At 51.3% G+C, this 56,314-nt stretch carries 61 protein-coding genes, 1 other RNA gene and 1 pseudogene (1 of these 63 cut by a window edge); 38 read left to right on the forward strand and 25 right to left on the reverse strand.

Features of this window, described 5'->3' with window-relative positions; translation table 11 throughout:
- The first annotated feature begins 550 nt into the window (after positions 1-550).
- The gene (locus GN208_RS00005) at positions 551-733 is read left to right on the forward strand and encodes a hypothetical protein (protein WP_004238550.1); all 183 of its coding nucleotides are present in this window, start codon (positions 551-553) and stop codon (positions 731-733) included.
- On the opposite strand, the gene GN208_RS00010 is transcribed toward GN208_RS00005, so the two are convergent.
- On the reverse strand, positions 728-1,642 hold the full coding sequence (locus tag GN208_RS00010) for an effector binding domain-containing protein (RefSeq protein ID WP_004238549.1): 915 nt from the start codon (positions 1,640-1,642) through the stop codon (positions 728-730). The genes GN208_RS00005 and GN208_RS00010 overlap by 6 nt on opposite strands.
- Positions 1,643-1,987: 345 nt before the next feature.
- Here GN208_RS00010 and GN208_RS00015 point away from each other — a divergent pair, with 345 nt between their 5' ends.
- The gene (locus tag GN208_RS00015) at positions 1,988-3,547 is read left to right on the forward strand and encodes a methyl-accepting chemotaxis protein (RefSeq protein WP_015422589.1); all 1,560 of its coding nucleotides are present in this window, start codon (positions 1,988-1,990) and stop codon (positions 3,545-3,547) included.
- Positions 3,548-3,553: 6 nt separating this feature from the next.
- On the opposite strand, the gene GN208_RS00020 is transcribed toward GN208_RS00015, so the two are convergent.
- Positions 3,554-3,922, reverse strand: coding sequence for a MerR family transcriptional regulator (locus GN208_RS00020; RefSeq protein ID WP_004238546.1), 369 nt, complete (start codon positions 3,920-3,922; stop codon positions 3,554-3,556).
- A 71-nt stretch (positions 3,923-3,993) separates the two neighbouring features.
- On the opposite strand from GN208_RS00020, the gene GN208_RS00025 reads away from it, so the two are divergent.
- From GN208_RS00025 to GN208_RS00050, 6 genes are all read left to right on the forward strand, one after another.
- Entirely contained in the window at positions 3,994-4,782 is a 789-nt protein-coding gene (locus tag GN208_RS00025) for an SDR family NAD(P)-dependent oxidoreductase (RefSeq protein WP_004238545.1), read from the forward strand.
- Positions 4,783-4,873: 91 nt separating this feature from the next.
- Entirely contained in the window at positions 4,874-5,407 is a 534-nt protein-coding gene (locus GN208_RS00030) for a GNAT family N-acetyltransferase (protein ID WP_015422590.1), read from the forward strand.
- Between the two features lie 113 nt (positions 5,408-5,520).
- Positions 5,521-7,695 (forward strand): ornithine decarboxylase, encoded by a 2,175-nt coding sequence (gene speC / locus GN208_RS00035; RefSeq protein ID WP_004238543.1) that lies wholly within the window; start codon positions 5,521-5,523, stop codon positions 7,693-7,695.
- On the forward strand, positions 7,692-8,252 hold the full coding sequence (locus GN208_RS00040; RefSeq protein ID WP_004238542.1) for a hypothetical protein: 561 nt from the start codon (positions 7,692-7,694) through the stop codon (positions 8,250-8,252). The genes speC and GN208_RS00040 overlap by 4 nt, the downstream gene beginning before the upstream one ends.
- Positions 8,253-8,365: 113 nt before the next feature.
- On the forward strand, positions 8,366-9,379 hold the full coding sequence (locus tag GN208_RS00045) for a nitrilase family protein (protein WP_036416957.1): 1,014 nt from the start codon (positions 8,366-8,368) through the stop codon (positions 9,377-9,379).
- Between the two features lie 60 nt (positions 9,380-9,439).
- Positions 9,440-10,357, forward strand: a complete 918-nt coding sequence (locus tag GN208_RS00050; RefSeq protein WP_015422592.1) for a LysR family transcriptional regulator — start codon at positions 9,440-9,442, stop codon at positions 10,355-10,357.
- Here GN208_RS00050 and GN208_RS00055 read toward each other — a convergent pair.
- Positions 10,310-10,411: pseudogene (locus GN208_RS00055) on the reverse strand (aminoglycoside 6'-acetyltransferase); the annotation flags it as partial. The gene GN208_RS00050 and the pseudogene GN208_RS00055 sit on opposite strands and share 48 nt — an antisense overlap.
- A gap of 99 nt (positions 10,412-10,510) precedes the next feature.
- Positions 10,511-11,413, reverse strand: a complete 903-nt coding sequence (locus GN208_RS00060; protein WP_015422593.1) for a LysR substrate-binding domain-containing protein — start codon at positions 11,411-11,413, stop codon at positions 10,511-10,513.
- Between the two features lie 98 nt (positions 11,414-11,511).
- Between GN208_RS00060 and GN208_RS00065 the strand changes: the two genes are divergently transcribed.
- Positions 11,512-12,426 carry a DMT family transporter gene (locus GN208_RS00065; protein WP_004238538.1) on the forward strand — a complete coding sequence of 305 codons (915 nt, stop codon included), beginning with the start codon at positions 11,512-11,514 and terminating at the stop codon, positions 12,424-12,426.
- Positions 12,427-12,444: 18 nt separating this feature from the next.
- Here the strand turns inward: GN208_RS00065 and GN208_RS00070 are convergent, their stop codons facing one another.
- Entirely contained in the window at positions 12,445-12,981 is a 537-nt protein-coding gene (locus tag GN208_RS00070) for a DMT family transporter (RefSeq protein ID WP_004238537.1), read from the reverse strand.
- A gap of 94 nt (positions 12,982-13,075) precedes the next feature.
- Between GN208_RS00070 and GN208_RS00075 the strand changes: the two genes are divergently transcribed.
- The gene (locus tag GN208_RS00075; RefSeq protein WP_004238536.1) at positions 13,076-13,969 is read left to right on the forward strand and encodes a LysR family transcriptional regulator; all 894 of its coding nucleotides are present in this window, start codon (positions 13,076-13,078) and stop codon (positions 13,967-13,969) included.
- A 3-nt stretch (positions 13,970-13,972) separates the two neighbouring features.
- Here the strand turns inward: GN208_RS00075 and GN208_RS00080 are convergent, their stop codons facing one another.
- Positions 13,973-14,413 carry a hypothetical protein gene (locus GN208_RS00080; RefSeq protein ID WP_004238535.1) on the reverse strand — a complete coding sequence of 147 codons (441 nt, stop codon included), beginning with the start codon at positions 14,411-14,413 and terminating at the stop codon, positions 13,973-13,975.
- Positions 14,414-14,657: 244 nt separating this feature from the next.
- On the opposite strand from GN208_RS00080, the gene GN208_RS00085 reads away from it, so the two are divergent.
- Both GN208_RS00085 and GN208_RS00090 read left to right on the forward strand, forming a co-directional pair.
- Positions 14,658-15,002: a DMT family protein gene (locus tag GN208_RS00085; protein ID WP_004238534.1), complete on the forward strand. Its 345-nt coding sequence runs from the start codon at positions 14,658-14,660 to the stop codon at positions 15,000-15,002.
- A gap of 142 nt (positions 15,003-15,144) precedes the next feature.
- On the forward strand, positions 15,145-15,576 hold the full coding sequence (locus GN208_RS00090; protein WP_004238532.1) for a carboxymuconolactone decarboxylase family protein: 432 nt from the start codon (positions 15,145-15,147) through the stop codon (positions 15,574-15,576).
- Between the two features lie 27 nt (positions 15,577-15,603).
- Here GN208_RS00090 and GN208_RS00095 read toward each other — a convergent pair whose 3' ends face one another.
- Together GN208_RS00095 and GN208_RS00100 are read right to left on the reverse strand one after the other, a co-directional pair.
- Positions 15,604-16,050, reverse strand: coding sequence for a VOC family protein (locus GN208_RS00095; protein WP_004238531.1), 447 nt, complete (start codon positions 16,048-16,050; stop codon positions 15,604-15,606).
- Positions 16,051-16,085: 35 nt separating this feature from the next.
- Positions 16,086-16,517, reverse strand: coding sequence for a VOC family protein (locus tag GN208_RS00100; protein WP_004238530.1), 432 nt, complete (start codon positions 16,515-16,517; stop codon positions 16,086-16,088).
- Between the two features lie 326 nt (positions 16,518-16,843).
- On the opposite strand from GN208_RS00100, the gene GN208_RS00105 reads away from it, so the two are divergent.
- The 5 genes from GN208_RS00105 (at position 16,844) to GN208_RS00125 (ending at position 23,043) form a co-directional block, all read left to right on the forward strand.
- On the forward strand, positions 16,844-18,001 hold the full coding sequence (locus GN208_RS00105) for a double-cubane-cluster-containing anaerobic reductase (RefSeq protein WP_004238529.1): 1,158 nt from the start codon (positions 16,844-16,846) through the stop codon (positions 17,999-18,001).
- Positions 18,002-18,010: 9 nt separating this feature from the next.
- Positions 18,011-18,814, forward strand: coding sequence for an acyl-CoA dehydratase activase (locus GN208_RS00110; RefSeq protein WP_004238528.1), 804 nt, complete (start codon positions 18,011-18,013; stop codon positions 18,812-18,814).
- Entirely contained in the window at positions 18,811-19,053 is a 243-nt protein-coding gene (locus GN208_RS00115) for a putative Se/S carrier-like protein (protein ID WP_004238527.1), read from the forward strand. Before GN208_RS00110 ends, GN208_RS00115 begins: the two co-directional genes overlap by 4 nt.
- A gap of 118 nt (positions 19,054-19,171) precedes the next feature.
- A complete protein-coding gene (nifJ, locus tag GN208_RS00120; RefSeq protein ID WP_004238526.1) occupies positions 19,172-22,726 on the forward strand; it encodes a pyruvate:ferredoxin (flavodoxin) oxidoreductase in 3,555 nt (1,184 codons plus the stop codon).
- A 5-nt stretch (positions 22,727-22,731) separates the two neighbouring features.
- A complete protein-coding gene (locus tag GN208_RS00125) occupies positions 22,732-23,043 on the forward strand; it encodes a DUF5339 family protein (protein WP_004238525.1) in 312 nt (103 codons plus the stop codon).
- A 50-nt stretch (positions 23,044-23,093) separates the two neighbouring features.
- Here GN208_RS00125 and GN208_RS00130 read toward each other — a convergent pair whose 3' ends face one another.
- Positions 23,094-23,756 carry an HAD family hydrolase gene (locus GN208_RS00130; RefSeq protein WP_015422595.1) on the reverse strand — a complete coding sequence of 221 codons (663 nt, stop codon included), beginning with the start codon at positions 23,754-23,756 and terminating at the stop codon, positions 23,094-23,096.
- Positions 23,757-23,913: 157 nt separating this feature from the next.
- Here GN208_RS00130 and GN208_RS00135 point away from each other — a divergent pair, with 157 nt between their 5' ends.
- Both GN208_RS00135 and GN208_RS00140 read left to right on the forward strand, forming a co-directional pair.
- Positions 23,914-24,408 (forward strand): DUF523 domain-containing protein, encoded by a 495-nt coding sequence (locus tag GN208_RS00135; protein WP_004238523.1) that lies wholly within the window; start codon positions 23,914-23,916, stop codon positions 24,406-24,408.
- Positions 24,409-24,514: 106 nt separating this feature from the next.
- A complete protein-coding gene (locus GN208_RS00140) occupies positions 24,515-25,252 on the forward strand; it encodes a phosphatase (RefSeq protein ID WP_048884216.1) in 738 nt (245 codons plus the stop codon).
- A gap of 33 nt (positions 25,253-25,285) precedes the next feature.
- Here the strand turns inward: GN208_RS00140 and GN208_RS00145 are convergent, their stop codons facing one another.
- From GN208_RS00145 to GN208_RS00170, 6 genes are all read right to left on the reverse strand, one after another.
- Complete coding sequence (locus GN208_RS00145) at positions 25,286-26,065, reverse strand: creatininase family protein (RefSeq protein ID WP_004238521.1); 780 nt, start codon at positions 26,063-26,065, stop codon at positions 25,286-25,288.
- Positions 26,065-27,471, reverse strand: coding sequence for a cytosine permease (locus tag GN208_RS00150; RefSeq protein WP_015422598.1), 1,407 nt, complete (start codon positions 27,469-27,471; stop codon positions 26,065-26,067). The genes GN208_RS00145 and GN208_RS00150 overlap by 1 nt, the downstream gene beginning before the upstream one ends.
- Before the next feature lie 279 nt (positions 27,472-27,750).
- Positions 27,751-28,563 carry a DUF2145 domain-containing protein gene (locus GN208_RS00155; RefSeq protein WP_004238518.1) on the reverse strand — a complete coding sequence of 271 codons (813 nt, stop codon included), beginning with the start codon at positions 28,561-28,563 and terminating at the stop codon, positions 27,751-27,753.
- 1 nt (position 28,564) lies between these two features.
- Entirely contained in the window at positions 28,565-29,005 is a 441-nt protein-coding gene (locus GN208_RS00160; protein ID WP_004238517.1) for an STM0539 family protein, read from the reverse strand.
- A 15-nt stretch (positions 29,006-29,020) separates the two neighbouring features.
- Positions 29,021-29,530 (reverse strand): DUF2569 domain-containing protein, encoded by a 510-nt coding sequence (locus tag GN208_RS00165; protein ID WP_004238516.1) that lies wholly within the window; start codon positions 29,528-29,530, stop codon positions 29,021-29,023.
- A 37-nt stretch (positions 29,531-29,567) separates the two neighbouring features.
- Complete coding sequence (locus GN208_RS00170; protein WP_004238515.1) at positions 29,568-30,071, reverse strand: GNAT family N-acetyltransferase; 504 nt, start codon at positions 30,069-30,071, stop codon at positions 29,568-29,570.
- Between the two features lie 358 nt (positions 30,072-30,429).
- Here GN208_RS00170 and GN208_RS00175 point away from each other — a divergent pair, with 358 nt between their 5' ends.
- Complete coding sequence (locus GN208_RS00175; protein ID WP_225806401.1) at positions 30,430-30,966, forward strand: histidine phosphatase family protein; 537 nt, start codon at positions 30,430-30,432, stop codon at positions 30,964-30,966.
- Positions 30,967-30,995: 29 nt separating this feature from the next.
- Here GN208_RS00175 and GN208_RS00180 read toward each other — a convergent pair whose 3' ends face one another.
- Both GN208_RS00180 and GN208_RS00185 read right to left on the reverse strand, forming a co-directional pair.
- Positions 30,996-31,295, reverse strand: a complete 300-nt coding sequence (locus tag GN208_RS00180; protein ID WP_015422599.1) for an RnfH family protein — start codon at positions 31,293-31,295, stop codon at positions 30,996-30,998.
- Entirely contained in the window at positions 31,288-31,722 is a 435-nt protein-coding gene (locus GN208_RS00185) for a type II toxin-antitoxin system RatA family toxin (RefSeq protein ID WP_004238510.1), read from the reverse strand. The genes GN208_RS00180 and GN208_RS00185 overlap by 8 nt, the downstream gene beginning before the upstream one ends.
- 300 nt (positions 31,723-32,022) lie before the next feature.
- Here GN208_RS00185 and smpB point away from each other — a divergent pair, with 300 nt between their 5' ends.
- The 6 genes from smpB to cbrC all read left to right on the forward strand — a co-directional run bounded on the left by smpB (position 32,023) and on the right by cbrC (position 36,499).
- Positions 32,023-32,505: an SsrA-binding protein SmpB gene (gene smpB / locus GN208_RS00190; protein WP_004238509.1), complete on the forward strand. Its 483-nt coding sequence runs from the start codon at positions 32,023-32,025 to the stop codon at positions 32,503-32,505.
- Positions 32,506-32,553: 48 nt separating this feature from the next.
- Positions 32,554-32,917: a transfer-messenger RNA gene (ssrA, locus tag GN208_RS00195) on the forward strand.
- A 508-nt stretch (positions 32,918-33,425) separates the two neighbouring features.
- Complete coding sequence (locus GN208_RS00200; RefSeq protein ID WP_243828263.1) at positions 33,426-33,977, forward strand: hypothetical protein; 552 nt, start codon at positions 33,426-33,428, stop codon at positions 33,975-33,977.
- The gene (locus tag GN208_RS00205; protein WP_015422600.1) at positions 33,970-34,440 is read left to right on the forward strand and encodes a Mov34/MPN/PAD-1 family protein; all 471 of its coding nucleotides are present in this window, start codon (positions 33,970-33,972) and stop codon (positions 34,438-34,440) included. The genes GN208_RS00200 and GN208_RS00205 overlap by 8 nt, the downstream gene beginning before the upstream one ends.
- Positions 34,441-34,449: 9 nt before the next feature.
- Positions 34,450-35,517: an SAVED domain-containing protein gene (locus tag GN208_RS00210; RefSeq protein ID WP_015422601.1), complete on the forward strand. Its 1,068-nt coding sequence runs from the start codon at positions 34,450-34,452 to the stop codon at positions 35,515-35,517.
- Positions 35,518-35,911: 394 nt separating this feature from the next.
- On the forward strand, positions 35,912-36,499 hold the full coding sequence (cbrC, locus tag GN208_RS00215; protein ID WP_004237014.1) for a PF03691 family colicin E2 tolerance protein CbrC: 588 nt from the start codon (positions 35,912-35,914) through the stop codon (positions 36,497-36,499).
- A gap of 77 nt (positions 36,500-36,576) precedes the next feature.
- On the opposite strand, the gene GN208_RS00220 is transcribed toward cbrC, so the two are convergent.
- Positions 36,577-37,350 (reverse strand): IclR family transcriptional regulator, encoded by a 774-nt coding sequence (locus tag GN208_RS00220; RefSeq protein ID WP_243828264.1) that lies wholly within the window; start codon positions 37,348-37,350, stop codon positions 36,577-36,579.
- 330 nt (positions 37,351-37,680) lie between these two features.
- Here GN208_RS00220 and GN208_RS00225 point away from each other — a divergent pair, with 330 nt between their 5' ends.
- Genes GN208_RS00225 through GN208_RS00235 form a run of 3 tightly spaced genes read left to right on the forward strand, consistent with a single transcriptional unit; the run spans position 37,681 to position 41,554 of the window.
- Entirely contained in the window at positions 37,681-38,574 is an 894-nt protein-coding gene (locus tag GN208_RS00225) for a dihydrodipicolinate synthase family protein (RefSeq protein ID WP_170950685.1), read from the forward strand.
- Positions 38,575-38,623: 49 nt separating this feature from the next.
- Positions 38,624-39,910, forward strand: a complete 1,287-nt coding sequence (locus GN208_RS00230; protein ID WP_004241893.1) for an MFS transporter — start codon at positions 38,624-38,626, stop codon at positions 39,908-39,910.
- Positions 39,911-39,958: 48 nt separating this feature from the next.
- Positions 39,959-41,554, forward strand: a complete 1,596-nt coding sequence (locus tag GN208_RS00235; RefSeq protein WP_004237010.1) for an altronate dehydratase family protein — start codon at positions 39,959-39,961, stop codon at positions 41,552-41,554.
- Between the two features lie 83 nt (positions 41,555-41,637).
- On the opposite strand, the gene GN208_RS00240 is transcribed toward GN208_RS00235, so the two are convergent.
- From GN208_RS00240 to nadK, 4 genes are all read right to left on the reverse strand, one after another.
- On the reverse strand, positions 41,638-42,909 hold the full coding sequence (locus GN208_RS00240) for an MFS transporter (protein ID WP_004241895.1): 1,272 nt from the start codon (positions 42,907-42,909) through the stop codon (positions 41,638-41,640).
- A gap of 428 nt (positions 42,910-43,337) precedes the next feature.
- The gene (gene bamE / locus GN208_RS00245) at positions 43,338-43,724 is read right to left on the reverse strand and encodes an outer membrane protein assembly factor BamE (protein ID WP_004241898.1); all 387 of its coding nucleotides are present in this window, start codon (positions 43,722-43,724) and stop codon (positions 43,338-43,340) included.
- Positions 43,725-43,846: 122 nt separating this feature from the next.
- On the reverse strand, positions 43,847-45,508 hold the full coding sequence (gene recN, locus GN208_RS00250) for a DNA repair protein RecN (protein WP_004237007.1): 1,662 nt from the start codon (positions 45,506-45,508) through the stop codon (positions 43,847-43,849).
- A gap of 88 nt (positions 45,509-45,596) precedes the next feature.
- Entirely contained in the window at positions 45,597-46,496 is a 900-nt protein-coding gene (nadK, locus tag GN208_RS00255; RefSeq protein WP_004237006.1) for an NAD(+) kinase, read from the reverse strand.
- A gap of 100 nt (positions 46,497-46,596) precedes the next feature.
- Here nadK and grpE point away from each other — a divergent pair, with 100 nt between their 5' ends.
- Entirely contained in the window at positions 46,597-47,175 is a 579-nt protein-coding gene (grpE, locus tag GN208_RS00260; protein ID WP_004237004.1) for a nucleotide exchange factor GrpE, read from the forward strand.
- A 217-nt stretch (positions 47,176-47,392) separates the two neighbouring features.
- Here the strand turns inward: grpE and ung are convergent, their stop codons facing one another.
- Entirely contained in the window at positions 47,393-48,091 is a 699-nt protein-coding gene (gene ung, locus GN208_RS00265; RefSeq protein WP_015422602.1) for a uracil-DNA glycosylase, read from the reverse strand.
- 345 nt (positions 48,092-48,436) lie between these two features.
- Between ung and grcA the strand changes: the two genes are divergently transcribed.
- Entirely contained in the window at positions 48,437-48,820 is a 384-nt protein-coding gene (gene grcA / locus GN208_RS00270) for an autonomous glycyl radical cofactor GrcA (protein ID WP_004237002.1), read from the forward strand.
- Positions 48,821-48,979: 159 nt separating this feature from the next.
- Positions 48,980-49,801, forward strand: coding sequence for a phospholipase A (locus GN208_RS00275; RefSeq protein WP_015422603.1), 822 nt, complete (start codon positions 48,980-48,982; stop codon positions 49,799-49,801).
- Between the two features lie 58 nt (positions 49,802-49,859).
- On the opposite strand, the gene srmB is transcribed toward GN208_RS00275, so the two are convergent.
- Positions 49,860-51,206 (reverse strand): ATP-dependent RNA helicase SrmB, encoded by a 1,347-nt coding sequence (gene srmB / locus GN208_RS00280; protein ID WP_004236999.1) that lies wholly within the window; start codon positions 51,204-51,206, stop codon positions 49,860-49,862.
- Positions 51,207-51,356: 150 nt separating this feature from the next.
- Between srmB and GN208_RS00285 the strand changes: the two genes are divergently transcribed.
- The 6 genes from GN208_RS00285 (at position 51,357) to GN208_RS00310 (ending at position 55,890) form a co-directional block, all read left to right on the forward strand.
- Positions 51,357-52,100, forward strand: a complete 744-nt coding sequence (locus GN208_RS00285; RefSeq protein ID WP_015422604.1) for a methyltransferase — start codon at positions 51,357-51,359, stop codon at positions 52,098-52,100.
- 348 nt (positions 52,101-52,448) lie between these two features.
- Positions 52,449-53,027 carry an RNA polymerase sigma factor RpoE gene (rpoE, locus tag GN208_RS00290; RefSeq protein WP_004236997.1) on the forward strand — a complete coding sequence of 193 codons (579 nt, stop codon included), beginning with the start codon at positions 52,449-52,451 and terminating at the stop codon, positions 53,025-53,027.
- Between the two features lie 31 nt (positions 53,028-53,058).
- Positions 53,059-53,694, forward strand: coding sequence for an anti-sigma-E factor RseA (gene rseA, locus GN208_RS00295; protein WP_004236995.1), 636 nt, complete (start codon positions 53,059-53,061; stop codon positions 53,692-53,694).
- 2 nt (positions 53,695-53,696) lie between these two features.
- A complete protein-coding gene (rseB, locus tag GN208_RS00300; RefSeq protein WP_004236993.1) occupies positions 53,697-54,650 on the forward strand; it encodes a sigma-E factor regulatory protein RseB in 954 nt (317 codons plus the stop codon).
- A gap of 1 nt (position 54,651) precedes the next feature.
- Positions 54,652-55,119 (forward strand): SoxR-reducing system protein RseC, encoded by a 468-nt coding sequence (rseC, locus tag GN208_RS00305; RefSeq protein WP_004236992.1) that lies wholly within the window; start codon positions 54,652-54,654, stop codon positions 55,117-55,119.
- A gap of 396 nt (positions 55,120-55,515) precedes the next feature.
- The gene (locus GN208_RS00310; protein WP_004241910.1) at positions 55,516-55,890 is read left to right on the forward strand and encodes a hypothetical protein; all 375 of its coding nucleotides are present in this window, start codon (positions 55,516-55,518) and stop codon (positions 55,888-55,890) included.
- A 96-nt stretch (positions 55,891-55,986) separates the two neighbouring features.
- Here GN208_RS00310 and GN208_RS00315 read toward each other — a convergent pair whose 3' ends face one another.
- On the reverse strand, positions 55,987-56,314 hold the end of the coding sequence (locus GN208_RS00315; RefSeq protein WP_004236989.1) for a neuraminidase-like domain-containing protein. The gene runs 7,082 nt beyond the window's last position; the window shows 328 of its 7,410 coding nt (coding positions 7,083-7,410); the start codon falls outside the window, past its right edge — the gene reads right to left on this strand; the stop codon is at positions 55,987-55,989.

Below are 56,314 nucleotides of genomic sequence, written 5' to 3' on the forward strand. Positions count from 1 at the left end.
TATCAATAATGCGTGTATATCAAAAATAAAATAATGTAAAAACACAATTTATCGTTATTTTGTTATGATTTATTGTTTTGTTTTTAAAATAAAGTCATCATTTGCACTAAAAATGTGTCGTGATGGGTAAAATTATAAATTTCTGTGTTTTTTTAAACATAAATTATACACAATAAAAACATATATTTCATAATGTAAAATTATAAAAATCATTATACTTCATGATGTTATATCGGTTTAAATACAAAACATCTGAAATATTACAAATTATTACCACAATATGCCTGTTCACAAGTTTAAAGCGTAAATGCAAATTAACACATATTATGAGTAATTACAGGCCGAATAGTAATTTATCCGATAAAAAAGACAGAATGTATCGCAGTGTGAAAAAAAATCATATCAATCATTATGTTGTGATGTGCATTGCCGGAGGGCTACAGGTTATTATCGGCGGTTATCCGGAAGACTTTAGATTTTTCGGTGGTTACGCTATAAAAGCAGAGGGGCGGAATGCCGTCATTTTTCATTCTGAGAAGGGAGAGAACCTATGATACCGGACTACACAGAAAGCAATTTTGCCGGTATTGAGCACGGTGACGGGATTTCGGTGATCCGTTTTTATGCACCCTGTTGTGAGCCGTGCCGCCGGAGTGAACAGGAGTTTGCCCGTATTTCCGGGCCGCCGCCGGCTTCTGTCTTCACACAAGCCGTACATAATGCGTTGTTATAGCATGACCGGGATGTAGTAATTAATCTCTTCCACATACTGCAGGCCGTTGGCAATAAACTCATCATGCCGCTCTGCGGGCAGCAGTTTATAGTGTTCAATATCCGGGCCCCGTCTGCGCAGCAGGTTCATTTCTGCCAGCGTACCGGAATAGGCGGCATGAATAATATTGTTGTAATCAGCGGGCAGATTTTTCAGCATAGCCGGATCAATGGTAATTCTGAGATAATGCCCGCCCGGTAAGGTCACCGGAGAAAGTGAAGCGCGGCGGATGCTGTCCGCTGATAATACGGACGGAATAACCGCTGTGGTATAGGCATAACTGATATCATCTGCGGTTGATTCATACGGGGCATGTATGGCATACAAATCCGCCGGAATAATATCCACTTCCTTAAAAAACTTCTCCCAGAATTCACGCCGGAATTTCCGGTTTTCAGTCTGCCAGTCCGACAGATGTTTCCGGTGATAATGATGAGAGCCCGCTAACAGCATTTCCGGTAATTCGGTCAGTTCAGACTGAAACGGAATCAGGTTTTCCGCCTGTAACGGAAAACAGAAGCCGTTACTGTCCCAGCCTGCTTTCTTGCGGTAGGCGGAAGGGGTGGTATTAAACTGGGATTTAAAGGCGCGGCAGAATGTCTGCTGTGAATCGAAGCGGTATTTCACCGAAATATCGAGAATACTGCTGCGGGTAATCCGCAATGCCTTTGCTGCACAGGATAAGCGCCGGGCACGGATATATTTTCCGATCACGACACCGGTGTGCTCTTTAAATAAGCGTTGTAAATGCCATTTGGAATAACCCGCCCGTGCGGCAATGATATCCAGTGATAAATCAGATTCCAGATTTTGCTCAATCCACAACACCAGACTCTGAATAATACTTCCGCGAAGCCCGTCTATGTTCATTCTTTTTATTACCGGTAAAGAGTGTTATCGCTCAGTTATCGGGCGATACAAAAGTTAACCTTTTAATATTAAATGAATTTACCTTTTATATCCGCAAGGAGTGTAAATATCTGTATGTAGTGTGCAGTGGTTTGTATTTTTTTATCAGGAATTGTCTGTTTTTGTGTGAATTTGAGACATACAGACAGAAAAATATCTTGATCCACCGAAAAACGTGCAGCTATTAACCTGAAAAACAACAAAATTTTAAAAAATCACAAAAAATTATAACTTTTGAAGTTTCTGCCGATAACAGTATCCGTATGGCCCTGCCAGATCATTTTATCGCCCCTTAAAGGAAACTGTATGCAGTTACTTCGAAACTTATCCATCCGGTTCGTCATGCTGTCGATACTCGGTATTTTGTGTCTGACACTCGGATGTGTCAGTTTTTACAGTGACTGGTCACTGTCGAGAGTGTCTGACGGCAATGCGACCGATCGTCAGCTAGTCCGGCAGCTGACGGTACTGAATCAGGGAAATGACCAGTATTTCCGGTTTATTTCCCGGCTGAACCGCGAAATGCAGAAAAAAGCGGAAGGGGAAGAACCGGATTTAAAACCGTCTGCGGAAGCGATGGAGAATATGGGGCTGCACCTGGCGGAGATGAAACGGATTTCCCCGGGACCGATGGATGTACAGATGTCAGAAAAGGTGATTGCCCGCTGGCAGGCACTCTATGATGAGGGGGTTAAAATCCAGATGCAGCTGGCGGAGCAGGGGGATCAGGCGGGTTACCGTAAGCAGTCCCATGATGTCACACCGCAGCTGAGCAAAGAATTTGGTGCTGCCAGCCTTGAATTTACACAGGTGGCGGAGACGCGGATCGAACAGACCCGTACCCTGGTGGACGGCCTGATGACCACCACACGGATTGTGATTATCAGCGGCACACTGTTTGGTCTGCTGATCCTGATTTTTGCTGACCGCTATCTGGTGAAGATGATGCAGCGCCCGCTGAACAATGTCCGTCAGCATTTCCGCCGTATTGCCGGGGGGGACCTCAGCCAGCCGGTGGAAAGTGACGCAGCCGGGCGTAACTGTGTCGGTAAATTGTTCCCGCTGCTCAGTGAGATGCAGGACAGTCTGCGGGATGCGGTCAGTTCTATCCGTGAAGGCAGTGATACCCTGCGCGACAGTGCTTCTGAGATTGCGCGCGGCAATACGGATCTCTCCTCGCGTACCGAACAGCAGGCAGCGGCGCTGGAAGAGACAGCGGCGAGTATGGAAGAGATCACCGCGACAGTGAAACTGAATGCGGATCATGCGCATCATGCCAGCGAACTGGCGGAAGTAACGTCCTCAACTGCACATCAGGGCCATGAGATGATCGCTGCGGTTATCCGCACAATGGACGAAATTTCCGAGAGTTCACGCAAAATTGCTGAAATCACCAATGTGATTAACAGTATCGCTTTCCAGACTAACATTCTGGCGCTGAATGCCTCGATAGAAGCGGCGCGGGCCGGTGTCCACGGACGCGGCTTTATGGTGGTGGCCGGTGAGGTGCGGACACTGGCCAGCAACAGTGCGGATGCCGCCAAAGAGATTGAACGGCTGATAGCCAATGCGGTGTCCCGTGTTGATCAGGGCATTAAACTGGTCGCCGGCGGCGGGGAAACGATGGAGGAGATTGTCCGTGCCTCCGGTGAAGTCACGGAGATCATGAAAGAAATTGCCATTGCGTCAGAGGAGCAAACCAAAGGGATCTTACAGGTCGGCACTGCAATCACCCAGATGGACACTGTGACCCAGCAGAATGCCTCGCTGGTCAGCAATGTCTCTGAAACCGCCGCCGGGCTGGAATTACAGACACAGGCGCTGCAGAACTCCGTACAGAAATTCCGCCTCAGTGCTGCGGACTGACGCGGCTCAGATTGCTGCCGTGGCCAGTAAATCGCGGTAGTAATCTATCTTTCGTTCCAGGTGCTGAAAATGATCATTCAGCACCGCTATCTGCTGTTGTAATTCCCCGCTGTGTGCCAGCAGTAAATCCATACGCGCCTGTGCCGTTTCCTCTCCCTGAGCCCGTAAATCCGCATAATGTCTGATGGATTTCAGCGGCATGCCGGTTTCTTTCAGTCGGGTGATAAACGTCACCCACTCCGCATCACGGGCGGAATAACAACGGTGATTATTTGCCCGGCGCTGCGGGATCAAAATGCCTTCTTTTTCATAAAACCGCAGGGTATGGATACTGAAACCGGTTAAGGCAGAAAACTCACTGATGGAATAATGCATGCAAGAAACCTCTTGACCTCGAGTGAACTCTATCTTTTACGCTCAGCGGACTAATGTCAAAGGAGGTTTGTATGAACAATCAGAATTATGTGGTGATCACCGGTGCCAGCGCCGGTATCGGGCGGGCAATCGCGGCTGCTTTCGCACGCCGGGGTAATAATGTGGTGCTGGTGGCACGGCGTGAGGATGCATTACTGACACTGAAGGCGGAGCTGATGCAGCAGAACCCGGACATCATGGTTGAAATCCGCGTGTGTGATTTGTCCGTGCCCGGCAATGCGGCGGCGCTGTATCACTCGTTGTCTTCATTGAATATTATTGCGTGGATTAATAATGCCGGTTTCGGCTATTACGGTACGGTGGCAGAGCAGCCGGTGGCGGAAGCGGAGAAGATGCTTGCCCTCAATGTGAATGCCCTGATGGTGTTGTCGGCGCTGTATGTGCAGGATTATCAGCATACGGAAGGTGCGCAACTGATCAATATCAGTTCGGCGGGCGGCTATACGATTGTTCCCTCTGCGGTGACTTACTGCGCCACGAAGTTTTTTGTCAGTGCGTATACAGAAGGGCTGGCGCGTGAGCTTATCCGCAACGGGGCAAAATTGCGGGCAAAAGTACTGGCACCGGCAGCCACACAGACGGAATTTGGTCAGGTGGCGAATAATACCGATTCTTATGATTATGACCGGGCTTTCGGGCGTTATCATACCAGTGACGAAATGGCCGCGTTTGCGCTTGAACTGTATGACGCGGACAGTATCACCGGCATGATTGACCGCGATGATTTCCGTTTTCAACTGGCGGATACCCGGTTCCCGCATGCAGAAAACAGCCGGTCAAATCAGAAAGTGACTCCATAAGATTCTGCGGGTGCTGCCGGGATGATTGCTGTCACCCGGCGTTACTGATAATGTGAGGTAATTCTCATTTTTCAGGTTGGAAACCTTTTTTATGCTGCAATTACTTCCGGTTACCTCACCGGCTGATCCGGTACTTGATGATATTCGTCCGCTGTATGAATCCGCTTTTCCGCTGCATGAACAGCGCACGCGGGCAGGGCGGGAAAAACTGTTTTCTCAGCCGGGCTATTATCTGTATCAGATAAGGGATAATGACCGCTTTGCCGGATTTACCGGCTGCTGGCAGATGGGTTCCCTGTTTTATATTGAGCACATTGCTATTGCGCCGCAGATGCGCGGCAGCGGAGTCGGGCAACGGGCGTTGTCACTGTTTTGTCAGGAAAAACAACGGGTTGTTCTGGAGATTGATCCGCTGACGGATGAGGTGGCGCAACGCCGTCTGCGTTTTTATCAGCACTGTGGTTTTGCTGTTAATGACTATATTCATCATCACCCGGCTTACCGCCCGGAATTTCCGCCGCATGAGCTGGTGATCCTGAGTTATCCGCAGGTTATTAATCCGGAAGAATATCAGCAATTTAAGCACTTTCTTATCCATCACATTATGCCGGAAAATCTGTTGTAGCGCCCGGCTCACCGCATGTTATGATGACCGCTTTTCCGGCGGTCTGCCTGCCGGTTCCCGTACCGTACTCTGCTGACACCTGTTGTCAGCGGAGATGACTTTGCAGGGTTGTCATGAACAAGAAAAAATGTGCGGTCAGTGAGCTGCTCAGCGGCATGCCGGATCTCCCGTTTGAAACGGTTTCTCTCAGTGAGTGTGATTTCACGGCGGTGTCTGTGTGTCTGGTGGCACCGGCAGATACCGGCAACGGCCAGCTGGCGCGGATCCGGCAACAGGGCTTCGGCCAGCCGGTTTTTATGGTGCTCAGCGGCGGTGACGCAGAGGCGCTGCCGGATGGTATCAGCGGAGTTATCGATCTCTGCCGCGATGACAGCCGTACGGTCGGTGACACACTTCTGCGTGCGGCACAATCCTGTGAAGAGAGTCTGCTGCCGCCGTTTTTCGGGCGGATGAAACATTATACCGCGCAGCAGAATATCTCCTTTGCCTGTCCCGGCCATCAGGGCGGGGAGTTTTTCCGCCGTCATCCCGCCGGGCAGCAGTTTACCGACTATTTCGGCGATGCATTGTTCCGGGCTGATCTCTGCAATGCAGATACCGCGCTGGGGGATCTTCTGATCCACGAAGGGGCGGCGCTGGCCGCGCAACAGCATGCCGCGAAAGTCTTTCATGCTGATAAGACCTGGTTTGTGCTCAACGGCACGTCGTCATCCAACAAAGTGGTGCTGAATGCTCTGCTGACACCGGGTGATCTGGTGTTATTCGATCGTAATAACCACAAATCCAACCATCACGGTGCACTGATCCAGGCCGGTGCCACACCGGTTTATCTGGAGGCGGCACGTAACCCGTTCGGTTTTATCGGCGGCATTGACGCACACTGTTTTGATGAGGATTACCTGCGGGCACTGGCGGCGGAAGCCGCACCGGAAAAAGCGGGCGACAAACGTCCGTTCCGGCTGGCGGTGATCCAGCTGGGGACGTATGACGGCACGGTGTATAACGCCCGTCAGGTGGTGGACAGCATCGGCCCGCTGTGTGATTACATTTTGTTTGATTCCGCGTGGGTCGGCTATGAGCAGTTTATCCCGGTGATGCAGATGTGTTCACCGATGCTGCTGGAACTGAATGAAAACGACCCCGGCATTCTGGTAACGCAATCTGTTCACAAACAGATGGCCGGGTTCTCTCAGGCGTCTCAGATCCACAAAAAAGATAAACATATCAAAGGTCAGGCGCGTTATGTCTCTTTCCGGCAGATGAATAACGCTTTTATGATGCATGCCTCCACCAGCCCGTTTTATCCGCTGTTTGCCGCACTGGATGTGAACGCGAAAATGCATGAGGGCGAACCCGGACGGCGTCTGTGGGCGGAATGTGTCAGAACGGGGATTGAAGCCCGTAAACTGCTGCTGCGGACGTGTCAGCATATCCGTCCCTTTATCCCCGCTACCGTGGACGGTCGTCCGTGGGAAGAGGCGGAAACCGGTGTTATCGCCGCAGACCGGCGTTTTTTCAATTTTGTACCGGGCGAGCGCTGGCACGGTTTTGAGGGTTATGCGGACGATCAGTATTTTGTCGATCCCTGCAAATTATTGCTGACCACCCCCGGGGTGGATGTCAGCAGTGGAGAGTATGAGGATTTTGGCGTTCCGGCGACGATTCTGGCGTATTATCTGCGTGAAAATCAGATTATCGCGGAAAAATGTGACCTGAATTCCATCCTGTTTTTACTGACTCCGGCAGAAACGCCGGAAAAAATGCAGCGGCTGATCCGGCAGATTGCCCGGTTTGAGCAGCTGCTGGACAGCGATGCGGCACTGGAAATCGTCCTGCCGTCACTGTGCCGCACGTATCCGGCGCGTTATGCGGGATATACACTGCGGCAGTTGTGTCAGGAAATGCACAATCTGTTTGTGAAACATAATGTTAAACAGCGCCAGAAAGAGATGTTCCGCCGCCGCTGTTTTCCTGCAGTACGGATGTCGCCGAAAGCGGCACATACTGAATTTGTCCGCGGCAATACAGAGCGGGTGGCGGTGTCAGAGATAGCCGGACGTATCGCGGCGGAAGGGGCTCTGCCGTATCCGCCGGGTGTTTTGTGTGTGGTGCCGGGGGAAGTCTGGGAAGCCCCGGTTCAGCGCTATTTCCTCGCGCTGGAAGAGACTGCCGACCGCTTTCCGGGCTTCGCACCGGAATTGCAGGGGGCGTATATTGAGCAGGATGACAGCGGACACCAGCGTGTGTATGCCTGCGTTATCCGTCATCAGCAGGGAGAAGGACAATGACAGCAGAACAGTTTCATCAGCGTATATGGGAAATTCTGGAAGATCTCAACAGCGACTATTTTCAGGTGGTCGCCGCCCCCGCACCGGAGCCGCAGGCTGTCGCAGCAGCAGAGGCACTGACCGGCGTGCCGGTACCGGCGTATTACTCTGCATTCTGTCAGCGCACCAACGGTCTGTGCGTGATGGCCCGGGAGGAGTTCTGGCCGGAAGCGGAACTCTATTCTGTGGGACCGGCATGGACGTTCTGGCGCGGTGTGGTATTGCTCGGATTCGATAGCCCCGATCTGCCGGAGTGGGCATCCGTCACGGCGGCCTGTGAGCGGCTGGCTGATTACGAAGTTACCGGTGTGCTGCCGCTGATGAAAGTAGTCGGTGACGGCAATATTATCTGGGGCCTGGATAAATCCGGCACTCCGGTTGAGGTGGCGGAAGGTGAAATTACCCGGCTGCCGGCGGACTTTACCGTATGCTATGAGGAACAAATCCGCGGTCTGGCAGAGCGTCAGTCAGAGATGATGGAGCGGATTGCGGAGCAGAAACGCCCGGCAGCTGAATAAATCCTCACTTTCCATTCCTGTTGGTTATCGGACGAATCAGATAACTCATTATACGGACTCTCTGTGCTGTGGTGTGATAGGGGCAGAGAGTCCATTCTGATGAGGAAATGATGATGCCTGTTAACACACCCTCCGCACTGCGGGTCGCCACTGTGCAGTTTCAGCACCGCCCCGGCGACAAAGAATACAATCTTGCCTGTATTGATAAGTTTATTGAGCGCGCCCGCACGGAGCAGGTGCAGATTCTTGTGCTGCCGGAAATGTGCATCACCGGCTACTGGCATGTGACAAAACTGCCGGATGAGGATGTCCGCGCACTCAGCGAGCCGCTGGCGGACAGCCCGTCACTGCGGCATCTCTGCGCCCGCGCCCGGGAAACCGGTATGATTATCGGGGCGGGGCTGATTGAAGACGGCGGTGACGGCCATTGCTATAACACCTATGTGGCCTGTATGCCGGATGGCACTTATCATGCGCACCGCAAACTGCATGCCTTTGAGCATCCGGTTATCCGCAGCGGTAATCAATACACCGTATTTGATACACCGTGGGGTGTGAAAGCGGCCATTCTTATCTGCTGGGACAACAATCTGGTGGAAAACCCGCGTGCCTGCGCGCTGATGGGTGCTGATATCATTCTGGCTCCGCACCAGACCGGCGGCACCTGTTCACGCAGCCCGTACGGAATGAAACCGGTTCCGCTGACACTGTGGAAAGAACGGGATAAACATCCGGAAGCGTTACGTGCGGCTTTTCAGGGAGAGCACGGGCGCGGCTGGCTGATGCGCTGGCTGCCTGCAAGGGCGCATGATAACGGGGTATTTTATCTGTTCAGTAACGGTGTGGGGCAGGATGATGATGAAGTCCGCACCGGTAATGCCATGGTGATTGATCCTTACGGGCGGATTGTGGCGGAAAGTCAGGCTGTTGAGGATGACATGGTGGTGGCTGATCTCGACCTGACACTGCTGCCGCTGTCCACCGGGCGGCGCTGGATAACCGGCCGCCGTCCGGAGCTGTATCAGATCCTGACACAGCGTCAGGGTTATGAACGGGATGCGCGGACAGTCCGGTTTGCGGAAGACGCTGTGGTGGTCGCTCCGGCGGAACCCCGGCTGAAAGGATGATTGCCCGGTGATGCCGGTCAGGTTATGCTCATGACCGGCATCTCAGACAGGATAATCAGCATGGATCTGCGTTTACTGCGGGCATTTGTGACTCTGGCCGGTTGCGGACATTATCATGAGGCGGCATCCGTCCTTTGCATTACCCAGCCCGCACTGACCAAACAGATAAAACTGCTGGAGAACAGGCTCGGGCTGACACTGTTTGTGCGCGGACGACACGGTGCTCAACTGACGGCGGAGGGCGCTGAATTATTACCGGCAGCCACGGCGCTGGTGACACAGAGCCGGGAGTTTATGCATCATGCGGCGCGACTGAGCCGTCAGTTACCGGCGCGGCTGAATGTCGGGTTCGGTATTTCGGCATTTAAAGAAGCGGCTGAATTTGTCAGCCGGCTGCAAAGAACGCTGCCGGATGTGCAGGTGTCTCTGGATGATTTCCCCTCTCAGGTGATGACTGAAAAATTACTTTCCGGTGAACTGGATATCGCCTTTATGCGCCTGCCGCTGCCGGAAAATACGGTTCACTGCCCGGAAGCTGTAGCCTTTAAGCAGGAAACATTATCTCTCGCGGTACCGGCCGGAACTGTAGTGCAGCCCGGTCAGGAATTGTCACTGATCACCCGCAATCCGCTGCTGACATTGCATGAAAACCGGGGCGCGGGGCTGTATCACCAGATAACGGCATTTCTGGATGCTAATCATGTTACCCCGCAGGCGGTGCACTACAGCAGTGATATCCGGACACTGATTGCCCTGGTGGCGGCCGGTGCCGGTGTCGCTCTCCTGCCCGGCGAAGCCGGTGATCCGGGGCATCCGGATGTCACGTTTTACCCGCTGACTGACTTTGCACAGGCATCCTGGAAGATGGGTATGGTCTGGCGGCGTGAGTTACCGCTTCTCTGGCGGCAGCAGTGGCGCGAGTGGCTGACAGTAAAAGATCACCCGTTCGGTTTCAGTAAACCCGGGAGCCCGGTGTAACCGCTGCGACGCGGTGTTATCCGGTGAGGTATCGGAGGCCGGTTCGCGGCAGCCGTTGACATAATCTGTCCGCACAGAGGCTTCCGCAAACGCGGCGGTTTGCCCGTCTGCGGTGCAGAGGAAAAAGGCACACAGTGACAGATTCTGGTTCTATTATGTATTCTCCGCTGTGTGAGCAAATGCATGACAAAACCAGTCACTGACGGCGCTGATCATCGCCTGATCGGCACTGTGGCGGTTATGCAGCAGATAAAATCCTTTGCCGGAATGCAGTGTCAGTTCCGGAAACAAAGGAATAAGGGTCTGTTGTGCCAGCTCGTGTTCCAGCAGGAAATCATTGGCAATCAGAATACCCTGCTGATGCACCGCCGCATCAATCGCCAGTAAGAACTGATCAAAATGCAGCCCGGCGGTAAACGGTGTGCCGCCGGACGCTATCCCGGCATAGTGTTCCAGCCAGCTGTCCCAGTAAGGATAGAGTGTGGTGTGCAGCAGTACCGCATTTTTCAGATCTGCCGGGCTGTGAAGTGACAGCCGCGTGGCATAAGCTGGATGACAAAACAGACGGCAGGGCGCGTCAGATAACAGTACCCGCGCCGGTTGCGTGCGGGATAAATCAGTATAGCGGACAGCCAGATCCACATTGTCTTTTTCCAACGAAACCAGCGCTGCGGTGGCATTCAGATGCAGATCCAGTCCCGGAAAAGTGCGGACAAAATCACTCATCCTGGGGGAGAACCATTTGGAGGCCAGCCCGGGCGGCATGGACAGAGTCAGGGTATGGCGTGCCGCATAGCGGATTGTCTCACCGGCGGCGCGGATCTGTTCCAGCGCGGGCTGAATCAAGCGATAGTATTTCTGTCCTGTCTCTGTCACCGTCAGTTTGCGGATCTCACGCAGAAACAACATCACGCCCAGCTCATCCTCCAGCTTTTTTATCTGCTGACTGACCGCACCCGGTGTGACATGCAGGAATTCTGCCGCTCTGATAAAGCTGCCGAGCCGGACGCTGGCTTCAAAGGCCAGCAGGGCTTTCATCGGCGGATAACGGTTCATGAAATAGTTTTTCTCTTTCATAAGGTAATTTAAATCGGTTGTAGCACAGCCCCGGATTCAGAACAATAGCCCCATCAGAAAAAAGGGGTAGCAATAGTATGAACAGTAAAACGGCAGCAGCCTTCGCGTTCCTCGGCATTATCTGGGGAACCAACTTTATTTTTATGCGCCAGGCGAGTGAGTGGATCTCGCCGGTACAGATTGTATTTCTGCGGGTGTTATGCGGCTTTGTGCCGATTGCGGTGATGGCGTGGATGCAGAAAGCAGTGCGCCGCGAGCACCTGAAATACACCGGGCATTTCCTGGTGATGGCGCTTCTGGCCACGGTGATTTATTACTGGGCGTTTGCTTCCGGCACCTCATTACTGCTCTCCGGCGTCTCCGGTGTGCTCAGCGGGGCAATTCCGCTGTTCTCGTTTATTGTCGCGGCGATTTTTCTGCGTCAGGAAAAAATCACGGTAATGCGTCTGTGCGGGCTGATGCTTGGCTTTGCCGGAGTGATTCTGATCGCCAAGCCGTGGCAGGTCAGCGGGGAGAGTATCAGTCTCGCCGGGGTGGGTTATATGATTCTGGGATCACTGAGCGTGGGGATTTCCTTTGTGTATGCCAAAAAATTCCTTGCGGATAAACAGATTGCTCCGCTGGCGCTGACCACCTATCAGATTGGCCTTGCGTTGGTGATCCTGGCCTGCATCACGCCATTTACCGGCATTACCGCCATTGCGCAGGACAGCACTGCCAGCCTCGGGCTGATTATCGGGCTGGGATTGCTCGGTACCGGGGTGGCGTATCTGACGTATTACTATCTGATCCTGAATCTGGGGGCTGTAGTGGCTTCATCCGTGACCTACATCCCGCCGGTGGTGGCACTGATTGTCGGGTTCCTCGCCGCCAATGAGCAGCTTGGCGTGACAGAGATTCTGTCGATGGTGCTGATTATGAGTGGTGTCTTCTTATTACAGCGTCCTTCGCGCCGCCCGGAAGCGGAGAAGGAAGCTGAAGCTGTGCAGTAATATTCCGGGAAACCAAACCTATCTTTTTATTGTCTGTTCGATTTGAGTTGCATTTCCTGCCCCGCTGTCAGTATCGCGGGGCTTTTTTTCACCCGCAAACTGCATCACCAGCACACCCGCCACCACCAGGCCGATACCGGCGAGTTTGGCTATCTGAACCGGCTGTTTCGGCATTCCGAACAAACCGAAGTGTTCAATCAGCGCGGAAATCACCAGCTGACCGGCAATCACCATTACGAAAAAGGTAATGCCGCCGATTTTCGGTACCAGGATCAGAGCGGAGGTCAGATACAGCATTCCGGCTATCCCGCCGAGCCAGATCCAGAACGGCTGATGCAGTAAATCTGCGCTCAGCACCGGTTTCGGAACTTTAAATATTAATAATAACGGTGCTAAAACAATAATACTGATTAATAATGATACAAGACTGGCCCATAACGGATGACCCAGATGGCGTGCTAACACTGCATTGCTGACCGCTTGCACCGGTACTATGGCACCGGCAAAAAAAGCACAAATAATCAAAGCAATAGCGGATAATGATAAGGTTGACATAGTGGCCTCCCTGGTTAACGTTTTATTAACATCAATCATAGGTGATCCCCGGCAGAACCGGAAATGATCAATTTTATAGGGCACTATTCGTATTATGAATAATATAAAGAAATTAGATTTAAATCAGCTTGTTACATTGCATGCGTTACTGCGTGAACGCCATGTCAGCCGGGCTGCCGTGTCTCTGCACCGCAGTCAGCCGGCTGTCAGCCACACACTGAACCAGCTGCGGGATTTGTTTCAGGATCCGCTGCTTATCCGCAGACAAGGCCGTTATCATCTGTCCGGTAAGGCGGAAGCACTGTATGCGCCGCTGACGCAGGCTCTGAGTCAGCTCGATGACCTGATCGCACAGCAGGATTTCCGGCCGGAAAATTGCACCCGGCGGTTTAATATCGCTATGTCTGATTACGGGGCGGCGATTTTCAGCGGAAAACTCATCCGTTATCTGCGCAGTTCCGCGCCGCAGGTCGATTTGCAAATCTGGCAGGGCAGCCGCGAGGAGATGCAGGGAAAATTGCAGGAAGGCAGCCTCGATCTGGCATTCGGGGTATTTACTGCCACGGATTACACTCTCCGCACAAAAACGGTCTTTACGGACACCATGGTCAGTGTTGCGGACAAACAATACTGTACCAACGGCACGATGCCGATGGCGGACTGGCTCTCGCACCCGCATATCCTGGCGAGCATGAAGCCGTATGAAGCCAATGAAATTGACCGGCAGTTACAGCTGCTCAATTACCGGCGGCGCATTGCGGTCTCGGTGCCTTACTGGCAGATTGCCTCGCAGTTACCGGAAGGCACTGATCTGATCCTGACGGTGGCGCAGCGGGCGCTGCCGGATATACTCAGCCCGTCATTACAGGTATTTACGCCGCCGCTGACTATCGCGCCGCTCAGTTTTCAGATGTTATGGCACCAGCGCAGTGAAGGGGATGCGGCACTCGGCTGGCTGCGGGAAGTGGTGATGCGGGTGTGTGACTGATGCTCAGTGTGTTGTCCGGCGGCAGTTTTGCAGTTCCAGCAGAAATGAGCCGTTATTACCGCCGGTGCGTTTATTTAAGCCGAAAACAAAGCGCCGCTGTGACGGTGTGAAATAAGCGAGTCCGCTGAAGGTACCGGCATAAATCAGGGTATCTTCGCCGATCTCCTGTAAATCCTGCTTTGACATGGTGGCAAACTGTTTAATCGGTGTCAGTGCCGGGGAATGATAGGGGGACGGTTGCGTATCCAGCACCGTAAAGCGGTCATTATGAAACAGAACGACGGATTCACGCTGTTTATCCGGAAAATAAAAATCGCGCATTGCGCCCTGTTTTCGCTGATAACTGGCGGATGAAATCTCACATTTGTAATAGCCGTTCAGTGACCCTCCGGCGGCATAACCGGATAAAGAGACAAAAAATAATAAGAAAGTTAATAAACGCATAAACAGGATAGTTGTTTTTACAAATATTAAGTGTAATAGGATGCGGTTATCCGCACAATCAGTTCAGTACAATCTTCCGGAAATCAGCGGAAAGAATAAAGGGCTGAATACGCGTAAAATGCAAATTTTATAAGTACATAGCGGGAAAGTTTGTTTCCGTAACTATCATCCGGATCATATATCCGTTTATCAGAGATCGGCGTAAAATAGCGGCTGATATCATTTTTTACTGACGGATCCCCCTATGCTGGCGAAGTTTCTCCCGATTTTTCTGCTTGTTCTCTCCAATATTTTTATGATGTTTGCCTGGTACGGACACCTGAAGTTTGCCGGTAAGCCACTCATTGCGGTGATTTTTTTCAGCTGGCTGATTGCGCTGGCGGAATATTGTCTGGCGGTGCCGGCCAACCGGATAGGACATCAGTACTACAGTGCCGCCGAGCTGAAAACCATGCAGGAAGTGATCACTCTGTGTGTCTTTATGGTATTTTCTGTCGCTTATCTGGGTGAAAGCATCACGCTGAATCACCTTATCGGTTTCGGATTTATTGCCGCCGGGGCTTTCTTTATTTTTAAAGGACCGTTTTAACCGCCACCACACAATGACGATAACGATACTGTGAATTTATCCATAATATAGCGGGGTGACTGGTTATATCACCAGGTATTATTGCCGGGTATAGCGCCCGGTTTCCGGGATACTTTTTCACTCTGATCAAGGCAGGTCTGTTATGTCATCACTACGTTTATCTTATCCGAAACTCAGTCCGGCAGCGTATGCGGGGCTGATTGCCTGTAAAAATGCACTGGAAAGCAGCGCGTTATCCCCTGAACTGGTTGAGCTGGTGTATCTGCGGGTATCCCAGATTAACGGCTGCGCATTCTGTCTGGAAATGCACACGGCGGCACTGCGCAAACGGGGCATGGTTCAGGAGAAACTTGACGCACTGGCGGGCTGGCGCGTGAGTGAACGTTTCAGTGATCGCGAGCGGGCGGCGCTGGAATGGACGGAAGCGGTCACACTGTTATCGGCTCAGAATACTGATGATGCAACCTGGCAGCGTGTGAAGGCACATTTTTCTGATGCGGAAATGAGTGATCTGACAATCGCGGCCGGGCTGATGAATGCCTTTAACCGGATTGCTGTCAGTCTGCGTCAGTAGCAGATAGCAGCAACCCGGCACCGGCGGTTATTCGCCGGTGTTATCCCGCAGCCACGGGGTGATAGTCAGCCCGACAAGTAAACCTTCCGGGCTGAGCAGACGGGTGACGGACTGTCCCCACGGCTCGGTTCTGTTTGCCACCAGCAGCGGATAGCCCTGTGACTGTAAAAATTCCGTGGCCGCTGCCAGGTCGCGCACTTCAAACTCGACCCACGCCTGCGGCACCGGATGTGACGGCGGCCAGCTGTCCTGCCCGAAACAGGAGACCGCAGCGTGGCTGAGCGGCCAGAGCGCGAAGTGTTTCACACCGTGCAGGCTGTGATCGGCGGTCAGGTAATCGGCCACGCCTTCAGATTCACTGAGCGGCAGGCCGACGGTATCCGCAAAAAAATGTTTGCTGCGGGCGGGGTCGCGGGTCACCGGACCAAAACCGGCGACAAACAGCACACCGGGAACGGCTGGGTAATCAGACATAGCAGTGTCTCCGTAAGATAAGGATTTATCCCATCTTACACATTAATCTGCCCGGGTGCCGGAAATATCATCTCTTCATACGGCGCTTCGCGGCAGGCATCCAGCCGCTGCTGTATTCCGCCGGAATGCGCCTCAAGCTGATGCCCGTCCGGGTCAAGAAAATAGACGGAATCACCTTCACTGCGGTTACGTTTCCAGAGTGTTATCTGATGAGCGGCGAGAAGCGAGCGGAAGGCCGGGAACTGCTCAGGAGGAAGGGTGAAAGCGTAGTGGGTATAACCCTGATGAATAGGCCGGTGAATGATTTCCGGATCTGCCGATAAACAGATCCACAGTTCTCCGCAGGTCAGGTAAGCCCCGTATTTCCAGCGGGTATGCAGCGTCATTTTCAGAATATCGCGGTAAAAATGCAGGCTGCGATCCAAATCGGCGACCGCCAGGGTCAGATGATTCATTCCTGTTAACATATATCCTCCGTCAGCATCCGGCTGTTATAAACAGCACGTCTGAGTCAGGTGAAAGGAAGCCGTATCAGTGGTTGTACGGTGGGGGGTTATCATCATCAGGAAGCTCTCAGGGTAAAATATCAGTCAGGTTTATGATTACCCTGAAGCTTACTGACTGACAACGCAGGGTGCCAGATAATTCCGTTGCCGGGCGTTGTGATTTAAGATCACGTTAATTTAGTCCCGTCAGGGATATTCACCCTGAATATGATTTACCTCAATTATCCTTATTATTAATAGGTCTACTCTGGCGCCACACTTTAATAATGATAATGGTAGGTCTACTTATGTCATTAGTCACACAACTTCCGTCGATCTTTTCTGATTTCTCCGATGCCCGCCAACAGGGCTTTCTCACTGTAATGGAACTGAAAGAGCAGGGTGTCCCGCTGGTGGGAACCTATTGCACTTTTATGCCGCAGGAGATTGCTATGGCCGCCGGTGCAGCGGTTGTCTCCCTCTGTTCAACCAGTGATGAAACCATTGAAGAAGCGGAAAAAACCTTACCCCGCAACTTATGTCCTCTGATCAAAAGCAGCTACGGATTCGGTAAAACCGATAAATGCCCCTACTTCTATTTTTCTGACATCGTGGTCGGTGAAACCACCTGCGACGGCAAAAAGAAAATGTATGAATATATGGCGGAATTTAAACCTGTCCATGTGATGCAGCTGCCGAATAACAGTGAAAGTGCGGAATCTGTCGCGCTCTGGCGCTCGGAAATCATCCGTTTTCAGAAACGGCTGGAAGCGCAGTTCGGCTGTGAAATTACAGAGCAGGGGATCCGTGATGCTATCGATCTGCGCAACCGCGAACGCCGTGCATTAACCGAATTTTACCACCTCGGGCAACTCAATCCGCCTGCGATGACCGGCCGTGAGATCCTCAGTGTGGTCTATGGTGCCACCTTCAAATTTGATAAACGCGCTCTGATCGGCGAGCTGGAAACGCTGACCGCCAAAGTGCGTGCGGAATATGCTGCCGGTAAACGGCTGGATCCGCGTCCGCGCATTCTGATCACCGGCTGCCCGATTGGCGGGGCGGCGGAAAAAGTGGTGCGGATTATCGAAGAGAACGGCGGCTGGGTGGTCGGTTATGAAAACTGCACAGGCGCGAAAGCCACTGAACAGTGTGTGGATGAAAATCCGCAGGCCGATGTTTATGATGCCCTGACCGAAAAATACCTTGCTATCGGTTGCTCCTGTATTTCACCGAACACACAGCGTCTGAATATGCTCAGTGAGATGGTGCAGGACTATCAGGTGGACGGGGTGATTGATGTGATCCTCCAGGCCTGTCACACCTATGCGGTGGAATCGCTGCTGATAAACCGGCATATCCGTGAAAAACACGATATCCCGTATATGGCGATTGAGACAGATTATTCCACCTCTGACACCGGTCAGCTTGCTACCCGCATTGCCGCTTTTATTGAGATGTTATAAGGAGGCGTCATGCTGAGTATCGGTATTGACTCGGGCTCGACGGCCACCAAAGGGATTTTGTTCAGTGATGAAGACGGCGGCGTGATCCTGCGCCGCTTCCTGATCCCGACTCCGTTCCGGCCGCAGTCCGCGATTCTGGAAGCCTGGGAAACCCTCTGCGGTGAATGTGACACCAAACCGTATCTGACCCTCACCGGCTATGGCCGCAAGCTGGCGGACTTTGCGGACAAACAGGTCACGGAAATCTCCTGTCACGGTATCGGGGCGCGCTGGCTGCATCCGCAGACCCGCACGGTCATTGATATCGGCGGCCAGGACAGCAAAGTGATCCGGCTTGATGAACAGGGGCATCTCACGGATTTTCTGATGAACGACAAATGTGCCGCCGGGACGGGGCGTTTTCTGGATGTGATCAGCCGGACACTCGGCACGGATATCACGGCGGTGGATGACACCATCCGCGGGATTGAGCCGCATGCTATCTCCAGCATGTGTACGGTCTTTGCCGAATCGGAAGTGATCAGCCTGCGATCTGCCGGGGTGGAGCCGGAGTCGATTCTGTCGGGAATTGTGAATTCAATGGCACAACGTACCGCCGGGTTTGCCAAGCGGCTGAGTACTGTGCCGTCTGTGCTGTTCAGCGGCGGCGTCAGCCGCAGTCAGACGTTCTGTGAGCGGCTTTCACAGCACCTGGGGGCGGAGGTTATCACGCATCCGGACGGGCAGTTTGCCGGTGCTATAGGTGCGGCCATTTACGGCATCTGTCAGTTACAGAAACAGGCCGTCATGACCTCCGGGGATATCCGTTCATGAATGACTATCTGATTTTATTTGAAAATATGCTCGGTGTGGTGGCGATGCGCAAGCATCTCACAGCGGCCGGGCAGCCTTTCACCGTGACGGATATCCCGCCGTCACTGGGCAAAGCCTGTGGTCTGGGGATCCGCCTCAGTGTCAGTGATGATTCACTCCCGGCACTGCGCGACCGTCCGCAGGTCACGGAAATATACCGCTGTGAAGCGGCGGAATATGTACTGACGGCGGCGGAGTAAACCGCGCTTACAGACAGATAACAAACCACAATCACGATAATCCGGCATTTTTTATTCTGTTATGTTGTAAAAAATAATAAAAATGAAGGGTCTTATTGTGAGTAACGAAATACATAGCATGATCACCACTGATGCCAATCAGGCGGTGGCCCGGATGGCGTATCAGCTGAATGAAGTGATCGCCATCTATCCTATTACCCCGAGTTCCACCATGGCCGAATATGCTGACCACTGGTCCGCGACTGGGGAACCCAATTTGTGGGGCGATGTCCCGCGCATGATGGAAATGCAGTCAGAGGGCGGAGCCATTGCCACCGTTCACGGCGCACTTCAGACCGGCGCATTGTCGACCACTTTCACGTCCTCCCAGGGATTGCTGCTGATGATCCCGTCCCTGTATAAAATCGCCGGTCAGCTGATCCCGTTTGTCCTGCATGTGGCGGCGCGGACGGTCGCGACTCACGCCCTTTCTATTTTCGGCGATCACTCGGATGTGATGGCGGTGCGTCAGACCGGCTGTGCTCTGCTGTGTGCCAACAGCGTCCAGCAGGCTCAGGACTTTGCGGTGATTTCACAGATAGCCACACTGAACAGCCGCGTGCCGTTTATTCATTTCTTTGATGGTTTCCGTACCTCTCATGAGATGAACAAAATTATTGCTGTCAGCCGTGCGGAGCTGAGCAGACTGATCCCGGCAGAGGCGATCCGCGCTCACCGCGACAGAGCACTATCGCCGGAACATCCGGTAATACGCGGCACATCTGCCAATCCGGATACCTATTTCCAGGCCCGTGAGGCGACTAACCCGTGGTATGACGCGGTTTATCAGCATGTGACGGATGCGATGGCTGCATTTGGTGAGGTGACAGGCCGTTATTATCAGCCGTTTACGTATTACGGACATCCGCAGGCAGAGCGCCTGATTATCCTGATGGGATCTGCCGCAGGTCCGGCGGAGGAAGTGGCAGACAAACTGATTGCGCAGGGCGAAAAAGTCGGCGTGCTGGAAGTGCATCTCTACCGGCCGTTCTCCGCACAGCATTTCCTCGATACCATTCCGGACAGTGTGCAGCACATTGCTGTGCTCGACCGGACCAAAGAAGCGGGTGCCCAGGCGGAGCCGCTCTATCTGGATGTGATGACCGCCTTTGCCGAAGCGTATCAGAACGGGGAACGGGCACAGCTGCCGCGTATTATCGGCGGACGCTACGGGCTGTCATCCAAAGAGTTTGACCCGGACTGTGTGATGGCGATTTTCCGCGAACTGACGTTAACCTCGCCGAAACGCCGCTTTACGTCCGGTATTATTGATGATGTCACCGGGCTGTCCCTGGCACCGGTTCCGGCGGAGCTGCCGGTCACACACCGCCTCAGTGCGCTGTTTTACGGGCTGGGCAGTGACGGTACGGTTTCGGCGGCCAAAAATGCCATTCAGATCCTCGGCAGTCACACAGATAATTACGCCCAGGGCTTTTTTGTCTATGACTCGAAAAAGGCGGGCGGCCTTACCGTTTCTCATCTGCGCATCAGCGAACAGCCGATCCGCGCTACCTATCTGATCCGGCAGGCGGATTTTATTGCCTGTCATCAGTGGCAGTTCCTCGACAAATATGAAATGGCGGAAAAACTGGCGCCGGGCGGGATTTTCCTGCTCAACAGCCCGTATCCGGCAGATGAGGTCTGGCACCATATCCCGCAGGATGTTCAGGCGATTCTGGCGGAGAAACAGGCGCAGCTGTATGTTATCAACGCCTACCGCATTGCCCGTGAATGCCGCCTCGGTGCGCGGATTAATACCGTTATGCAGATGGCGTTTTTCCATCTGACCGCTCTGTTACCGGCGGCGGAAATTCAGTCTTATTTACAGCAGGCGATCATCCGCAGCTACAGCAAAAAAGGGGAAAGTGTCGTTCAGGATAACCTGATGGCGATAGCCCGCACCCCGGAAGCACTGCACCGCGTGCCGTTACAGGCAGTGGATCCGCACAGTCAGCCGCGTCCGCCGGTCGTGCCGGATAACGCGCCGGACTTTGTCAAAACCGTCACTGCCATGATGCTGGCCGGACGCGGCGATGCCCTGCCGGTATCGGCATTCCCGCCGGACGGCACCTGGCCTTCCGGCACCACCCGCTGGGAAAAACGCAATATCGCAGAGATGATCCCCATCTGGAAACCGTCTCTCTGTACCCAGTGCAACTATTGTGTCGCGGCCTGTCCGCATGCGGCTATCCGCGCCAAAGTGGCCGATCCCGCGGATTTCAGCGGTGCACCGGATACACTGCAGCGTCTGCCGGTTAAATCCCGCGATATGAAAGGGATGGATTATGTCCTTCAGGTCGCCCCGGAGGATTGCACCGGCTGTAATCTCTGTTATGAGGTCTGCCCGGCAAAAGACCGGGAGGATCCGTCCGTCCGCGCCATTAATATGCAGCCGCGGCTGGCGCACCTGGCAGAGGAAAAAGCCAACTTTGATTTCTTCCTGCAACTGCCGGACACTCCCGCATCCCGGCTTGAGCGCATTGATATCCGGACATCACAACTTATCACGCCGCTGTTTGAATTCTCCGGCGCCTGTGCGGGCTGCGGTGAAACGCCGTATATCAAACTGCTGACCCAGCTGTACGGCGAACAACTGCTGATCGCCAATGCCACCGGTTGCTCTTCTATTTACGGCGGTAACCTGCCGACCACGCCGTACACCACCAATAAAGAGGGACGCGGTCCGGCCTGGGCCAACTCGCTGTTTGAGGATAATGCCGAGTTCGGGCTGGGGTTCCGCCTGACGGCTGACCAGCACAAAAAACGGGTGAAACGTCTGCTGATGACCTTTGCGGCCCAACTGCCTGATGAATTACGGCAGCGGCTGGCGGATGAGACACTGTCTGCGGATGAAAAACGTGCGGCTATCACGGAACTGCGGACATTACTGGCGGATAACCCGGATCCGCGAGCCCGTGAGCTGTCAGAGGATGCGCATTACCTTCTGCCGAAATCCGTCTGGCTGATCGGCGGTGACGGCTGGGCTTATGATATCGGCTTTGGCGGGCTCGACCATGTGCTGAGCAGCGGTGAGAATGTCAATGTGCTGGTGCTCGATACCCAGTGTTACTCCAACACCGGCGGCCAGCAATCAAAAGCGACACCGATGGGAGCCGTCACTAAATTCGGGGAGGAGGGTAAAGGCAAATCCCGCAAGGATCTGGGCGTGTCCATGATGATGTACGGCAATGTGTATGTGGCACAGATAGCCATCGGCGCCCAGATGAATCAGACGGTGAAAGCGATTCAGGAAGCGGAATCCTATCCCGGCCCGTCCCTGATTATTGCCTACAGCCCGTGTGAGGAGCATGGTTATGATCTGGCATTCAGTTACGACCAGATGAAAGCCCTGACCGCCAGCGGGTTCTGGCCGCTGTACCGGTTTGATCCGCGTCGTGACGGAACCGGCAAAGCGCCGCTGGTACTGGATTCCCGTCCGCCGTCACAATCCCTGGCGGAGGTGATGCATCAGGAGCAGCGTTTTAACCGCCTCAGCAGCAGTGATCCGGCGAGAGCCGCTGTTCTGGCGGAAAAAGCGGAACAACGGACGGCAAAACAGTATGCACTGCTTGAATTGCTGGCCTCACAGAAATCTGAACCGGCCGGAACCGGCATTGTTCAGGAGGATGCCTGAACGTCATGATGACAAATAACCGGAGCGCCGGGGAAATATCCCCGGCAACGGAACAGGATCTCACGGCGTTAATTGCCCTTGATACTGTTGCGGCACAGGAGCCGCAACGGTGTGAGGCGATCCGCCGCTGGATTGAGCAGAAAATCTGTTTTGTGCTGCGGTGTGAAGGCAAAATTGCCGGTTACGGCGTGCTGCATTATCACTTCAAAAAGCAGTTTATGGAATTACCAGCTGATGCACAGGATGCAGCCTGTAAACAGGGTATTGATGCGTTAGCCCGGGCTAAAGCTATGATGGAACAGCAAATGCCGAAATAACGGCCGCTGTGATTATTGACGGGCTGTATGATACAGCCCATTTTTGTTTTTCAGCGGGATGAAAACTGTTTGCGGCGTTTTTCATATTTCGCCGGATTGCGGTGAAAATGACGCCAGTGAGGTTCGCCTGCGGCATACAGCAGTTCATAATCCCCCCGTGAATCGCCCCAGGCACGCATATGGTAAGCGGATAAATCACCGTAAACCTGTTGCAGCCGGGCAATTTTCTGGCCGCAGCGGCAGTTGTTGCCGTTGATTTTCCCGGTCAGAATGCCGTCTTTTTCTTCCAGCTGAGTCCCGATAAGTTTGATCCCCAGCCGCTCTGTAAACGGCCGCAGCACCAGCTCCGGGGATGCCGAACAGAGTGTGACTTCCGCACCCGATGCAATTTCCGCTGCCACCGCGCGCAGACCTTCCGGGCGCATCATCTTATGCCAGTAACGTTCACAAAATTCCTGTGCTTTTTTCTCCACCCAGCGGGCATCGGTACCGGTCAGAAAGGTGGTGATCAGCACTTCTTTCAGCTCGTCGCGGGTCAGTTTACGTGAGAAGCAGCGCAGTGTCGGCAGAACCAGGCGCAGCATCCGCAGGGAAAAAACACGTTTCCCGAAGGCAAAACGCAGAAAAGGAACAAAACTGTCACGGCGGGTCAGCGTGCCGTCAAAATCAAAAACGGATAACACCGGTTTTTCTGACGGGGTGGGTGCGTGCATAAAGAGGTATACTCCGGTTAAATAGGTGATCGTGCAGAGTTTAGCATTTTTTCCGGCAAAAGGAGACATCTGCCCGGCTTGTCCCGCGCTCATAAGTTATTTACTATCAGGTATTGATTATCACTATCTGAATTATACCGGTATACACGGCGAGAATATGATGATTGCAATCAGTGCTTGTCTGGCAGGCGAGGCCGTCCGTTACGACGGCAGCCATAAATTATATGCCCCGCTGAAAGCGCTGCAGAACAGCGGAATGGCGGTTCCGGTATGCCCTGAAATCCTCGGCGGTCTGCCGGTGCCCCGCGCCCCGGCGGAAATCACCGGCGGTGAGGGCTGTGATGTCTGGGCTGGCACCGCCCGGGTTACCGGCAGTGACGGCGAAGATGTCACTGATGCCTTTAAACAGGGCGCACTGCGGGCACTGGAGCATCTGCAACAGCGGAATATCACGCATGTGATCCTTAAAGCTAACAGTCCGTCCTGCGGCAGCGGTCTGATCTACAGCGGCGCATTTGACGGCACGCTTAAATCCGGCAACGGTGTGGCAACGGCGCTGTTTGAGACAAACGGGATCACGGTCTGGCATGAAGACCATCCGGAACTGCCCGCGCTGATTGAACAGCTGTTACAGAACGGAAAAAGTGCATGATAACCCTGACACCCGCCAGTGTGTTAATCCGTGTGCCGGGTTGAAGACCCGTTTCAGAATCTGATAGGGTTAAGAGGTGCTTAACCGCAGAAAGGAGAGCAGAGTGATATATCCGGTTGATTTACATGCCCATACGGTTGCCAGTACCCATGCTTATAGTACCGTCCGTGAATATTTTACCGAAGCGGCGGAGAAAGGAATAACCCTGTTTGCGATCACCGACCACGGGCCGGAAATGGCGGACGGGCCGCATCCGTGGCATTTTTCCAATATGCCGGTTTTACCGCGCATGATTAACGGCGCGGGGCTGCTGTACGGTATTGAGGCCAATATTAAAAATCAGGCCGGAGAGACGGACTGCACGGATAAAATGGCGCAGCAGCTGGATATTATTCTCGCCGGTTTTCACGAACCGGTGTTGCAGCCGCAGGGACAGGCCGCTAATACCGAAGCCATGATCGCCACTATCCGCAGCGGAAAAGTGCAGATAATCACCCATCCCGGAAACCCGAAATATCCGCTGGATATTCAGGCGGTGGTACAGGCGGCAAAAGAGTGCAATGTGGCGCTGGAGATGAATAACTCCTCATTTCTGCATTCGCGGGCGGGCAGCGAGAAAAACTGCTGTGCGATTGCCGAAGCGGTGCGTGACTACGGCGGCTGGATCTCGCTGGGTTCGGACTCCCACTATGCCGGTTATCTGGGGAATTTTGAGCGGGTGGTGACCATGCTGCGGGAGATTGAGTTTCCTGAAGCGCGCATCCTGAATGTCACCCCGCGCCGGGTACTGGATTTTCTGGAATCACATGGACGACCGCCAATCCCTGAATTTGCCGGACTCTGAAAAAATGCCCCGCATCGCGGGGCATTTTACTGTTTACTTAGCGCGTAAATCATAATTCCAGTTGGTTTTTTCCAGCGCCTCAATACTTTCCACCACCAGGTCAGTCAGGGCATCCAGCATTTTTTCGCCTTTCTCAATGCTGGCGTAAGTCGGGTCGCCGGTGGCACCGGTTATCGAAACCTCGGTGATATCCCACATAATCTGCACATTATCGCCGTGGCGGATGCTGTCTTCCGGCATCTGGCGCACTGCTTTGCTCAGGTCGCACAGATCAGGACACACCGCAGCGGTAATGGAAGATTCTCCCTCACCGCCATGCCCCAGACCGTTCCATTCACGGAAGAAATTTTCCCCGAGACGGCCGCCGAGTACGGACCACCAGGCCGGCAGGAACGCAAAGACCACATCTTTATGACGCGCTTTGACATTCCGCTGTGCGATATCCAGCGACGGAATATTGCCGTCGTGACCATTGAAGACAAAAATGTGTTTGATGCCGTACTGAATCAGGCTCTCAAACATATCTTCCGCAATCGCAATCACTGTTTCAAAGCGAATGTTAATCGCCATCGGTGTGCCGTTATAGTGGGCGGAAGTGCCGAACGGCACACCCGGTACCACAATCGTGCGGGATAAACGCTGTGCCGCACGGCGGGCGACGGCTTCCGGCACAAACAGATCCGGACCGAGCGGCAGATGCGGGCCGTGGCTCTCACAGCTGCCGAAAATGGTAATGGCACTGTCAATTTCGCCCTTATCGAACCGGTTTTTCAGCTCTTCAGTGGTGAACTCATTCAGATAAACTTTTTTCATTATGATCTCCCTGTGGCCGGTGAGGTGGCTTTTGCCGCCAGCAGCGGATGCAATATCAGATAAATAATAACGGTAATAACTAATGCCAGCAGGCCGGTCGGCCAGTCAGACAGAATATTGTTCAGTGCCATCACCAGACCGGAAGCCATCCCGGCCAGCGCACTGATCACCCCGGCGTAATTGTATTTCGGCTGACTGTTAATCTGTGTGATGTCGTAGCGGCATTTGCGGGTGATGTAGTAATCCGCCAGCAGCGGCCCGGCCAGCGGCGGTGCCATAATGCCGAGATAGTTAATAAAATCAGCAAAGAAGATCTGGTAAAAACCGATAGCGCCCAGCACAGTACCGATAATCCCGGTGGTCAGGATCAGGACGTTTTTATTCACTTTCACCCCGACGGAATCCAGCACCGGTCCGGTATAGAGCGAGTTACAGTAGAGTTCCGCGTCGTTGGTGGTCCACAGTGACAGTGTCCAGGTGATCACCCCGATCAGCGCCAGCAGGAAGCTTTTCTCGATCATCCAGGTAATGTAGTTCGGCATCCCGACCGTCATGGTGCCGATATAACCGACCACATTGAGCAGCGGGTTGGTGAAAATAAAACAGGCTGCCGATCCCCAGAATACCGCAGAAATACTCTTATTAAAGCGGAACAGATCCACGCCCATCACCGCCCCGGCAATCCAGCTGCCGACCACCATCGTGATCGCGGTGGAGAGCATCAGCCCTTCATTGCGGTTGGAATTCTCAATAAAGACCGATAACCCGCCGCCTTCCTGCAACATGGCATAGCCGGTGATCACGGCGATAATCATAATAATCGGCGATACCGGAATAGCGATAATTTCCAGTCCTTTCATGCCGTGCAGTGAGGTGTACGTAAACAGCAGGCCGGCGACGACACAGGAAAGAAAGACTTCCAGGGTGATCGGCACTCCGCTGTAGCCGTGCTCTGCCGGGTTAAAGACGATGATCCCGCTGGGATTACCCAGGAACGTGCCCCAGATATCCCCGACCATCCCGGTTATTGCCGCAAACCAGCCGAGGGTCAGCAGCCCCATCGCAATCATCGGCAGGTTCGCACCGAAACGGCCATAGGAAAAACGGCTGATCAGCGCCAGGCTCAGCCCGGTGCGTTGCGCCATAATGCCGAGCAGCGAGGTGAGAATAAACAACAATCCCATCCCGATGGCGATAGCCAGCAGCGCCATCGGAAATGACATTCCCGGCCCGCCGTTGGCCCCGGCCAGGGCGCCGCCGATAAATAACCCGGTTGCCACATAACCGAAACCTATCCAGACCAGCACCTGTTTCCAGGTCTCGCGGCGGTGTGTCATCGGTATGGGCGTAAACATAAAATCGTGGTCATGCGCCGGAGGCGCGGATGACGTTTCGTGTTTGCTCATGGTGTTTCCCCTGTCTTACGTGGTGTTGGCAGTTGCCGCTAAAAAGTGTTTTTAAAATAAAAGGCCATGCTCTTGTTATGATTTATTATTAGCCTGGTAAAGTAATTGTTTGCAACTAAATTAATGAAAATAAAAGGAAAAGGAAATTTAATGTAACGGACAGGTTGTCGGTAAAAGCGGGGCGGGAAATCACATAAACGGGAAGGAGAACAAAAAATCGACGAAAAATGCTGCCATCAGAAATAATGGCAGCAGGATATAAAATAACCGGGGTGGTAATTATTCCGGCAGCGGCACCATACAGACGGCACTGCCGAAGCTGCCGTGACTGCACTCAACCCTGAATTTGCCGTAACGGCTGAGAAACCCGAGCAGGCTGTCGCCGGAGTTAAAGGTGACAATACCGGTCACCGGCTGACCGTCAGTGGACATATGCGGCATCAGGCTGTCCGCCAGTGCCCGTTTGATTAATCCGGCCTCGGCGGAGGAGCCGATATAGAATTCTGATTTCAGCCAGTTTACCCCGGCGGAAACCGAATTCACGCCCGGAGAGCGGGCGGCGGCGAACACCATCAGCACCCAGCCGTTGGAATTCTGGCTGTCGGTCGCAAACGGATGCGCCACCATATTATACGCCGGATTGTGCAGGGCTTTGCGCAGCTCAGGGTCACGCAGCACTTTCAGTAACTGGGACTGTAAGGCCGGCGGGAAGTGCAGGGTGGCAATGGTATTTCCGGCCAGGTCATCATCAATAAACTGATAAAGTCCCTGGATCCACAGCTCAGACTGCGCAGTACCGCAGGTGTTGAGGTTATGATACACCCGCCAGGTACCGTTCCTTTCCCGTACGGCATAACCGGCATGGGAAAAGCTCAGCCCGTAGTCACTCAGTGCCTGACCCTGACGGACCAGCAGAACGACCCGGTCGCCCTGTTTCTCCAGCCAGTCATTCAGCACTTTGGCCTGTGCGGTGCGCTGTGCGGCTTCCTGCGGCGTGGGCGGGGATTTATCCGCACAGTTCTGACTGCCGCTGTATGCAAGGCCGGACGCAGTGAGCAGGGCAGCCGCAAAAACGGATTTCAGCAGTCGCATATTATGGCATCTTCTCCTGATGGGTTAATTCACGATCATCCTGAGTTACCATATGGGAAATGATTTTCCCGTCCTTTTTCAGATACGCACCGGGGCCTTTTTCGGCCGGTTCCAGTGTCAGTTTATCACCCGGATTCACCGGGGTTTTCTCCAGTTTTTCAGTGGCGACCAGCAGGGCCACATCTTCATTTTTATCGGTCTTGCCGGTGATGGTGGTGACTTTTTCTTTCTTATTATTTTCCACAGACTCCGCACTCATCTGAGCCGGTAAAATGATCGGCGATAAAATCGCGCCGCTTATCATCACAGAGCTGTAGACACTGCCCGCACTACTGAGTACCGCAGTCGATAAATAAGGATTATCCGGCAGTTTACCTGCATTCGCAGGCAGTGTGACCAGTGTGGCGGCACAAACGATTGCCGGAAAAATAAACTTATTCATACTGTTTCCCTTAAATTAATGAACAAATGTTCTTTTTACCCGTTCAGACACCAGGAAATACGAAATCCAGATGATAGCGTAAATAACCAATCTTATCAGCGGATAATAAAGAGTGAAGTCAACATTAACATCCAGCAGATTAACCAGAACGATTTCCTGAATGGCTTCCGAGGCGATGGCAAAAAGAATAAAGGCAATAAACAGCTTCGGCAGATAACGGGAGAGCCTGAAGAAATAATACAGCGTTGTCAGTATCAGCAGCATGGTCAGTATGGTAAAAGCAATATTAATATACATGACCTGCAATACGCGGTCAGGAATATACCCCGCATTTTGCTGATATAAATCATACCACTCACTCAGTGTGTAACCACCGGCACCCAGTGACAGAAAAAGGGTAATTAACGGCAGCCACAGCCAGCCGCCGATCCGTGACATCCGTTTTTCCGCGCACTCATCACAATATTCCGCGTATTGCGGAATCTCTTTTTCCCCGCACTGAATACAGACCCATTTATGTTCCATACATTATTTTCCGTTTTCGTCTTTCCGGATTCTCCGGTTATTTGGGTTGGTCGTTTATCCGGCTCATCAGAATAGCATCGACATAGCGTCCGTCGCGGAATGCATAATCGCGGGCAATCCCTTCGCGCTGAAAACCGAATTTTTCATACAGCGCCAGGCCGTCCGGATTATTGGCAAACACCTCTAATTCAATACGGCGGATACCCAGCCAGTTATCACAATAATCAATCATTGCCTGCATTAATGCACTGCCGACGCCCTGGCTGCGGTAGCTTTTATTTACCGTAATACCAAAATTCACCACATGGCGGCGGCGGGGATTACTGTTCTGATTAATACCCAGCAGTCCGACCACCACGCCGTCAACAACCGCCACCAGGCGGGTGGCTGACTGATCACCCTGGCTCATCCGGTGTTCCCAGAACTTCCGCGAGGTATATGGCATCTGTAAGGTATTGGCATAAGACGTAAAATCCTGGTGCATATCGCACAGCGCCGCCGCATCGGAAGGGTCGGCTAAGCGGATGGTAATCTGGCGCATAAATAATATCCTTTATGTAATACTGTTATATTCCCTTATTAATGGCATCGAAATAGTGTACCCGTCAACGGAATGAAAAAGCCTGACCGGGAAGGCGAAAATGGCGTAACCGTGTTTTTTCCTGTTATTTTCTTTTTCACGGATCAAACTGTCTGAGAATGAAAGATGACGATAAAATAAGCGGGGTAACATACTGACATAAGCAGGAAAGTGCATTTTCTCTGAAAAATAAAAATTCCTGTAAAAAAGTAGGCTAACCGGCGGCGGGCGATTACACTGAATCCTTCCGGAAACAAAAGGGATTGTCATGGACGTCCGGTTTCTTAAATCCGTATTCTGCAAATCAGGTATCACCCGGATGACACATTCAGTACAGACACTGGTTTTTCTGCGCCACGGCGAAAAACCGGATAACGACAGCGGCCAGTTAACCGGCAAAGGATTAAACCGCGCACTGGCGCTGGCGGATCTTCTGATCGCCCGTTACGGAAAGGCGGATGCCCTGTATGCCGCCGCACCGAAACAGAGCAAGCTCGGCAATTCGCTGCGTTCTCTTCAGACCATCACCCCGGTGGCTGTCCGTCTGTCACTGCCGGTGCATCTGGAATTTCACGCCAAAGAAACCAAAGCCCTGCGTGATGCATTGCTGGATAGAGCCCATCACGGGCACACGGTCTTTGTGGTCTGGGAACACGATAATCTGATAAAAGTGGTGAGGGATATTCTGAAACAGACCGGCGGGGACTATTCGGATATGCCGGCCTGGCCGCGTGATGATTTTGACAGCCTGTGGATACTGACCATTACCCGCAGTCAGACAGAGACCACCGTGACGTTTTCACAGGAAAGGCAGGGGCTGGATAATCTGGACAGTTATTTCCCGCAGCTCCGGTAGATAAACCGGAAATCAGCGGGAATACAGACTCACTCTTCTTTTTTCTTACGGCTGGCTTCTGCTGCCCGTTTACGGCGCATTTCTTTCGGGTCAGCAATCAGCGGGCGGTATATTTCCACGCGGTCACCATCACTGACAATATCGGTCAGTTTTGCCGGACGGCTGAAAATACCGACTTTATTCTGCGTTAAATCCACATCATCCCGTAACGCTAAAATACCGGAGGCAAGAATAACGGCTTCCACCGTGGCGCCTTCGTTTATTTTCACCGGGATCAGAAACTGTTTATCAGGCAGGGCATAACAGACTTCGACAGAAATATCAGACACGGTAAACCTCTTTTGCCCGTTTGGTAAATGCCATCACCATATTACCGGCCAGCTCTTTAAATATACGGCCGAAGGCCAGCTCAACCAGCTTATTGGTGAATTCAAAATCCAGATTCAGCTCAACTTTGCACGCCTCAGGACTCAGCGGAATAAACGACCAGCCGCCCATCAGTTTACGGAACGGGCCTTCCACCAGCTGCATACGGATATGCTGATTGCTGGTCAGCTGATTGCGGGTCACAAAGGTTTTACTGATACCGGCTTTGGATACATCCACAGACGCGGTCATCTCATCCTGTTCGTGGCTGATAATACGGCTTCCCACGCAGCCCGGTAAAAATTCCGGATACGCACGGACATCATTCACCAGGTTGTACATCTGTTCCACACTGAACGGAACCAGTGCGGAGCGGCTAATTTGCGGCATAACACATCCTGCGGTCAAAAATCACGAAACGGCGGAAATTATCGCCGCCTGTTAAATCGTATTATACTGTGCTCCGGCGCGGAGATAAATGCACAATACGGCACGCGCTGATGACAGAATGTATCTTAATGACAACAAAGATGTTTGTCACAAAAAGCACTTGCCAAATCCCGCTGACATGTTAAAAACAGCGTACAGGGACAGAAAACCCGCAAAGGCGCTTAAAATAGCAGCATTTACCGTGCGACGGATAAATAAGCAATTTATTTCGGGTGTGCATAACGTATAATAGTGGTCATTATGACAAAGAAAAAAGTTCACAAACCAGGCTCTGCCACCATCGCGCTGAACAAACGCGCCCGCCACGACTACTTTATCGAAGAAGAGATAGAGGCGGGTCTGGCGCTGCAGGGCTGGGAAGTCAAATCATTACGCGCAGGTAAAGCTAACCTGGGGGACAGCTACGTCATCCTCCGAGACGGCGAAGCTTTCCTGTTTGGTGCCAACTTCACACCGCTCAGCGTGGCCTCATCCCACGTTGTCTGCGACCCGACCCGGACACGCAAACTGCTGCTCAACCAGCGTGAACTGGACAGCCTGTACGGCAAAATCAACCGTGACGGGCACACCGTGGTCGCACTGTCGCTGTACTGGAAAAACGCCTGGTGCAAAGTCAAAATCGGCATTGCCAAAGGTAAGAAAGAACACGACAAACGCGATGACATCCGTGAACGTGAGTGGAAATTAGACAAAGCAAGAATTATGAAGCACGCAGGGCGTTAAGTACTGGTATTCCGTACTGATTTTCTGATATACTGCGTTTCACAACTTGGGGCTGATTCTGGATTCGACGGGATTTGCGAAACCCAAGGTGCATGCCGTGGGGCGGTTGGCCACGATAAAAGCCGCAAAAAAATAGTCGCAAACGACGAAAACTACGCTTTAGCAGCTTAATAACCTGCTCTGAGCCCTCTCTCCCTAGCCTCCGCTCTTAGGACGGGGATCAAGAGAGGTCAAACCCAAAAGAGATCGTGTGGACTTCCTGCCCGGGGAGAAAGCATTAAAACGAATCGGGCTAGTTTGTTAGTGGCGTGTCTGTCCGCAGCTGGCAAGCGAATGTAAAGACCAGACTAAGCATGTAGTACCGAAGGTGTAGAAATTTCGGACGCGGGTTCAACTCCCGCCAGCTCCACCAAAATTCTCCATCGGTGATTACCAGAGTCATCCGATGTAGTCGAAAGCCCGCATGGCGTAAGCCCTGCGGGCTTTTTTGTGTCCTCAATTTGTCCTGCGAAGCCTGAAGAGAACTAATTAAATCTGAATTTTTTAGGTATCTCGTTAGTTAACTGGAATACCATTCCGTAGATTCTATTCTGTTTTTCTTGGCCATTTTGAGGGCTTTCCTTGTCAGGCTACTACCTAATTAAATTGATATTTCATATCCTGAGAACAAATAAATCTAGCGTAATAGTCAAGCATTCCTTGCGGTACCCTCCGATAAGCTCATCCTATCCCCATAGGGGGACAGTGGAAAGTACGATATCCATAGTTTTCACGGCACCCATACCAGTATACCTGATTCACTATCGCTCAACAATCTTTATCGGCATATACTGCCTCCAGCATTTGTATCATGCCCAAAAACAGTCGCGTTATGGTTAAATCTAAACAGTAAATATCCTTGGTTAGAGATTACAGGCGACATGACAAAGCTACTTGCTCTAAGAGATCGCAAGACTCTTTCTTCATTCGATCTTATCATTATCGCGATAGGGTCCCCCACACAAGAACGCATGTTTCATGATTATCTGATTAAAGAAAAAATCAAAGTTCCTGTCATCAATACATGGGTTGAAGGCTATGGAGTTGGAGGGCATGCTGTTCTTGATATACCAGGAACACCAGGCTGCTTGCGATGTGCATACGTTGATTCCGACAATTTTTCTCGTGGGCTATCATCTAATCTTAACTTTCTTGCCACAAACCAAGATTTGACAAGAAATCATGCAGGATGTGGAGACGCCTTTCTTCCTTACTCCTATACATCATCAACTCTGACAGCACTTATTACAGTGGACCTGGCCGTAAAATATCTCAGTCATAGAGTAAACGTCTCATCGAGAGTTAGTTGGAAGGGTAGCTCAGAAGATGCGATTGAGTATGGTTTTGTACTGAGCGAAAGGTATCACGCGTTCAATCGCTCATTGGAAATATTACCTTTGTACAATCCTGAATGTGATATATGCAATGGATAATTCAGAACATCTCAAAATAAATACAGAAAATTTTAGCATCAATATTTTAAAAAATGTTAATGATATTTGGTTTGAATATCGACAAATAAATACAAATATGCCAGAAGCTTTTGGTGTACTGATTGGCAGTAAAGACCTTGTAACAGAACATTATAAAATCGTTAATGTAACAGTCCCACAACAGGGGGATCGCTGCTCAAGAATGAGTTTTACTCTGATGGATCCCGCACACCAACGTATAGTTGATACCCATTATCGCGATTCCGGGGGTGAATTAGTTTATCGCGGCACATGGCACACGCATCCCGAAGGGATTCCTCGTGCTTCAAATGTTGATATCAGAGACTGGAGGAAATGTAAAGAAAGAAATCAAGACAAGCAACTTTTCTTTATAATCATTGGTACAGAGAAAAAGGCTCTTTATTATTTTGTAGGTGAAAATCTTCTACGGCATGAGTTTTGATGGATGATTATGAATAAAACAATTATTTTATATATACTGAAATTAATTTTCAGACCCAAGGATATACTCACTCGTATTGGTTTAGGGCTGTTTAGTGGAGGGATAACAGCTTCAGCCGGTGGATGGAGCATGAACTTGGTTTTTTCAGAGCAATTGCTTAAAAATTATATCAATATTTTTGATGGCATTTCTATTAGCTACCAAAAATGCTCTGAAGTGTTTCTATACATTGGGATCTTTGCGTCCATTTTAGGACTGTTAGTGCTGATGTATTGCATCTTCTTGGCTGTTCGTGATGTCCAAAAACGTGATATTGCTTTTATTCGTGCATATGGGTTTGAAAATATTGACCCACATGCAGCAGAAAAAATGCTTTCGTCCAGAGAAAAAGTCAAAACTCTCCCCGTAGATTTAAAAGCATTTGATTCTAGGACTAAAAGCAAAGTAATCGAAGAGTCTACATTTATCAGAAGGATGATAAAGGACAGAATACAACACCATGAAGCCACTGTGGCCTATGTTGCAGCTCTAGGGAGTATTCCTTATTTGTATATGATTGGTAGCTCAATGCGTGACGGTCACTTGCCTTTAAGACTATCCGATTTTGATCGTAATAAAAATTGTTTTCATCTTCTTGATGCCCCCCCAACCGGTGCCAAGTTAATTAGGAAATTTAGTGGGGAGATAACAGAAAATAGTTCCGTTGTTAGTGTGAATGTTAACAATCAGATAGGGTTAGCTATTTCATTTACGATGGATATACAGCCATCGGACCTGCCCGTAGACCTGAGCGATCATACGCTACATATCCAGCTTGATACAGGATTCAGATTTGACAATCTTCCTTCTGAGGAAGAGCAAGAAAATATCACTAAAGAAGTAAGTTTTATAATATCAGAATTGAATAAAAAAGCTGATGAAGTACATCTATTTATTTCAGCTCAGGCATCATTTGTTGTTCGCCTTGGCTCTCTTTATCAAGAGGGGTTACATGGTGTTATCTATATTTGGCATTGGAATTCAATCAAAAACAAATACGAATGGAACTTGAAAATTTCAGGTAAGGAAGTCAGTTAATATTTTATAATAAACTGTTTTTCTTATGATAATGCTGCCGTTAAATTATTCAGTAAATGTGTTATCGTCCTGAAAATGCTGTTCGTTAAGTAGGTTATCTGACACAAAATTCATACCTCATAACTAAATGAGTTGTGGTTTTTTGAGATACTTACAATTTAACATTGTACTGATTTATTAAATATTAATGCGGTTATGTTGTTAATGCAAACAGGAAATTTGTTTTTTTAATTACTCTGTCTGTTTATGATGTTAATAGTTAACATTCTGAATGATAAGATCATTTTTTGTATGGAAAATAAAAAGCATCAGTTTAAAATCTGTGTCAGCCATCATAGCTGATGCTTCCCGGAATGATTACAATGGTTTTATTTCCTTCTGAACAGGACTCCCCATGACACCAAATAACCGAAAATTACCTGTTTTTAAATATCATCCCGATCCGCTTGGAACCGGTGCTTTTTCAGACGATAAGATAGTTAAGTGTGATTGCTGTCAGCAAACTACTGATATTTACTATGAAAGTCCGTTTTATTCTGTCGCTGATATTGATGCATTATGCCCGTGGTGTATTGCGGATGGTTCCGCCAGCCGGAAATTTGAGGGTGAATTCCAGGATAGCGCCAGCGTGGAAGGAATTGACTGTGAATATGATGACGATGGTGAATTTTCACACACCACTAACCCGTATCCGGATGAAATGCTGGATGAACTGGTTAAACGCACGCCCGGTTACCGGGGATGGCAGCAGGAAGTGTGGCTGGCACATTGCAATGAGCCCTGTGAATTTATCGGGTATGTTTGCTGGGATGATATAAAAGACTGGCTGGATGAATTTGTTTCTCTGGAAGATGATATTCAGGAATATGGTTTTTTTGTTGAAGAATTATCCGGCCTGTTACATAAGGACAGTGATGCTCAGGGATATTTATTCCGCTGTCTGCATTGTAAAAAATTGCGTCTGCATTTTGATTTTAGTTAAAGGCTGCAGAGCGGAGCAATTCAGCTCCGCTTTCAATTAAAAACGCCGCAGACTAAAACGTCCTGCCTGTATTACCCTTACTGATAAAACTCCACATCCTGCAATGTATTCAATTCCTGCTCGATACGTTCGCGGCTGCGGAGTAATACACTGATAATCTGGTTGTTTTTTTCATCATTACTGCGGAATGTCGGGACGGAGACACTGATGGCGGCGATAATTTTATTACGCTGACGTAATGAAACGGCATAGCAGCGGGTTTCTTCGTTTATTTCCCGGTTGTCAGTGGCGTAATGATTTATTTTGACCTTTTCCAGCTGCTGACGTAATTCCGCGATGGTAGTGATACTGTATTTTGTCAGCGGGGTAAAGCCGTCAGGATATAAGCGGAGAATATCATCATCGCTGTAATGGCATATCATCGCTTTACCTAATGCGGAATAAACCGCCGGTAAGCGGGTGCCGATATTGGAGACTAACTGAACTTTCTGGGCAGACTGCACTTTATCGATATACAACACATCCGGGCCGTCTAATATGCCCATCTGGCACACTTCATTGCACTCGTTGACAATATTATTCATCTCGCGGTGCACCATTTTCAGCCAGTACGATTTTTCAAAGAATGAACGGGAAAGAATCGAGCAGGCGATACCCAGAAAATAAAGCTGGGTGTTTTCGTCATAATTAATATAACGGCGTTCTGCGAGGGTTTTCAGAATCGGGTAGAGTGTGCCTTTTAATATGCCGGTTTTTCCGGCCAGCTGCGTGAGGGAAATCCCGGTGTTTTCTGCCGCCAGAACACTGAGTACCTCTAACACCCGTATTGTCGGCATATGCTCCGTTGACATCAATTCACCTCCCTGACAGTTTATGCCGTTATTCTAGGTATAAAGCCCCGCTAAGTAAATCATGTCCGGGTGTCCGTTTGTGACATTGCCCGCCGGTATCACGGCAATCCGCTTTATTGTTCCCGTAATGTGCTGCTCCTCACAGATAAATAATAAATAACCGCAATCCGGATCGGGTTTTTCCGCAGATATAGTTTTCAACCGCAATTAAAACAGCCTGTTAGCCTGTTTTTTCAGCGAATGTACAAAATTTGACTCACTCAGAGTTTCATGATTACTTACCTGTGTTTTTATTTATTAACGAGGTTTGTATATATGAACAATATGGGTATGGAAAGCCGTTACATCACGCCGGCCGTAACAATTTTTGATGACAAAGGCCGGATTGATACCGAACAAAACCAGCGGGTGTATGACTCTCTGAAGGGGCATGTCTCCGGATTTGTGGTTATGGGCAGTACCGGCGAGTTTTTTTCACTGGATATGGAAAGCTCAAAAACACTGATCAGGTTATGCGGCAGTTATGACAAAGGGGGAATGAAAGTGTATGCCGGGACCAGCCGCCCGGATGTGAATGAGTCAGCCGCGCTGGCGAACTATGCTCATGAGCAGGGGGTGGACGGGGTAATGATTATCAGCCCGTACTATTTCCCGCTGGATGATGAGGGTGTTTACCGGTTTTACAGCACGGTCGCGGAAAAAACGTCAGCCAATATTTTTATCTATAACTTCCCGGAACGTACCGGTTACTCGGTGTCACCGAAGGTGTGTCTGCGTCTGGCGGATCGCTATCCGAATATTATCGGGCTGAAAGATACGATCCCCGATACATTACATACGTCGCAGATTATTCAGACGGTAAAAAAAGAGATCCCGCATTTTGAGGTTTATGCCGGTTATGACAATAACTTCGCCCATGTTGTGCTGGCGGGGGGAAATGGCTGTATCGGCGGGTTATCCAATATTGTGCCTGAGTTCTTCGCTTCCTGGATGGCGGCATTTGCACAAGGTGATATGGCTGCCGTAGCGGCACATCAGCGCAAAGTGGATCAGCTGATGGCCGTTTACGGCGTGCATTCACCGTTTATCCCGACCTTTAAAAAAGCATTACAGATGCGGGGCATTATTCAGTCAGACTACTGCACAGCGCCATTCAGCAGCCTGAATGCGGAGCAGACTGAACAGCTGATGCAGATACTGGCGGATGCTGAAACAGCACGCTGATTTTTCCTGATTATAACGACAGAACATCTTACCGACAGGGAATATTATCATGGCGACTATCACAGCTTATGACAATCCTGCTTTAAATTCCGCGATTCAGAAATCGTGGAAGCGTTTAGTACCCCTGATGTTTATTTTGTATTTTGTGGCATTTATTGACCGTGTGAATGTGGGCTTTGCGAAAGATGCCATGCAACTGGATATCGGGCTGTCCGATTCCGCCTTTGCACTGGGGGCGGGGATTTTCTTCGCCGCTTATGCACTGTTCGGGATCCCGGCAAACCTGATCCTCAATAAAATCGGCGCACAAAAGTGGCTGAGTATTACAACGGTTATCTGGGGTGTGTTATCCGCAATGACCGGTTTCGTGACCAACGAGACGCAATTTATTGTGCTGCGTTTTCTGCTGGGACTGGGTGAGGCGGGTTTTTATCCGGGAATTTTATTACTGGCCTCCATCTATTTCCCGAATAAAGTCCGCGGCTCGGTGATTGGTATTTTTGTTCTCGGCGTACCGCTGGCACTGACACTCGGTTCGCCGTTATCCGGCGCACTGCTGGAATTACACGGCTGGATGGGGCGTCCGGGCTGGTTCTGGATGTTTGTGATTGAAGGTTTACCGGCGGTTGTTATCGGGGTCTTCGCCTTTTTCTGGCTGGATGACAGCCCGGAGAAAGCCCGCTTCCTGACAGCGGAAGAGAAGAAAGCGCTGACAGAGCAGTTAGCCAGTGAGAATGCGAAAACAGAAACCACATCTGTGTTGTCTGCACTGAAAAATATCAAGGTCTGGCACCTGGCACTTATCTACGGCACCATCCAGATCTCGGTCTACGGGCTGATGTTTTTCCTGCCGTCACAGGTGGCTTCCCTGATGGGACAGAGCCTCGGGTTTAAAGCGTCTCTGGTGGCAGCTATTCCGTGGGCATGCTCGGCATTTGGTGTGTATTACATCCCGCGTCTGGCTGATAAAAATCCATCCCGCCGTGTGGCTATCTCCGTGATGTGTATGCTGGCAGCGGCAGTTGGTCTGGCATTATCCGCCTTTGCCAGCCCGGTCTTTGCGATCGCCGCGCTGTGTCTCAGTGCCGTTGGCTTCCTGTCGGTACAGCCGGTGTTCTGGACATTCCCGCCGCAGTTACTGAGCGGCCCGGCGCTGGCTGCCGGGATCGGGTTCTGTACCACCATGGGGGCATTCTGTTCTTTCCTTGCACCGATCATCCGTGTGGAAATGGATAAACTGATGAACAGCAATACGGCGGGGATTATCACACTCGCGGTGATCACTGTCGGTTGTGCACTCCTGATTGCCTTACTGAAAAAGAACACACAAAAATAATCCTGATTCATTGCCGTCATTTTGGCGGCAATAACCGGAAGGTGAGTTATGCAAAAGATATTACGTATTGATGAAACTGATAATTTAATCGTGGCACTGAAGGATTTGCATGCCGGTGAGGTGTATCAGTGGGGTGATGAATCAATCACTCTGGTCACGGATGTGAAAGCCAAACACAAGTTTGCCCTGGAAGCAGTGCCGGAAGGCGGTATTGTCTCCATGTACGGCACCGCTGTCGGGAAAGCAACAAAACCGATTGCCCGCGGGGAAGTGATTACCGTGGATAATATCCGCCATTATGCCGCCCCGGTATCACTGGAGGAGAGCGGAGGCTATGAATGGCAGATCCCGGATGTGTCGGCCTGGAAAGACCGGACATTTAAAGGTTATGTCCGTGATGATGGCCGGGTCGGAACAGCTAACTACTGGCTGATTTTTCCGCTGGTGTTCTGTGAAAACCGCAATGTTACCAAACTGACGGATGCGCTGAATGAGGCGCTGGGCTACACCAATAACAGTCTGAAAAGTTTCGCCCTCGATCTGACCGCCGGTGAGCAGGTGCAGGCCACAAAACCTAAGCTGTTCCCGCATATTGAGGGTGTGCGCTGTATTACTGTGACCAGCGGCTGCGGCGGTGCCACCTCTGACAGTAAAACCATGTGTGATGTACTGGCTGCGTATGCGGATCACCCGAATGTGATCGGCATTACTGTGTTCAGCCTGGGATGTGAAAAAGCACAGCGCAAGATGTTCAAAGAGTCGCTGGCGGCACGTAATCCGGCATTTGATAAACCGGCGCTCTATTTCCGGCAGCAGGAATGGAACAGCGAAGAAGAGATGATGCAGACGGCGCTGAAACAAACCTATGAGTGCATGAAAGCGGTGAAACCTCAGAGCCGCACAGATGTACCGCTGTCATATCTTAAGCTCGGCGTGAAGTGCGGGGCGTCTGACGGGTTCTCGGGCATTTCCGGCAATCCGGCGATGGGACTGGTGTCGGACTGGCTGGTGACACTCGGCGGTGCTTCCGGCCTGGCGGAATTCCCGGAGCTGTGCGGTGCGGAAGGGGATATGGTAAAACGCTGCATCCGCTTTGAGGATAAAAAGAAATTCCTCGATCTGATGGGACAGTATGAGAAAACCGCGAACTTCTTTAATACCACTATCGCGGATAACCCGAGTCCCGGAAATATTGCTGATGGATTAATTACCGATGCGATTAAATCAACCGGTGCGGCGAAAAAAGGCGGAAAATCGCCGATCAGTGCGGTGTGTGACTATGCGGAACCGATGCCGGACAGCGGACTGTCTCTGGTCTGCACACCGGGAAATGATGTGGATGCGGTGACCGGATTGGTGGCTGCGGGCTGTAACGTTGTTATTTTTTCCACCGGGCTGGGAACACCGACAGGAAACCCTATCGTGCCGGTCGTCAAGATTTCCACCAACAGCGCTATCGCTCAGCGTTTGTCAGATATGATCGATTACGACTGTGGGCCGGTAATAGAAGGTGTGCCATTGCCGGAAATCAGCAAAGGGCTGTTTGAGCGCGTGATTGAAACGGCAGGCGGGGAATATAAGGTGAAAGCAGACCGTCTGGAGCAGTTCGATTTTCTGCTGTGGAAACGGTCACTGGATTTATAAAAAGTGTACTGTCACACAGATAAATAAAAAACGGGGAATATTCCCCGTTTTTTATTACTGCGCTTTGTTATCAGATATCGTTATCAGACATAAAACTTCATGGATTTTTTGCCGAGGCAGAAGCTGATAAACAGGCCGAGAGCGCAGAGGAACAGAATATAGTAGGCGATAAACATCGGGTTAACGTGTTCAGCGATAACCGGTACGGTGAAGGTGGTCAGTCCGGCGAACAGGGCGTTACCGATGTTATAAGAGAACCCGATGCCGCTTAAGCGGATATTGGCCGGGAACAGTTTGATAATAATAATCGGCACACAGGCAACCAGACCCAGGAACAGGGCGGCCAGGGAATATAAGAAGCCGATCGTGGTGTGGTCACCGCTGCCCAGGGAATTAAAGAAGGCATAGCTGGTGGCAGCGAGCAGGATGCTGTATATCACAACGGTTTTGCGGATGCCGAGTTTGTCGGACACAATCCCCGCAATAATGCTGCCGACCATGTTCATGACGGTGGCGAGGATAGCGATTTTACTGACAAATTCCGGGTCGATTTTAAAAATATCGGATTTCATCAGGTTTGGTGCCAGGACGACCAGAACCACACCGGTGGTCAGCAGCCAGGTAGCAAGAATAGAGATCATCGTGGCAGGTTTGTAGCTCTTCAATACCTCTTTGATTGGCATATCAATCAGTTCTTTGCGCTTTTTCATCTCCAGGAATACCGGCGTTTCACGCAGATAGCGGCGTAAATATACGGCAATCAGACCTAAAACCCCGCCGCAGATAAACGGATAACGCCATGCAAAACTTAAGATCTGGTCATTGCTGAAATTGGTGTAAATCAGGTAAGCCGCGAAATGGCCGATAACCACGCCGAATGTCAGGCCGCTGGCAATCATACTGTTCGCCAGACCGATACGGTTCTGCGGGACATGCTCGGTGACAAAGACGTGTGCACTCGGCACTTCTCCGCCTAATGCGATGCCCTGTAACAGACGCATAATCAGCAGCAAGACCGGCGCGGCATAGCCAATCTGCTCATAGGTCGGCAGCAGGCCGATCAGCAGGGTTGGGATCGCCATCAGGAACAGGGAGAGCATAAACATTTTTTTGCGGCCAATCAGGTCGCCGAAATGTGCCATTATCACGCCGCTGAGCGGGCGGACAAAATAAGCGACCGCATAGGTCAGATAGGTCATGATGCTCGAAAGCAGCGGTGAGTCACTCGGGAAGAAGAGTGTCTGCAAAAAGGGTGCGAAGGTGAGGAATACGATAAAGTCGTAAAATTCCAGCGCACCACCCAAAGATGCAAGAGTCAGCGTTTTTCCGTCCTGTAGCTTTAAGCGATTAGACATGCCATTAACCTTACTTATTAAACATGCGTGAAAATAAAATAATCGTGAATACTAGCACGATACTATCAGTCAGTGAGATATTTCTGAAAAGTTAATTATACTAATGATTTATATCCATTTTTATAGTGTGGTTACCCTGGTAAATAATATATCTCCGGCTAATTGGCGGAAATATAAGGAAAGTAATGTTTGAGTATCATGATTATTACCAGGATGGAACAGATAAAATACCGGAGAGTGATAAATCATAGTGATGAATAATTATTCGTTATAAATCCAGTGAATGGATTGTGTGCGGCGGGCTGGCCGGTGACACCAGTCAGTAACACCAAACCGGAACAGATAAATGAACAAAACCCGCTGATCCGTAATATATCAGCGGGTTTTTTGTTGCTAACCACACGTTGTTTCAGCGTGACAACAGGTAATCAGTCAGTGACAGTCTCACTGGCGATTTCACTTGCTGTTTCGTCACCGCCGTCAGGCTTGTAATTGGTGTTCGTGATTTGGCTCAGTGTACCGGCTGAGTCAAAGACCAGTGTCAGTGTTTCCTGTTTCACCGGCTCATGGCCCGGTTCACGGCGGAAGACATAATACCAGGTCTGTGTTCCGAACGGGTCACGTAACATCGGGGTACCGAGTGTATAGGCGACTTGCTGTTGGGTCATTCCTTTCTGGATCTTCGCCACGTCTGCCGGTGTCAGGTAGTTACCCTGGTTGATATCCGGGCGGTAAACGACACGCTCCAGAGTGGAACAACCGGCAGTTAACAGCAACAAAGATGTCGTTGCGGCAATCAGCAATTTACAACGCATGGTGATTTCATTCCTTTAGGATTCTTTGTGACGATGATAATCGACAATAATCAAATTGAAAACCTTTACATTTTTCTATGACCGCAGGATCGCATAAAAGTTAGATGAAATCAGCTTGTTTGTCATGCTGCCAGCAATTCTTTTGCGCTGGCAAGGGTATTTTTGGTGACGGCAGCGCCGGCAAGTAACCGGGCCAGTTCCTGTACCCGTGCTTTTTTATCCAGCAACTGCATGGCGGTTTCGGTTTCCGTGCCGTTGGTGTGCTTGCTGACAAAGTAGTGCTGATGCCCGCAACCCGCAACCTGTGGTAAGTGAGTCACACACATGACCTGTGTGGATTCGCCCAGCTCACGCAGCAGTTTCCCGACGATAGCGGCTGTCGGGCCGCTGATCCCCACATCCACTTCATCGAAAATCAGTGCCGGAGTGTCCATTTTCTTCGCGGTGATCACCTGAATTGCCAGTGCAATACGGGATAACTCCCCGCCGGATGCCACTTTCGCCAGTGCCTGATGAGGCTGTCCCGGGTTGGTGGTGACATTAAATTCAACTCTGCTCGCGCCGTCCATACTCAGTTGTTCCGGGGTAAAAATTACATCAGCGGTAAAGCGGCCGTGCGGCATCGATAAATGGTGCATGCTCTGTGTGATAAGCTCACTCAGTTCAGCGGCGTAGTGCTCTCTGACCATATGTAACTGCTGTGCAATCGTCAGGGCCTGCTGATAATACTGTTCCGCTTCGCGGCTCAGTTCTTCGCTGTGCTGTTCACTCTCCTGCTGCATCTGCTGCTCTTCCTGCAACTGTGCATACAGAACATATAACTCTTCCGGCGTGGTGTGATGTTTGCGGCTCAGGCTGATGTAACGGGAGATTCGCTGTTCGAGTTCATACAGCCGGTTCGGATCCAGATCCACACGGTTACTGTAGTGACGCAGTTCATTGCTGACTTCATCCACCTGAATGGCGGCTTCTTCCAGCATGGTCAGTAACGGGGACAGGCTTTCATCCAGTGAGATCAGCTCGCTGAGTTCATGACGGGCATGATTGAGCATGCTGATGATGTTGTTTTCATCATTTTCACTGAGAATGTTTAAGGTGCCCTGACTCAGGCTCAGAAACTGACCGGCATTCGCCAGGCGTTTATATTCCGCATCAATATCCGGAAATTCCCCTTCACGGGGTTCAAATTCACCGAGTTCTTTCAGATGATAATCAACCAGTTGCCGGCGGGCTTCCCGCTCCAGTGCCTGCTGCTGATAGAGCGCCAGTGCCTGACAGGCGTTGTGCCATTGTTGCCAGGCTTTTTTCATTTCACCGAGTAGTAAGCCCTGGTTGGCATAGGTATCCAGCAGGATTTTCTGGTGGCTGCTTTCCAGCAGGTGCTGGTGGGCATGCTGTCCGTGGATTTGGATCAGCAGTGTGCCCAGCTCACGCAGTTGTGACAGCGGTACGGCTGTGCCGTTGATAAAACCACGGGAACGCCCGTCACTGTTGATAGTGCGGCGCAGCAGGCATTCCTGATTATCATCCAACTGATGTTCCTCCAGCCAGAGACGGGCGGCCGGGGTATCTTTCAGGGAGAAGCGGGCGCAGATATCAGCGCGGTTAGCGCCGGGGCGCACCATATTGGCATCCGCGCGGTTACCGAGACACAATCCCAGTGCATCAATGGCAATGGATTTACCGGCACCGGTTTCACCTGTGATGGCGGACATACCGGCGCGGAAGTCGATTTCTAACTCGCGGACAATGGCAAACTGACTGATGGTGAGCTGGGTTAACATGCCGCCTCTCCTGTGGATATATACACACCTGTTTTTACATACAGTATAATCAGGATTTGTATCCGGTAAAGAGGCGGAATGAAAAAAATCAGAACATTTTTTTGGACCAGCCGAGTTTTGTGCTTAACGTATTGAAATAGTTATAGTCAATCGGGTGTATGAGATCGAGCGTTTTGCTGCTGCGTTTGATCCTGACCACATCCCCTTCCTGTATCGGCAGCGCTATCTGACTGTCACAGCTGACTTCATAGTCAATATTGGTCTGCGGAAATTTCAGGGTAATGGTGCTGTGGCTGCTGATCACCAGCGGCCGCGAGGAGAGAGTGTGCGGGAACATCGGCACCAGGGCGATAGCATCAAGATTGGGTGTCAGGATCGGTCCGCCCGCAGAAAGAGAATAGGCGGTGGAGCCGGTCGGGGTGGTGATGATCAGGCCGTCAGAGCGCTGGGAAAAGGCAAAGCGCTCGTCAATATAGACCTCAAAATCAATCATGTGGGCGACTTTTCCGGGGTGGAGTACCACTTCATTGAGCGCGGTGCTGCGGCGCAGTTTGCCGTTGGGGCTGAGTACCCCGGCATCAAGCAGAAACCGTTTTTCGACGTGGTATTCCCCGGTCAGCACGCGGTCGAGCTGCTGGAGTGCATTGTCCGGCGCAAGATCAGTCAGAAAACCGAGGTTCCCCCGGTTCACGCCGATCACATCCGCGCCATAGCGGGAGAGTACACGGGCGGCACCGAGCATATTGCCGTCCCCGCCGATCACAATCACCAGGTCGGCCTGCTGCCCGATATCCGGCAGCGTGCCGGTGACAGCATCGGTCAGGCGCATTTCAGCGGCAACATCACTTTCGACAATCACACGCAGACCTTTTTTCAGCAGCCAGTGATACAGCAGTTCGTGTGTTGCCAGCGCTTCAGGATGGCGCGGATGGCCGACAATTCCGATACAGCGGAACGATTTGTTTTTTGCGGTATTGTCCGTCAGCATGTGCGTTTTAGCCTCACTTAATCGCCATTCCCTTGAATCTCTGAGTTTGATCCCCATAATAAACAAGAATCAGGATTATTGCGAAATACGCGGAGATTTTATGAGTAGTCACGAACAAAAAACGCACGAAGAACCTGTTGCAGATGCAGCGGAGACCCTGAACACGGCAGCAGAGCAGCCGGAAACGGAGCAGGCGGATGCCGCCGCAGCGGCACAGGCCCGTATTGCGGAGCTGGAGCATGAGCTGGAAGAGTCCCGTAAAACGGAACGCGAAGCGATGCTGCGCGCCAAAGCGGAGATTGAAAACAACCGCCGCCGTATGGAACAGGACGTTGAAAAAGCCCATAAGTTTGCATTAGAACGTTTTTCTAATGAATTATTACCTGTGATTGATAACCTGGAGCGCGCACTGAGTGCGGTGAATCCGGAAGATGAAGCACAGAAAAGTATGCTGGAAGGGCTGGAGCTGACACTGAAATCCTTCCTGGATGCCGTGAAAAAATTCGGTATCGAAGTGGTCGAAGAGACAAAAGTGCCGTTCAATCCGGATGTGCATCAGGCCATTAGTATGGTGGATGCTGCGGATCACGAGTCCAACCATGTGGTGACAGTGATGCAGAAAGGCTACACCTTAAACGGCCGCCTGCTGCGTCCGGCGATGGTGATGGTCTCTAAATAAGGAACGTTTCACACGCAACGGAATGCCGCCGCAAAGGCGGCATCAGGCCGTTGACAAACCCGCAGGGGGTGGCGGCGACCGAAAGAGGTTGTAAAAATAAACCAGGAAAATCAATTTATTGATTTTCGGCTGATAATACAAAGCAGGAAAAACCACGTTTTATCCTGCTTTGTCTGCAATCTCATGCCGCCGCAAGGGCGGCATTTTTGTCTCTGTATTATGCGCCGGGCTGAAGCTCTGCCGGGATCACCGGCTGCCAGTCGATGGGGGCCTGACCGCGCTCTGTCAGTATCGCATTGGTTTTTGAGAAGTGACCGCAGCCCAGAAAACCACGGTGTGCGGACAACGGTGACGGGTGCGGTGCTTTCAGTATCACATGCCTTTGCTGATCAATGTACTGGCCTTTCCGCTGGGCATGTGCGCCCCAGAGCAGGAAAATCACACCTTCACAATGGGCGTTGACAGCCGCAATCACATTATCGGTAAACGTTTCCCAGCCCAGTCTGGCGTGTGAGTGTGCCTGGCCGCGTTCAACCGTCAGCACAGTATTAAGCAGTAACACGCCCTGTTGTGCCCAACTGACGAGGCAGCCGTGATTCGGCCGGGTAAATTCCGGGATATCCGCTTCCAGTTCCTTATACATATTTACGAGCGACGGCGGCGGCTGAATGCCCGGCAGCACAGAGAAAGAGAGACCGTGTGCCTGGTTCGGCCCGTGGTACGGATCCTGTCCCAGAATCACGACCCGCACATCAGACAGCTCCGTATAACGGAATGCGTTGAAAACATCTTTCTGTGGTGGGTAAATGGTCTTACCAATCTCTCGTTCATGAGCGACAACACGGAGTGTTTCAATGAAATAGGGCTGGGTTTTCTCATGGCCGATGACATCATGCCAGGTCAGTGATGCAGACATCGTGTCGTTATCCTTCATTTATTACAAGAGTTGCATTCAGCTTACCTGACTTATCCGTTGTTAGGAAATAAGAAGGGATTTTTTTGCGGGTCCGGTTTTGATAACCACAACGGCAGGGCGAAAATGGCTGATTTTTTACAAAAAAACCTGAAAATCGCAAAAATGAAATTTTGATTTAAAACAGGCTTTTATCATGGCGACTAAAAATTGATATGATTTTTATTGATATATGTCAAAGAATCACCCCTGTATTCTTGGTATATAAGATGCAGAGACATTGGTTAGACCAATATTCCAAGTTAAATGACAATCAATAAATTGATAACGAATCACCCGGAGGTCATCATGGTTACTGGTATTCAAATTACTAAATCCGAAAACGCTGCACTGGTTAACTCTTTCTGGCTGCTGGATGACAGCAAAGACGAAGTACGCTGCATCTGTGCAAAAGAACAATATGCAGACGGTGATGTTGTTTCCCGTGCCGCATTAGGTCCTTTCGAGTACCGCGAAGTGAATTTACAGGTTCAGCCTACCGTCCGTGTTGAGGGTGGTCAGCACCTGAACGTGAACGTTCTGCGTCGTGAAACTCTGGAAGATGCAGTTAACCATCCGGAAAAATACCCGCAGTTAACTATCCGTGTTTCCGGTTATGCAGTGCGTTTCAACTCACTGACTCCTGAACAGCAGCGCGACGTTATTGCCCGTACTTTTACTGCCAGCCTGTAATCGTTCCGGCAACAGTCCTTGTTCCGAAAACCACGCTCCGGCGTGGTTTTTTTATGTCTGCCGGATAAGGATGTCGGTAACTCACTGATAAAAAATGATATTGTTACGGTGTGATGAATAGCGTTAAGTGAAGCCTTCTGTATCCGGGGAGGTATACTTATGTTGATTGAACACTATTTTTCGCAGTTACTGTCTTTCTCATCCACGCCGCATTGTCAGTCACTTTTGCAGCGGCAGTATTTAACCGCAACGGATTTATTGCAGCCGCCACCCGGCGGGATCCGGCAGGATGGTTTTCCTGATGATATTACCCTGGCCCGGCTGTGTTCAGACAGCTATCAGCCCGGCAGCCGCGATATAGGTGGTGTCAGCCGTTCGGATGCGCAGACTCTGGCTTCGCTTTCGCTGACAGAAGAGCAGTTAAGCAGCCCGTCCGGCCTGCAGAGTATGATTTATCATTACCGCGATACCTGTATTCTGGCGTTTGCGGGCAGTAATGATATGTCAGATATGATGACCAATATCCGCCAGGGGCACGGATTACCGGCCCGGCAGTATCAGGAGGCGGTGTCACTGGCAGCACATCTGTTGTCGCAATCCGTTTGTCCGTGGCTGTTTGTCGGGCATTCTCTCGGCGGCGGGCTGGCATCATTCTGTGCTGTGGTGCTGCAGCAGCCGGCGGTGATATTCAATGCGGCGGGGCTGGCGGAAAATACGCTGGCGGAAGAGGGCGTTTCTCTGGTGACGGCGCGTGCGCGCGGGGCAGAGCTTATCCGTCATTATGTGCTGGAGCATGACTGGCTCACGCATATCCAGGACGGGCTGGATCTTCCGAAAGCACTGGGGCAGCGGATAGCGCTGGAGTATTATCCGCCGCAGCATGCGCATTCCGTTTTGCAGAAACTGGTTCTCGGCGTGAAGGCACATACCCTGTCGCAGGTGGTTACCGCGATGGAACAGATGGATGAAATCCGGGAGTAAGCATAAAAAAACGGACTGTGACAGTCCGTTTTCTTTTATCAGAGAGAAGGAGTTCCGTTTATTCCTGTGGCTCAGCGGCCGCAGGAGTTTGTCCCGCGTGATCTGCGCCTGGCTTGCGTCGTTTTCCGATATTTTTACTGACGCGATGACGGATTTTGGTTTTTTTCTTCTTCTCAGTTTCAGCGATTTTCTGCTCTTTGCGCTTGGCGAGCACTTTTTTCGACGGCTTGTGCGTCGCTTTCTCCGATGGCGCACGGGTTTTCGGCCGTAGCTCATCAATCACGCGCATTTTAACCGGCTCTTCAATATAACGGATGATTTTGCCGAGCAGCGGCTGGTCGTGAGATTCCACCAGTGAAACAGCCACCCCTTTGCGTCCGGCACGGGCGGTGCGCCCGATACGGTGCAGGTAGACATCCGCGGTGCGCGGCAGGTCAAAGTTAAATACGTGGCTGATATCTTCGATGTCGATCCCGCGGGAGGCCACATCGGTGGCGATAAGCACAGTAGCACGGCCGTCAGTCATACGGCTGATGGCTTCGTTGCGTTTCGCCTGAACCATTTCGCCTTCAAGATAGCAGGAGACAATATCCTGTGTGCGCAGCCAGTCAGACAGTTCACGCACGCGCTCACGTTTGCGGACAAACACCACCGTTTTGGTGACATCCGGTTGTTTCAGCAAATGTGCGAGCAGGGCTTTCTTGTGCTCCAGGTCATCGGCACGCAGGTAGAACTGCTGGATTTTTTTGCGCTCACGGCGTGACGGGTCAGCTTCGATCTCAACCGGCTCGTTCAGGATCCGTTTGGCGAAATCGCGGATAGCCTGACCTTCGAGGGTGGCGGAGAACAGCATAGTCTGTGTGCGCCAGCGGGTTTCACCGGCGATGGTTTCGATATCGTTGGCAAAGCCCATGTCCAGCATGCGGTCAGCTTCGTCGAGGATCAGGATCTCAACCGCGCGGCAGTCAAAGTTCTCTTCTTTTATATACTGCAGCAGACGCCCGGTGGTCGCGACAACAATATCCTGGTTCTCACTGAACACTTCGGCGTGGTTCATATAAGCTACGCCGCCGGTGATGGTGGCGACATCGTGATGGGTGAACTGACAGAATTCTCTGGCCTGATCCGCCACTTGCATAGCCAGTTCGCGGGTCGGGGTCAGAATAAGCACGCGTGGCGGCCCGGATTTTTTACGCGGGAAGTCAGACAGGTGCTGAATGGCCGGCAGCAGATAAGCGGCAGTTTTGCCGGTGCCGGTCGGGGCTGAACCCAGAATATCACGATTATCCAGCGCAGCCGGAATAGTGGCTTCCTGGATGGCGGTCGGGCGCTCATAGCCCTTGGCATCCAGTGCGCGGATCAGTTCATCGTTCAGTTCAAGTTCAGAAAAAGTAGTTGCAGTCATTATATACCTCTGTTTGGACCGCTGATTATAAACGGCTTGGACAGGATCTTCATCAAAAATAGTTGTCAGCGTGCGGGACTTTCTTCTGCGGGCAGAAGTCCGTATCCTGTCGCCGGGTTTTCTTTATTTTAACAGACAAACAGTTCAGTGATGATGACAAACGAAAAACAACCTCCGCGCCGCCGTGGTTTTGCCTGCAAACAATTTTTTGTGGCCCACGACCGTTGTGCCATGAAAGTCGGTACCGACGGGGTGCTGCTCGGTGGCTGGGCACCGTGTGAAAATGCCCGCCGTATTCTGGATATCGGTACCGGCAGCGGGCTGGTGGCGCTGATGCTGGCGCAGCGGTCATTGCCGGATACACGGATTGATGCGGTGGATATTGATGCTGACGCTGCAGCGCAGGCCGCAGAGAATTTCCTCGCGTCACCGTGGAGCGACCGGATGCAGGTGTTTCATCAGGATATCGGTGAGTTTACCGCTGCCTGTCCGGAATCCCGTTATGCGCTTATTGTCAGTAATCCGCCGTATTTTGCCCCGGCGGTCGCCTGCCGTGACAGTGCCCGGGAAACTGCCCGTTACACCACATCACTGGAACATCCTCAGCTGCTGCGGCATGCGGCACAGCTTATCACGCCGGACGGTCTGTTCTGTGTGGTGCTGCCGTACACCACCGGACAGAGTTTTATTGCCGCCGCCGGTGAGCAGAACTGGTTTCTGCACACACAGATTGCCGTGTCAGATAAACCGGATACCCCTTTTCACCGGACATTAATCGCCTTATCGCGCCGTCCGGTCAGTGCGCTGCACAAAACGATGAGTATTAAAACGGAAGAGGGCCGTTACAGCGCTGATTTCAAATCATTTATCACCGGTTTTTATCTGAAATACTGAACTGCGTCATTGTAGCGGTTACGGCGGTGCTTTTTTCAGTCAAAAGCGGATTTTACAGGATATTTACACTGTCCTGCGGCAATTTTCCGTGATTATCAGAGGGATTACCGCTGAAAACGTGGTAATCTGTAACGTTAATTGCCGGAAAAACAGGCTGCGGATAAATACGCAGGATTTATCCGGAAAATATGTAGTGAGGATCACAAAAAGGATCCTTTTTTGTAATTTTTTTAAAAGAAAAATGAACTTCGCTATTTTAGCTGACTCAAAGTATCGCTTGCTCATGATGAAGTGAAGCGAAACAGGAAAGAGAATGGTGAAGCTGAGCTTCGGGAGATAACACTGCGAATGAGCGAGCAGTTAACGGATCAAATGCTGGTTGATCGGGTACAGAAAGGGGATCAGAAAGCCTTTAATATGCTGGTGGTACGTTATCAGCACAAGGTGGCGAGTCTGGTATCCCGTTATGTTCCGCAGAGTGATGTTCCGGATGTGGCGCAGGAGTCCTTTATTAAGGCGTACCGCGCAGTCGGGTCATTTCGCGGTGACAGTGCATTTTATACCTGGCTGTACCGTATTGCGGTCAATACAGCAAAGAATTACCTGGTTGCTCAGGGGCGCCGCCCGCCGTCCAGTGATGTGGATGCCGGAGATGCTGAGAATTTTGAATCCTCAGGGGCGTTAAAAGAAATTTCGAACCCTGAGAACTTAATGTTGTCTGAAGAATTAAGAGCGGTGGTTTTCCGCACGATCGATTCCTTACCTGAGGATTTGAAAACGGCGATTACATTGCGTGAGCTCGATGGTCTGAGCTATGAAGAAATAGCTGAGATTATGGATTGCCCGGTCGGCACGGTTCGTTCCCGTATCTTCCGCGCACGCGAAGCCATCGATAATAAAGTTCAGCCACTGATACAAAATCAGTGAGCACTTAAATCACACTGAAGGGAACGTAGGCATGCAAAAAGAGACACTTTCCGCACTGATGGACGGAGAAACTCTTGACAGTGAAGTGGTTACCGCACTGACACAGGATGCAGATCTGCAGGCAGAATGGGCTGGTTATCACCTTATCCGTGATACCATGCGCGGCGACCTGCCGGATGTTATGCATTTTGATATTGCGTCACGGGTAGCTGAAGCACTGGCGCAGGAGCCGGTTTATATCGCACCTCAGGCGATCCCTGAGTCTCAGCCTGAACCGAAAACATGGCGTGATTACGGATTTGTGGCAAAACTGCGCCCGTGGGCCAGTCAGTTAACACAAATCGGTATGGCAGCCTGTGTATCACTGGCCGTGATTATCGGTGTTCAGCACTATAATACCGACGGCACAGAGAGCGTGGTTAACGGTGATGCATCCGCATTCAATACCGTTCCGTTTATGGGCAGTGCGTCACCTGTCAGCCTCGATCTGAAAAACGGCGCCGGTCTTGCCCCGCAAACCCGTTTTGATCAGGAGCGCGGTGCGCGTCTGAATGCGATTTTCCAGCAGTATGAACTGGATCGCCGTGTACACACGGATGGTCAGCCTGAAGTTAAACAGACAGCCACCCCGGAACAGGGTCGCGTGTCTTCACAACCACAGCAGTAGTAATGAAACGAATCTGGTTATCCGTTGCTTTTCTGACGGGCAGCCTGTTACTCGCAGCACCGGCCTCAGCACAACAAAGTGCTGAGGCGTTGCTGCAGAATATGGGTAACGCTTCCCGCACACTCAGTTATGAACTCTCTTTTATCACCATCTCCCCGAAAGGTATCACGCCGGTCCGTTACCGCTATGCGGTTATGGATGGTCAGCCTGTCGCCCAGATTATGCAGATGGACAGCTCCCGCCGGGAAATTGTCCAGCGTGGTCAGGAGATCAGCTACTATGAGCCGGGGCTGGATTCATTCAGCCTGAGCGGTAATCACATTGTTGATTATCTGCCGTCGATTATTTTTGCGGACTTCAATGCGCTGAAAGCCTATTACAATTTTATTGATGTCGGACGGATCCATATCGGCGATCATCCGGGACGGGTCGTGCGCATCACCTCAAAAGATAACTCACGTTACAATTATATTGTGGTCGCAGATGAAGAAACCGGCCTGCCGTTACAGGTGGACCTGCTGGATCAGAATAATGTCTCACTCGAACAGTTCCGCGTGGTTTCTGCTTCCGTGAATAACAGCAGTGTGACAGAAGCACTGAAAGCGGTACAGTCTGTCACTATGCCACCGGTACTGGCTATTCCGCAGCCGGAAAAGATCAAATTTGACTGGGATGTGATGCGTCTGCCGAACGGGTTTAAAGAAATGACCCGCAACCGCCGCCAAGTGGGTGAGCAGGAATGGGTTGAGACCGTGATGTTCAGTGACGGCCTGTTCTCATTTTCCGTGAATGTCGCCAAAGCGGTGAAGACACCAGAAAATCAACAGACAATGCGCCAGGGTTCGCGTACGCTGTACACCATACGTAAAGGTGATAATGAGATCACTGTCTTTGGCGAACTGCCCCCGGCGACAGCCCGGCAGATAGCTGACGGTGTGACATTCAGCGGAGGTTAATATGGTAAAAGAGTGGGCAACCGTGGTGCGCTGGCAGGACGGGCGTGCGGTGTTGCGTTACGGGTCATCTGCCGGATGCGGCAGTTGCAAAGCCCGGGCGGCATGCGGCTCTTATCTGCTGAATAAACTGGGGCCGGAAGCGGAGCATCAGCTTGAAATTCCGGTCAGTGAACCGCTGGTGACCGGCCAGAAAGTGGAAGTCGGGATCCCGGAAGGCAGCCTGCTGCGCTCGGCAATGCTGGTGTATCTCACGCCGCTGCTGGGTTTATTTGCCGGTGCGGGGCTGGTGCAGGCACTGACGGAAAGTCAGTCTGCGGTTCTCGCGGGTGGTCTGCTGGGCGGCGCAGCAGGGTTCCTGCTGGCGCGTAAAATTGCCCGCCACTGGAGCGGCTCAGCGGATTATGAGCCGGTCATCCTGCAAATAGGCCTGCCGCCGTCAGAGCTCAGCATTGATATATGTGAGTCCTGATTTATCCGGGCTCTCCTGTTGTGAAGTATGCCGGTCATGATTTGACCGGCATTTTTTTTACCGCGGGAATGTCAGTGATTCCTATATTTTTCTTATGCTGCTCAGGTAGCATGAGGAACTTCCGTGTAAGAAAATATCCTGATTAGTGAGGGCAGTAATGCTGGTACAGACAGTAAAGGATTACCGTTTTTCATGCAGACAAAAAATGTTTCAGGGGATCAGTGCCGGGAGCTCCGCCTCTCCCCGGGGGTTGGTTTTTCAGTTAACTGACCTGATGACTCAGCTTTCCGTAAATGTGCTGGATATCGGTTTTGGTACCGGAATGTCTGGCACGGACTGGCACAGGATATCCCGCAGGAATTATTTGCCAAATATGATGTTATTTGTCTGCCGGATGTGATTGAGCATCTGGACAGAGATACCGCCATTGAGCTGGTCAGATATATCCTGACCAACATGAATGATAATGCCCGCTTTTTTATCAGTACGCCATTGTGGTTTTATCCTCAGGACACAATACAGGAAGGTGATCTTGAAAAGCACCTTATCGGTGTGCCGGTATCCTCAATGATGGCAATGCTGCCGCAAATGTATTCAGTGAATAATCCCCTTATAGGCGGGTTTATTTACGGCAAAGTCAGTCTTGATTATGCTGATATGTTCAGCCCGGTCACGAATCCGGCATTTTCTCAGGAGCAGGGACAGGCTATCGCCCGCGCGATCAATTTTGACTGCACGCCGGGTAAAGTCACCCGTCTGCAGTATGAATAAAAAAATAACAGCCTGAATGACAGGCTGTTATTGATCACTGCGGGTTGTTTTTATTGGCGACAATCTGATACCCGCAGCTTGTCGCCAGGATAAAAATTAACAAATGGTGTAACGGATATGAATGATGATGTCGGTCAGGCTGAGTAGCAGTGGTTTCTGCTTCTCACCGGTTGCGTCCGGGAAGCTCAGGGTCAGGCTGTTATCATCATCCACCGGGATACCTTCAAACGGCAGCCAGCGGCCGTCATTGAAATCAAGCCGGAACAGGCCGTCATCATTGATACCGTGGGATAGCGCAATGGCTTTGCAGCCGGCCGGCAACGAGTTACCGCCATAGCGGAATATGGCCCGCATATCCTGATAGGGCTCTACGAGTGCCGGTAATGTCACACTGATCTGTTTGATACGGCGTGTTGTGCCCAGA

The sequence above is a fragment of the Morganella sp. HSTU-ASny43 genome (assembly GCF_022819185.1).
In the GTDB taxonomy this organism is placed as follows: Bacteria; Pseudomonadota; Gammaproteobacteria; order Enterobacterales; family Enterobacteriaceae; genus Morganella; species Morganella morganii.

Bases quoted from the DNA above. Each gene is read 5' to 3' on its own strand.
- GN208_RS00005 (WP_004238550.1), top strand. From the start codon at position 551: ATGATACCGGACTACACAGAAAGCAATTTTGCCGGTATTGAGCACGGT.
- GN208_RS00010 (WP_004238549.1), bottom strand. From the start codon at position 1,642: ATGAACATAGACGGGCTTCGCGGAAGTATTATTCAGAGTCTGGTGTTG.
- GN208_RS00015 (WP_015422589.1), top strand. From the start codon at position 1,988: ATGCAGTTACTTCGAAACTTATCCATCCGGTTCGTCATGCTGTCGATA.
- GN208_RS00020 (WP_004238546.1), bottom strand. From the start codon at position 3,922: ATGCATTATTCCATCAGTGAGTTTTCTGCCTTAACCGGTTTCAGTATC.
- GN208_RS00025 (WP_004238545.1), top strand. From the start codon at position 3,994: ATGAACAATCAGAATTATGTGGTGATCACCGGTGCCAGCGCCGGTATC.
- GN208_RS00030 (WP_015422590.1), top strand. From the start codon at position 4,874: ATGCTGCAATTACTTCCGGTTACCTCACCGGCTGATCCGGTACTTGAT.
- speC (WP_004238543.1), top strand. From the start codon at position 5,521: ATGAACAAGAAAAAATGTGCGGTCAGTGAGCTGCTCAGCGGCATGCCG.
- GN208_RS00040 (WP_004238542.1), top strand. From the start codon at position 7,692: ATGACAGCAGAACAGTTTCATCAGCGTATATGGGAAATTCTGGAAGAT.
- GN208_RS00045 (WP_036416957.1), top strand. From the start codon at position 8,366: ATGCCTGTTAACACACCCTCCGCACTGCGGGTCGCCACTGTGCAGTTT.
- GN208_RS00050 (WP_015422592.1), top strand. From the start codon at position 9,440: ATGGATCTGCGTTTACTGCGGGCATTTGTGACTCTGGCCGGTTGCGGA.
- GN208_RS00060 (WP_015422593.1), bottom strand. From the start codon at position 11,413: ATGAACCGTTATCCGCCGATGAAAGCCCTGCTGGCCTTTGAAGCCAGC.
- GN208_RS00065 (WP_004238538.1), top strand. From the start codon at position 11,512: ATGAACAGTAAAACGGCAGCAGCCTTCGCGTTCCTCGGCATTATCTGG.
- GN208_RS00070 (WP_004238537.1), bottom strand. From the start codon at position 12,981: ATGTCAACCTTATCATTATCCGCTATTGCTTTGATTATTTGTGCTTTT.
- GN208_RS00075 (WP_004238536.1), top strand. From the start codon at position 13,076: ATGAATAATATAAAGAAATTAGATTTAAATCAGCTTGTTACATTGCAT.
- GN208_RS00080 (WP_004238535.1), bottom strand. From the start codon at position 14,413: ATGCGTTTATTAACTTTCTTATTATTTTTTGTCTCTTTATCCGGTTAT.
- GN208_RS00085 (WP_004238534.1), top strand. From the start codon at position 14,658: ATGCTGGCGAAGTTTCTCCCGATTTTTCTGCTTGTTCTCTCCAATATT.
- GN208_RS00090 (WP_004238532.1), top strand. From the start codon at position 15,145: ATGTCATCACTACGTTTATCTTATCCGAAACTCAGTCCGGCAGCGTAT.
- GN208_RS00095 (WP_004238531.1), bottom strand. From the start codon at position 16,050: ATGTCTGATTACCCAGCCGTTCCCGGTGTGCTGTTTGTCGCCGGTTTT.
- GN208_RS00100 (WP_004238530.1), bottom strand. From the start codon at position 16,517: ATGTTAACAGGAATGAATCATCTGACCCTGGCGGTCGCCGATTTGGAT.
- GN208_RS00105 (WP_004238529.1), top strand. From the start codon at position 16,844: ATGTCATTAGTCACACAACTTCCGTCGATCTTTTCTGATTTCTCCGAT.
- GN208_RS00110 (WP_004238528.1), top strand. From the start codon at position 18,011: ATGCTGAGTATCGGTATTGACTCGGGCTCGACGGCCACCAAAGGGATT.
- GN208_RS00115 (WP_004238527.1), top strand. From the start codon at position 18,811: ATGAATGACTATCTGATTTTATTTGAAAATATGCTCGGTGTGGTGGCG.
- nifJ (WP_004238526.1), top strand. From the start codon at position 19,172: ATGATCACCACTGATGCCAATCAGGCGGTGGCCCGGATGGCGTATCAG.
- GN208_RS00125 (WP_004238525.1), top strand. From the start codon at position 22,732: ATGATGACAAATAACCGGAGCGCCGGGGAAATATCCCCGGCAACGGAA.
- GN208_RS00130 (WP_015422595.1), bottom strand. From the start codon at position 23,756: ATGCACGCACCCACCCCGTCAGAAAAACCGGTGTTATCCGTTTTTGAT.
- GN208_RS00135 (WP_004238523.1), top strand. From the start codon at position 23,914: ATGATGATTGCAATCAGTGCTTGTCTGGCAGGCGAGGCCGTCCGTTAC.
- GN208_RS00145 (WP_004238521.1), bottom strand. From the start codon at position 26,065: ATGAAAAAAGTTTATCTGAATGAGTTCACCACTGAAGAGCTGAAAAAC.
- GN208_RS00150 (WP_015422598.1), bottom strand. From the start codon at position 27,471: ATGAGCAAACACGAAACGTCATCCGCGCCTCCGGCGCATGACCACGAT.
- GN208_RS00155 (WP_004238518.1), bottom strand. From the start codon at position 28,563: ATGCGACTGCTGAAATCCGTTTTTGCGGCTGCCCTGCTCACTGCGTCC.
- GN208_RS00160 (WP_004238517.1), bottom strand. From the start codon at position 29,005: ATGAATAAGTTTATTTTTCCGGCAATCGTTTGTGCCGCCACACTGGTC.
- GN208_RS00165 (WP_004238516.1), bottom strand. From the start codon at position 29,530: ATGGAACATAAATGGGTCTGTATTCAGTGCGGGGAAAAAGAGATTCCG.
- GN208_RS00170 (WP_004238515.1), bottom strand. From the start codon at position 30,071: ATGCGCCAGATTACCATCCGCTTAGCCGACCCTTCCGATGCGGCGGCG.
- GN208_RS00175 (WP_225806401.1), top strand. From the start codon at position 30,430: ATGACACATTCAGTACAGACACTGGTTTTTCTGCGCCACGGCGAAAAA.
- GN208_RS00185 (WP_004238510.1), bottom strand. From the start codon at position 31,722: ATGCCGCAAATTAGCCGCTCCGCACTGGTTCCGTTCAGTGTGGAACAG.
- smpB (WP_004238509.1), top strand. From the start codon at position 32,023: ATGACAAAGAAAAAAGTTCACAAACCAGGCTCTGCCACCATCGCGCTG.
- GN208_RS00200 (WP_243828263.1), top strand. From the start codon at position 33,426: ATGACAAAGCTACTTGCTCTAAGAGATCGCAAGACTCTTTCTTCATTC.
- GN208_RS00205 (WP_015422600.1), top strand. From the start codon at position 33,970: ATGGATAATTCAGAACATCTCAAAATAAATACAGAAAATTTTAGCATC.
- GN208_RS00210 (WP_015422601.1), top strand. From the start codon at position 34,450: ATGAATAAAACAATTATTTTATATATACTGAAATTAATTTTCAGACCC.
- cbrC (WP_004237014.1), top strand. From the start codon at position 35,912: ATGACACCAAATAACCGAAAATTACCTGTTTTTAAATATCATCCCGAT.
- GN208_RS00220 (WP_243828264.1), bottom strand. From the start codon at position 37,350: ATGTCAACGGAGCATATGCCGACAATACGGGTGTTAGAGGTACTCAGT.
- GN208_RS00225 (WP_170950685.1), top strand. From the start codon at position 37,681: ATGGAAAGCCGTTACATCACGCCGGCCGTAACAATTTTTGATGACAAA.
- GN208_RS00230 (WP_004241893.1), top strand. From the start codon at position 38,624: ATGGCGACTATCACAGCTTATGACAATCCTGCTTTAAATTCCGCGATT.
- GN208_RS00235 (WP_004237010.1), top strand. From the start codon at position 39,959: ATGCAAAAGATATTACGTATTGATGAAACTGATAATTTAATCGTGGCA.
- GN208_RS00240 (WP_004241895.1), bottom strand. From the start codon at position 42,909: ATGTCTAATCGCTTAAAGCTACAGGACGGAAAAACGCTGACTCTTGCA.
- bamE (WP_004241898.1), bottom strand. From the start codon at position 43,724: ATGCGTTGTAAATTGCTGATTGCCGCAACGACATCTTTGTTGCTGTTA.
- recN (WP_004237007.1), bottom strand. From the start codon at position 45,508: ATGTTAACCCAGCTCACCATCAGTCAGTTTGCCATTGTCCGCGAGTTA.
- nadK (WP_004237006.1), bottom strand. From the start codon at position 46,496: ATGCTGACGGACAATACCGCAAAAAACAAATCGTTCCGCTGTATCGGA.
- grpE (WP_004237004.1), top strand. From the start codon at position 46,597: ATGAGTAGTCACGAACAAAAAACGCACGAAGAACCTGTTGCAGATGCA.
- ung (WP_015422602.1), bottom strand. From the start codon at position 48,091: ATGTCTGCATCACTGACCTGGCATGATGTCATCGGCCATGAGAAAACC.
- grcA (WP_004237002.1), top strand. From the start codon at position 48,437: ATGGTTACTGGTATTCAAATTACTAAATCCGAAAACGCTGCACTGGTT.
- GN208_RS00275 (WP_015422603.1), top strand. From the start codon at position 48,980: ATGTTGATTGAACACTATTTTTCGCAGTTACTGTCTTTCTCATCCACG.
- srmB (WP_004236999.1), bottom strand. From the start codon at position 51,206: ATGACTGCAACTACTTTTTCTGAACTTGAACTGAACGATGAACTGATC.
- GN208_RS00285 (WP_015422604.1), top strand. From the start codon at position 51,357: ATGATGACAAACGAAAAACAACCTCCGCGCCGCCGTGGTTTTGCCTGC.
- rpoE (WP_004236997.1), top strand. From the start codon at position 52,449: ATGAGCGAGCAGTTAACGGATCAAATGCTGGTTGATCGGGTACAGAAA.
- rseA (WP_004236995.1), top strand. From the start codon at position 53,059: ATGCAAAAAGAGACACTTTCCGCACTGATGGACGGAGAAACTCTTGAC.
- rseB (WP_004236993.1), top strand. From the start codon at position 53,697: ATGAAACGAATCTGGTTATCCGTTGCTTTTCTGACGGGCAGCCTGTTA.
- rseC (WP_004236992.1), top strand. From the start codon at position 54,652: ATGGTAAAAGAGTGGGCAACCGTGGTGCGCTGGCAGGACGGGCGTGCG.